Annotated in this window: 60 protein-coding genes and 1 pseudogene (1 of these 61 only partly in view); 33 read left to right on the top strand and 28 right to left on the bottom strand. The window is 56.7% G+C overall.

Annotation, left to right across the window (positions count from 1 at the left end; all coding sequences use genetic code 11):
• A protein-coding gene (locus ACTF5F_RS04565) for an NAD(P)/FAD-dependent oxidoreductase (protein WP_438955700.1) crosses the window boundary here: on the bottom strand, positions 1 to 1,112 show its 5' portion. Its footprint begins 70 nt before the window's first position; 1,112 of the gene's 1,182 nt are visible here — the first part of the coding sequence; its start codon is at positions 1,110 to 1,112; its stop codon lies beyond the left edge, outside the window.
• 183 nt (positions 1,113 to 1,295) lie between these two features.
• On the opposite strand from ACTF5F_RS04565, the gene ftsW reads away from it, so the two are divergent.
• From ftsW to recN, 14 genes are all read left to right on the top strand, one after another.
• A complete protein-coding gene (gene ftsW, locus ACTF5F_RS04560; RefSeq protein ID WP_438955699.1) occupies positions 1,296 to 2,465 on the top strand; it encodes a putative lipid II flippase FtsW in 1,170 nt (389 codons plus the stop codon).
• Positions 2,462 to 3,559: a UDP-N-acetylglucosamine--N-acetylmuramyl-(pentapeptide) pyrophosphoryl-undecaprenol N-acetylglucosamine transferase gene (locus tag ACTF5F_RS04555; protein ID WP_438955698.1), complete on the top strand. Its 1,098-nt coding sequence runs from the start codon at positions 2,462 to 2,464 to the stop codon at positions 3,557 to 3,559. The genes ftsW and ACTF5F_RS04555 overlap by 4 nt, the downstream gene beginning before the upstream one ends.
• A 17-nt stretch (positions 3,560 to 3,576) precedes the next feature.
• Complete coding sequence (murC, locus tag ACTF5F_RS04550) at positions 3,577 to 4,974, top strand: UDP-N-acetylmuramate--L-alanine ligase (protein ID WP_438955697.1); 1,398 nt, start codon at positions 3,577 to 3,579, stop codon at positions 4,972 to 4,974.
• The gene (locus tag ACTF5F_RS04545) at positions 4,971 to 5,228 is read left to right on the top strand and encodes a DUF2484 family protein (protein WP_438955696.1); all 258 of its coding nucleotides are present in this window, start codon (positions 4,971 to 4,973) and stop codon (positions 5,226 to 5,228) included. The genes murC and ACTF5F_RS04545 overlap by 4 nt, the downstream gene beginning before the upstream one ends.
• Positions 5,225 to 5,473, top strand: coding sequence for a DUF2484 family protein (locus ACTF5F_RS04540; RefSeq protein WP_438955695.1), 249 nt, complete (start codon positions 5,225 to 5,227; stop codon positions 5,471 to 5,473). Before ACTF5F_RS04545 ends, ACTF5F_RS04540 begins: the two co-directional genes overlap by 4 nt.
• A 3-nt stretch (positions 5,474 to 5,476) precedes the next feature.
• Positions 5,477 to 5,761 (top strand): UDP-N-acetylmuramate--alanine ligase, encoded by a 285-nt coding sequence (locus ACTF5F_RS04535; protein WP_438955694.1) that lies wholly within the window; start codon positions 5,477 to 5,479, stop codon positions 5,759 to 5,761.
• On the top strand, positions 5,758 to 6,699 hold the full coding sequence (gene murB / locus ACTF5F_RS04530) for a UDP-N-acetylmuramate dehydrogenase (protein ID WP_438955693.1): 942 nt from the start codon (positions 5,758 to 5,760) through the stop codon (positions 6,697 to 6,699). Before ACTF5F_RS04535 ends, murB begins: the two co-directional genes overlap by 4 nt.
• Positions 6,700 to 6,790: 91 nt before the next feature.
• Positions 6,791 to 7,705 carry a D-alanine--D-alanine ligase gene (locus ACTF5F_RS04525; RefSeq protein WP_438955692.1) on the top strand — a complete coding sequence of 305 codons (915 nt, stop codon included), beginning with the start codon at positions 6,791 to 6,793 and terminating at the stop codon, positions 7,703 to 7,705.
• Complete coding sequence (locus tag ACTF5F_RS04520) at positions 7,693 to 8,577, top strand: cell division protein FtsQ/DivIB (protein WP_438955691.1); 885 nt, start codon at positions 7,693 to 7,695, stop codon at positions 8,575 to 8,577. Before ACTF5F_RS04525 ends, ACTF5F_RS04520 begins: the two co-directional genes overlap by 13 nt.
• A complete protein-coding gene (gene ftsA, locus ACTF5F_RS04515; RefSeq protein WP_438955790.1) occupies positions 8,577 to 9,911 on the top strand; it encodes a cell division protein FtsA in 1,335 nt (444 codons plus the stop codon). Before ACTF5F_RS04520 ends, ftsA begins: the two co-directional genes overlap by 1 nt.
• A gap of 277 nt (positions 9,912 to 10,188) precedes the next feature.
• Positions 10,189 to 11,766 (top strand): cell division protein FtsZ, encoded by a 1,578-nt coding sequence (gene ftsZ / locus ACTF5F_RS04510; RefSeq protein WP_438955690.1) that lies wholly within the window; start codon positions 10,189 to 10,191, stop codon positions 11,764 to 11,766.
• 210 nt (positions 11,767 to 11,976) lie between these two features.
• Positions 11,977 to 12,897, top strand: coding sequence for a UDP-3-O-acyl-N-acetylglucosamine deacetylase (gene lpxC / locus ACTF5F_RS04505; RefSeq protein ID WP_438955689.1), 921 nt, complete (start codon positions 11,977 to 11,979; stop codon positions 12,895 to 12,897).
• Positions 12,898 to 13,019: 122 nt separating this feature from the next.
• On the top strand, positions 13,020 to 13,877 hold the full coding sequence (locus ACTF5F_RS04500; protein ID WP_438955688.1) for an outer membrane protein assembly factor BamD: 858 nt from the start codon (positions 13,020 to 13,022) through the stop codon (positions 13,875 to 13,877).
• Positions 13,878 to 13,891: 14 nt separating this feature from the next.
• A complete protein-coding gene (recN, locus tag ACTF5F_RS04495) occupies positions 13,892 to 15,544 on the top strand; it encodes a DNA repair protein RecN (RefSeq protein ID WP_438955687.1) in 1,653 nt (550 codons plus the stop codon).
• Positions 15,545 to 15,561: 17 nt separating this feature from the next.
• On the opposite strand, the gene ACTF5F_RS04490 is transcribed toward recN, so the two are convergent.
• Positions 15,562 to 16,935 carry an FAD-binding oxidoreductase gene (locus ACTF5F_RS04490; RefSeq protein ID WP_438955686.1) on the bottom strand — a complete coding sequence of 458 codons (1,374 nt, stop codon included), beginning with the start codon at positions 16,933 to 16,935 and terminating at the stop codon, positions 15,562 to 15,564.
• Positions 16,936 to 17,007: 72 nt separating this feature from the next.
• Between ACTF5F_RS04490 and ACTF5F_RS04485 the strand changes: the two genes are divergently transcribed.
• Complete coding sequence (locus tag ACTF5F_RS04485; RefSeq protein WP_438955685.1) at positions 17,008 to 18,696, top strand: chloride channel protein; 1,689 nt, start codon at positions 17,008 to 17,010, stop codon at positions 18,694 to 18,696.
• Here ACTF5F_RS04485 and ACTF5F_RS04480 read toward each other — a convergent pair.
• From ACTF5F_RS04480 to cobS, 5 genes are all read right to left on the bottom strand, one after another.
• Positions 18,693 to 19,034: a DUF427 domain-containing protein gene (locus tag ACTF5F_RS04480; RefSeq protein WP_438955684.1), complete on the bottom strand. Its 342-nt coding sequence runs from the start codon at positions 19,032 to 19,034 to the stop codon at positions 18,693 to 18,695. The genes ACTF5F_RS04485 and ACTF5F_RS04480 overlap by 4 nt on opposite strands.
• Before the next feature lie 37 nt (positions 19,035 to 19,071).
• Positions 19,072 to 20,859 carry an aminopeptidase P family protein gene (locus tag ACTF5F_RS04475; protein ID WP_438955683.1) on the bottom strand — a complete coding sequence of 596 codons (1,788 nt, stop codon included), beginning with the start codon at positions 20,857 to 20,859 and terminating at the stop codon, positions 19,072 to 19,074.
• Between the two features lie 27 nt (positions 20,860 to 20,886).
• The gene (gene cobT / locus ACTF5F_RS04470; RefSeq protein WP_438955682.1) at positions 20,887 to 22,764 is read right to left on the bottom strand and encodes a cobaltochelatase subunit CobT; all 1,878 of its coding nucleotides are present in this window, start codon (positions 22,762 to 22,764) and stop codon (positions 20,887 to 20,889) included.
• A 63-nt stretch (positions 22,765 to 22,827) separates the two neighbouring features.
• The gene (locus ACTF5F_RS04465; protein WP_438955681.1) at positions 22,828 to 23,202 is read right to left on the bottom strand and encodes a hypothetical protein; all 375 of its coding nucleotides are present in this window, start codon (positions 23,200 to 23,202) and stop codon (positions 22,828 to 22,830) included.
• A 159-nt stretch (positions 23,203 to 23,361) separates the two neighbouring features.
• Positions 23,362 to 24,348: a cobaltochelatase subunit CobS gene (gene cobS / locus ACTF5F_RS04460; protein WP_438955680.1), complete on the bottom strand. Its 987-nt coding sequence runs from the start codon at positions 24,346 to 24,348 to the stop codon at positions 23,362 to 23,364.
• Positions 24,349 to 24,575: 227 nt separating this feature from the next.
• Here cobS and msrB point away from each other — a divergent pair.
• Positions 24,576 to 25,037: pseudogene (gene msrB, locus ACTF5F_RS04455) on the top strand (peptide-methionine (R)-S-oxide reductase MsrB).
• Between the two features lie 600 nt (positions 25,038 to 25,637).
• Here msrB and ACTF5F_RS04450 read toward each other — a convergent pair.
• Positions 25,638 to 26,273, bottom strand: coding sequence for a DnaJ domain-containing protein (locus ACTF5F_RS04450; RefSeq protein WP_438955679.1), 636 nt, complete (start codon positions 26,271 to 26,273; stop codon positions 25,638 to 25,640).
• 77 nt (positions 26,274 to 26,350) lie between these two features.
• Between ACTF5F_RS04450 and ACTF5F_RS04445 the strand changes: the two genes are divergently transcribed.
• Positions 26,351 to 26,614: a BolA family protein gene (locus ACTF5F_RS04445; protein WP_438955678.1), complete on the top strand. Its 264-nt coding sequence runs from the start codon at positions 26,351 to 26,353 to the stop codon at positions 26,612 to 26,614.
• Between the two features lie 32 nt (positions 26,615 to 26,646).
• Here the strand turns inward: ACTF5F_RS04445 and ACTF5F_RS04440 are convergent, their stop codons facing one another.
• The 4 genes from ACTF5F_RS04440 to ACTF5F_RS04425 all read right to left on the bottom strand — a co-directional run bounded on the left by ACTF5F_RS04440 (position 26,647) and on the right by ACTF5F_RS04425 (position 29,456).
• Positions 26,647 to 26,994 (bottom strand): DUF4177 domain-containing protein, encoded by a 348-nt coding sequence (locus ACTF5F_RS04440; RefSeq protein WP_438955677.1) that lies wholly within the window; start codon positions 26,992 to 26,994, stop codon positions 26,647 to 26,649.
• Positions 26,995 to 27,111: 117 nt separating this feature from the next.
• Positions 27,112 to 28,626, bottom strand: a complete 1,515-nt coding sequence (gene gatB, locus ACTF5F_RS04435) for an Asp-tRNA(Asn)/Glu-tRNA(Gln) amidotransferase subunit GatB (protein WP_438955676.1) — start codon at positions 28,624 to 28,626, stop codon at positions 27,112 to 27,114.
• 72 nt (positions 28,627 to 28,698) lie between these two features.
• On the bottom strand, positions 28,699 to 28,923 hold the full coding sequence (locus ACTF5F_RS04430) for a hypothetical protein (protein WP_438955675.1): 225 nt from the start codon (positions 28,921 to 28,923) through the stop codon (positions 28,699 to 28,701).
• Positions 28,911 to 29,456, bottom strand: coding sequence for a 1-acyl-sn-glycerol-3-phosphate acyltransferase (locus tag ACTF5F_RS04425; protein ID WP_438955674.1), 546 nt, complete (start codon positions 29,454 to 29,456; stop codon positions 28,911 to 28,913). Before ACTF5F_RS04425 ends, ACTF5F_RS04430 begins: the two co-directional genes overlap by 13 nt.
• A 281-nt stretch (positions 29,457 to 29,737) precedes the next feature.
• Between ACTF5F_RS04425 and ACTF5F_RS04420 the strand changes: the two genes are divergently transcribed.
• From ACTF5F_RS04420 to ACTF5F_RS04405, 4 genes are all read left to right on the top strand, one after another.
• A complete protein-coding gene (locus ACTF5F_RS04420) occupies positions 29,738 to 29,893 on the top strand; it encodes a DUF2256 domain-containing protein (RefSeq protein ID WP_438955673.1) in 156 nt (51 codons plus the stop codon).
• A gap of 85 nt (positions 29,894 to 29,978) precedes the next feature.
• Positions 29,979 to 32,126, top strand: a complete 2,148-nt coding sequence (locus ACTF5F_RS04415; protein ID WP_438955672.1) for a malate synthase G — start codon at positions 29,979 to 29,981, stop codon at positions 32,124 to 32,126.
• A gap of 11 nt (positions 32,127 to 32,137) precedes the next feature.
• Positions 32,138 to 32,566, top strand: a complete 429-nt coding sequence (locus tag ACTF5F_RS04410; protein ID WP_438955671.1) for a GlcG/HbpS family heme-binding protein — start codon at positions 32,138 to 32,140, stop codon at positions 32,564 to 32,566.
• Between the two features lie 98 nt (positions 32,567 to 32,664).
• The gene (locus tag ACTF5F_RS04405) at positions 32,665 to 33,441 is read left to right on the top strand and encodes a gamma-glutamyl-gamma-aminobutyrate hydrolase family protein (RefSeq protein ID WP_438955670.1); all 777 of its coding nucleotides are present in this window, start codon (positions 32,665 to 32,667) and stop codon (positions 33,439 to 33,441) included.
• Here ACTF5F_RS04405 and ACTF5F_RS04400 read toward each other — a convergent pair.
• Entirely contained in the window at positions 33,438 to 34,712 is a 1,275-nt protein-coding gene (locus tag ACTF5F_RS04400; protein WP_438955669.1) for an FAD-binding domain-containing protein, read from the bottom strand. The two genes, ACTF5F_RS04405 and ACTF5F_RS04400, sit on opposite strands and share 4 nt — an antisense overlap.
• Positions 34,713 to 34,776: 64 nt before the next feature.
• On the opposite strand from ACTF5F_RS04400, the gene ACTF5F_RS04395 reads away from it, so the two are divergent.
• From ACTF5F_RS04395 to ACTF5F_RS04365, 7 genes are all read left to right on the top strand, one after another.
• Positions 34,777 to 35,397, top strand: coding sequence for an ATP-dependent Clp protease proteolytic subunit (locus ACTF5F_RS04395; RefSeq protein WP_438955668.1), 621 nt, complete (start codon positions 34,777 to 34,779; stop codon positions 35,395 to 35,397).
• A 113-nt stretch (positions 35,398 to 35,510) separates the two neighbouring features.
• Positions 35,511 to 36,776, top strand: coding sequence for an ATP-dependent Clp protease ATP-binding subunit ClpX (gene clpX, locus ACTF5F_RS04390; protein ID WP_438955667.1), 1,266 nt, complete (start codon positions 35,511 to 35,513; stop codon positions 36,774 to 36,776).
• A gap of 56 nt (positions 36,777 to 36,832) precedes the next feature.
• On the top strand, positions 36,833 to 37,165 hold the full coding sequence (locus tag ACTF5F_RS04385) for a glyoxalase superfamily protein (RefSeq protein ID WP_438955666.1): 333 nt from the start codon (positions 36,833 to 36,835) through the stop codon (positions 37,163 to 37,165).
• Positions 37,128 to 37,511 carry a RidA family protein gene (locus ACTF5F_RS04380; RefSeq protein WP_438955665.1) on the top strand — a complete coding sequence of 128 codons (384 nt, stop codon included), beginning with the start codon at positions 37,128 to 37,130 and terminating at the stop codon, positions 37,509 to 37,511. Before ACTF5F_RS04385 ends, ACTF5F_RS04380 begins: the two co-directional genes overlap by 38 nt.
• 101 nt (positions 37,512 to 37,612) lie before the next feature.
• On the top strand, positions 37,613 to 37,990 hold the full coding sequence (locus ACTF5F_RS04375) for an NADH:ubiquinone oxidoreductase subunit NDUFA12 (protein ID WP_438955664.1): 378 nt from the start codon (positions 37,613 to 37,615) through the stop codon (positions 37,988 to 37,990).
• On the top strand, positions 37,990 to 38,439 hold the full coding sequence (mlaD, locus tag ACTF5F_RS04370; protein WP_438955663.1) for an outer membrane lipid asymmetry maintenance protein MlaD: 450 nt from the start codon (positions 37,990 to 37,992) through the stop codon (positions 38,437 to 38,439). Before ACTF5F_RS04375 ends, mlaD begins: the two co-directional genes overlap by 1 nt.
• A complete protein-coding gene (locus ACTF5F_RS04365; protein WP_438955662.1) occupies positions 38,436 to 38,792 on the top strand; it encodes a DUF2155 domain-containing protein in 357 nt (118 codons plus the stop codon). Before mlaD ends, ACTF5F_RS04365 begins: the two co-directional genes overlap by 4 nt.
• Here the strand turns inward: ACTF5F_RS04365 and aat are convergent.
• The 8 genes from aat to ACTF5F_RS04325 all read right to left on the bottom strand — a co-directional run bounded on the left by aat (position 38,756) and on the right by ACTF5F_RS04325 (position 46,614).
• The gene (gene aat / locus ACTF5F_RS04360) at positions 38,756 to 39,406 is read right to left on the bottom strand and encodes a leucyl/phenylalanyl-tRNA--protein transferase (RefSeq protein WP_438955661.1); all 651 of its coding nucleotides are present in this window, start codon (positions 39,404 to 39,406) and stop codon (positions 38,756 to 38,758) included. The two genes, ACTF5F_RS04365 and aat, sit on opposite strands and share 37 nt — an antisense overlap.
• Positions 39,396 to 40,751 (bottom strand): acetyl-CoA carboxylase biotin carboxylase subunit, encoded by a 1,356-nt coding sequence (gene accC / locus ACTF5F_RS04355; RefSeq protein ID WP_438955660.1) that lies wholly within the window; start codon positions 40,749 to 40,751, stop codon positions 39,396 to 39,398. Before accC ends, aat begins: the two co-directional genes overlap by 11 nt.
• An 8-nt stretch (positions 40,752 to 40,759) precedes the next feature.
• Positions 40,760 to 41,251 (bottom strand): acetyl-CoA carboxylase biotin carboxyl carrier protein, encoded by a 492-nt coding sequence (gene accB, locus ACTF5F_RS04350; RefSeq protein ID WP_438955659.1) that lies wholly within the window; start codon positions 41,249 to 41,251, stop codon positions 40,760 to 40,762.
• A gap of 135 nt (positions 41,252 to 41,386) precedes the next feature.
• A complete protein-coding gene (locus tag ACTF5F_RS04345; protein WP_438955658.1) occupies positions 41,387 to 42,136 on the bottom strand; it encodes an ABC transporter ATP-binding protein in 750 nt (249 codons plus the stop codon).
• A gap of 9 nt (positions 42,137 to 42,145) precedes the next feature.
• Positions 42,146 to 42,904, bottom strand: a complete 759-nt coding sequence (locus ACTF5F_RS04340) for an ABC transporter ATP-binding protein (RefSeq protein ID WP_438955657.1) — start codon at positions 42,902 to 42,904, stop codon at positions 42,146 to 42,148.
• 12 nt (positions 42,905 to 42,916) lie between these two features.
• Positions 42,917 to 44,128, bottom strand: a complete 1,212-nt coding sequence (locus ACTF5F_RS04335; protein ID WP_438955656.1) for a branched-chain amino acid ABC transporter permease — start codon at positions 44,126 to 44,128, stop codon at positions 42,917 to 42,919.
• A 6-nt stretch (positions 44,129 to 44,134) separates the two neighbouring features.
• Positions 44,135 to 45,166: a branched-chain amino acid ABC transporter permease gene (locus ACTF5F_RS04330; protein WP_438955655.1), complete on the bottom strand. Its 1,032-nt coding sequence runs from the start codon at positions 45,164 to 45,166 to the stop codon at positions 44,135 to 44,137.
• A gap of 95 nt (positions 45,167 to 45,261) precedes the next feature.
• Positions 45,262 to 46,614 carry a substrate-binding protein gene (locus tag ACTF5F_RS04325; RefSeq protein WP_438955654.1) on the bottom strand — a complete coding sequence of 451 codons (1,353 nt, stop codon included), beginning with the start codon at positions 46,612 to 46,614 and terminating at the stop codon, positions 45,262 to 45,264.
• A 218-nt stretch (positions 46,615 to 46,832) separates the two neighbouring features.
• On the opposite strand from ACTF5F_RS04325, the gene ACTF5F_RS04320 reads away from it, so the two are divergent.
• From ACTF5F_RS04320 to ACTF5F_RS04305, 4 genes are all read left to right on the top strand, one after another.
• Entirely contained in the window at positions 46,833 to 48,128 is a 1,296-nt protein-coding gene (locus ACTF5F_RS04320; RefSeq protein WP_438955653.1) for a helix-turn-helix domain-containing protein, read from the top strand.
• Between the two features lie 88 nt (positions 48,129 to 48,216).
• Positions 48,217 to 48,585 carry a response regulator transcription factor gene (locus tag ACTF5F_RS04315; RefSeq protein ID WP_438955652.1) on the top strand — a complete coding sequence of 123 codons (369 nt, stop codon included), beginning with the start codon at positions 48,217 to 48,219 and terminating at the stop codon, positions 48,583 to 48,585.
• On the top strand, positions 48,582 to 48,848 hold the full coding sequence (locus ACTF5F_RS04310) for a hypothetical protein (protein WP_438955651.1): 267 nt from the start codon (positions 48,582 to 48,584) through the stop codon (positions 48,846 to 48,848). The genes ACTF5F_RS04315 and ACTF5F_RS04310 overlap by 4 nt, the downstream gene beginning before the upstream one ends.
• Entirely contained in the window at positions 48,848 to 51,535 is a 2,688-nt protein-coding gene (locus ACTF5F_RS04305; RefSeq protein ID WP_438955650.1) for an ATP-binding protein, read from the top strand. The genes ACTF5F_RS04310 and ACTF5F_RS04305 overlap by 1 nt, the downstream gene beginning before the upstream one ends.
• Before the next feature lies 1 nt (position 51,536).
• Here the strand turns inward: ACTF5F_RS04305 and ACTF5F_RS04300 are convergent, their stop codons facing one another.
• From ACTF5F_RS04300 to ACTF5F_RS04280, 5 genes are all read right to left on the bottom strand, one after another.
• The gene (locus ACTF5F_RS04300; protein WP_438955649.1) at positions 51,537 to 51,962 is read right to left on the bottom strand and encodes a TIGR01244 family sulfur transferase; all 426 of its coding nucleotides are present in this window, start codon (positions 51,960 to 51,962) and stop codon (positions 51,537 to 51,539) included.
• A 9-nt stretch (positions 51,963 to 51,971) separates the two neighbouring features.
• Positions 51,972 to 52,403, bottom strand: a complete 432-nt coding sequence (locus tag ACTF5F_RS04295; protein WP_438955648.1) for a DUF6691 family protein — start codon at positions 52,401 to 52,403, stop codon at positions 51,972 to 51,974.
• Between the two features lie 3 nt (positions 52,404 to 52,406).
• Complete coding sequence (locus tag ACTF5F_RS04290) at positions 52,407 to 52,829, bottom strand: YeeE/YedE family protein (RefSeq protein ID WP_438955647.1); 423 nt, start codon at positions 52,827 to 52,829, stop codon at positions 52,407 to 52,409.
• An 8-nt stretch (positions 52,830 to 52,837) separates the two neighbouring features.
• A complete protein-coding gene (locus ACTF5F_RS04285) occupies positions 52,838 to 53,701 on the bottom strand; it encodes an MBL fold metallo-hydrolase (RefSeq protein WP_438955646.1) in 864 nt (287 codons plus the stop codon).
• Between the two features lie 82 nt (positions 53,702 to 53,783).
• Complete coding sequence (locus tag ACTF5F_RS04280; RefSeq protein WP_438955645.1) at positions 53,784 to 53,999, bottom strand: hypothetical protein; 216 nt, start codon at positions 53,997 to 53,999, stop codon at positions 53,784 to 53,786.
• A 103-nt stretch (positions 54,000 to 54,102) separates the two neighbouring features.
• On the opposite strand from ACTF5F_RS04280, the gene ACTF5F_RS04275 reads away from it, so the two are divergent.
• The gene (locus tag ACTF5F_RS04275; protein WP_438955644.1) at positions 54,103 to 54,372 is read left to right on the top strand and encodes a DUF2312 domain-containing protein; all 270 of its coding nucleotides are present in this window, start codon (positions 54,103 to 54,105) and stop codon (positions 54,370 to 54,372) included.
• A gap of 11 nt (positions 54,373 to 54,383) precedes the next feature.
• On the opposite strand, the gene ACTF5F_RS04270 is transcribed toward ACTF5F_RS04275, so the two are convergent.
• Positions 54,384 to 54,533, bottom strand: coding sequence for a hypothetical protein (locus ACTF5F_RS04270; protein ID WP_438955643.1), 150 nt, complete (start codon positions 54,531 to 54,533; stop codon positions 54,384 to 54,386).
• A 61-nt stretch (positions 54,534 to 54,594) separates the two neighbouring features.
• Entirely contained in the window at positions 54,595 to 54,759 is a 165-nt protein-coding gene (locus tag ACTF5F_RS04265) for a hypothetical protein (RefSeq protein WP_438955642.1), read from the bottom strand.
• Positions 54,760 to 54,918 lie beyond the last annotated feature (159 nt).

Here is a 54,918-nt window from a genome sequence, read left to right as displayed (position 1 = left end):
CCGCCGAGCCAGCCTGTCACATCGACAGCTTCCCCAATGAAGTAGAGGCCAGGGACCGCTTTGGCTTCCATCGTCTTCGAGCTGAGATCATCCGTGTCAATCCCGCCGAGGGTGACTTCGGCCGTGCGGTACCCTTCTGACCCAGAGGGGGTCAGTTGCCAGCGGTGCAGGTGGGTTGCGATCTCGGCCAGTCTCACGTCCGAGCAGTCGGCAAGGTTGCCGGAGAGATCCCAAGCCTCTGTCAGATACTGCGCCAAACGGGCGGGCAGGTGTTGCGCCAGGACCGTCGACAGGGCCTTGCGGCTATCGGTTTGGCGTTGGGATTTTAGAGCGGTGAAGAGGTCGGTGCGTGGTGCGCAATCAACCTCGATCGCTTCCCCTTCGTGCCAGTAAGAAGACGCTTGCAGGATCGCGGGGCCAGAAAGACCGCGATGGGTGAAAAGTGTGGCTTCTTCGAAACTGTTGGCGTTGGCAGAAACTTTGCTAGGCAGTGCAACGCCGGCAAGGGCTTTGAAACGTCCATCGGTAAATGTCAGCGGGACCAAACCGGGACGCGGTGTGATGAGACGGAGGCCGAACTGCTCCGCAATTTGATAGGCAAGACCTGTCGCGCCCATTTTGGGGATCGATTTGCCGCCTGTGGCAACGATCAGGTTTTGGGCCGTGACCTCATGGGTCTGCCTGTCTTTCGACAAGGTGACTTTGAAGTCACCGTCATGCTGGACGGACGTAACCTCTGTTGAGAGCCAAAGCGCCGCCGCTGCTTGCTGCATCTCCGACCGAAGCATCGCGATGATGTCTTTCGCGCTGGTGTCGCAGAACAGCTGGCCTAGTGTCTTTTCGTGATAGGCGATCTTGTGGCGCGTTACGAGGTCGATGAAATCCCATTGTGTGTACTGGCTGAGCGCAGATTTTGCGTAATGCGGGTTCTGAGACAGGAAGTAATCTGGTGCGGCATAAAGGTTGGTGAAATTACACCGCCCGCCGCCGGAAATGCGGATCTTCTCACCCGGGGCCTTTGCGTGATCGACAACCAAGACCGACCCGCCGGAATGAGCGGCGGCCATCATGCCAGCGGCACCGGCACCAATTATGAGCGTGTTGACCTGCATGCGTCACCCCTGCCCAAGCTCGTCCCATTTGGCAAGCCTCGGGGGCCTCCGGCGGAGGTATTGTGAGCGAAAGAACTTGCAGATGCGCTTTGAATTTAAGTGGATCAGTGCGGCAAGGTGCGATATACTTGGCGAATAGACCTCGAATAAATCGAGGCGTGAGGCAGATTTGGTGGCGGTACCATGACAGACATGGTCTATGGCAGGGCACCCATGGTGGTGATCGATCCCATCCTTCCACGCTGGTGGCGGACGGTGGATCGGTGGACATTTACGTCCATTCTGGTCCTTTTTGCAATCGGGATTTTGCTGGGGCTGGCGTCGTCGCCGCCTTTGGCGAGCAAGAACGGGCTCGACCCATTTTATTACGTCGCGCGACAAGGGTTCTTTGGCGGGGTGGCGATTGCGACGATGTTCATCGTCTCCATGATGTCGCCGCATCTGGTGCGGCGCTTGGCCGTTTTGGGGTTCATTGTGGCCTTTGTGGCGGTGGCCTTACTGCCCATCTTTGGTACCGACTTCGGGAAAGGCGCGACGCGCTGGTACTCGCTTGGCTTTGCCTCCTTACAGCCGTCGGAGTTTTTGAAACCTGGGTTTATTGTGATGACAGCGTGGCTATTGGCGGCCAGTCAGGAAATTGGGGGGCCGCCAGGGCGGGCCTATTCCTTTGCGCTGGCCATCATTGTGTGCAGCTTTCTTGCGCTTCAGCCGGACTTTGGGCAGGCCTGTTTGATCCTGTTTGCATGGGGTGTGATGTATTTCGTTGGCGGAGCGCCGATGCTGCTGCTGATTGCGATTGCAGGGTTGGTGGTTTTGGCGGGCAATTTTGCCTACTCCAATTCCGAACACTTTGCGCGGCGCATTGACGGGTTTTTGTCGCCAGACGTCGATCCGACCACACAGCTCGGCTATGCCACAGCGGCAATCCGGGAGGGTGGGTTGTTTGGCGTTGGCGTGGGCGAGGGGCAGGTGAAATGGTCTCTGCCCGATGCACACACAGACTTCATCATCGCGGTCGCGGCAGAGGAGTACGGCCTTATCTGCGTCATGGTCATCATCGCGCTTTATGCCATGGTCGTGGTGCGCAGCTTGGTGCGCCTGATGAAAGAGCGTGATCCGTTCATTCGTTTGGCGGGTACGGGTTTGGCCTGTGCATTTGGCGTGCAAGCGATGATCAACATGGGTGTCGCGGTGCGGCTGTTGCCAGCCAAGGGTATGACCTTGCCTTTCGTATCATATGGGGGGTCATCACTCATCGCGGGCGGCATTGCCGTTGGTATGCTCTTGGCGTTCACGCGGACGCGGACGCAGGGTGAGATGGAAGATATCTTGATGCGTCGGGCCGCTCGATGAGCGCACCATTGGCGATCATCGCTGCCGGGGGAACGGGTGGACATATGTTCCCAGCGCAGGCTTTGGCAGAGGCGTTGTTGGCCAAAGGCTGGCGGGTCCGGTTGAGCACTGATGATCGCGGCGCGCGCTATGCTAGTGGGTTCCCAGAGGCGGTTGATATTCAGCATGTGGCATCGGCGACTTTTGCGCGGGGTGGTGTGGTGCAGAAGGCCCTCGTACCATTTCGTATTTTGGCGGGCTCGCTTGCTGCGATTTTGCAGATGCGGAAGGAACAGCCAGCGATTGTCGTGGGTTTTGGTGGTTATCCAGCGATCCCTGCGATGACGGCGGCTTGGGCGCTGCGCAAGCCCCGGATGATCCACGAGCAGAACGGCGTCTTGGGTAGGGTGAACCAGATATTTGCAAAGCGCGTCGACCGGATTGCCTGCGGGACGTGGCCCACGGAGTTGCCGGAGGGCGTTGACGGCGTCGATGTTGGCAACCCAGTGCGGGCGGCCATTTTGGATCGCGCAGGGGCAGGGTACATCCCGCCAGGTGACTATCCGATGTCGATCTTGATGATGGGCGGGTCGCAGGGTGCGCGTATCCTGTCCGACGTGGTGCCAGCGGCACTGGCTGCATTGCCGGACGACTTGAAGCAGAACATTCGCATCAGTCACCAAGCGCGGCCCGAGGATGTGGGTCGGGCGGAAGTGGCCTATGCCCAAGCGGGGATCGCGGCGGAGGTGCAAACCTTCTTTGACGATGTGCCGGAGCGGTTGGCGGAAGCGCAGCTTTTGATTGCGCGATCTGGGGCGTCCACGGTAGCCGATGTCAGCGTGATTGGCAGGCCCGCGATCTTTGTGCCTTTGGCGCAAGCGATCCGTGACGAGCAAACCGCCAACGCGCGCGCGATGGTGGAGGCAAACGCTGCTGTGCTGATGCCAGAAAGCCAGATGACGCCGCAGACCTTGGCCGATACGATTGAGCGGATATTGGGAAATCCCGAAGTGGCATCGATGATGGCGGCAGCGGCGCTGTCGTGTGGTAAGCTAGATGCGACAGAGCGATTGGTTGCATTGGTCGAAGAATTGGCGCAAAGGCCCCAACACTAGTGGATGGAGACCTCAGAATGAGTGCTGCGACGAAACTGCCGTTGGATGTTGGCCCCATCCATTTTGTGGGGATTGGCGGCATTGGCATGTCGGGCATTGCGGAGGTTTTATTGAGTCACGGCTATATCGTTCAAGGCTCTGACCTGAAAACTACAAAGATCACGGATCGTTTGAAGACCAAAGGTGCGCTTATTTTTGAGGGGCAGCGGGCTGAGAACTTGGAAAACGCAGAGGTTGTCGTGATCTCCTCCGCCATCAAGCCGGGGAATGCGGAATATGACGCGGCCCGCGCAATGGGTTTGCCGATTGTGCGGCGGGCGGAGATGTTGGCGGAACTGATGCGTCTGAAGTCCAATGTCGCTGTCGCGGGCACGCATGGGAAGACGACAACGACGACAATGGTCGCCGCGCTCTTGGATGAGGGCGGGATTGATCCGACGGTGATCAACGGCGGGATCATTCACGCCTATGGTTCCAACGCTCGGATGGGTAAGGGCGAATGGATGGTGGTTGAGGCCGACGAGAGCGACGGCACCTTCAACCGCCTGCCTGCGACCATTGCGATCGTGACGAACATTGACCCGGAGCACATGGAGCATTGGGGAACGGAAGAGGCGCTGCATCAGGGCTTTTTCGACTTCGTGTCCAATATCCCGTTCTATGGTCTCGCCGTCTGCTGCACCGATGATCCGGATGTGCAGTCGCTTGTCGGGAAAATCAGCGACAGGCGGGTCGTGACGTTTGGCTTCAATGCTCAGGCCGATGTGCGAGCCGTCAACCTGACCTACAAGGCGGGCGTCGCGCATTTTGACATCGCCTTGCAAGGCGAAGGGATGGTGATCGAAAGCTGTGAGCTGCCCATGCCGGGCGATCACAACGTGTCCAACGCTTTGTCGGCTGTGGCTGTGGCGCGTCATCTTGCGATGAAGGCGGAGGAGATCAAAGCCGCTTTGAAGGGCTTTGGCGGAGTTAACCGGCGCTTCACCAAAGTGGCGGAGATTGATGGCGTGACGATTATTGATGATTACGGCCACCATCCTGTTGAGATTGCAGCGGTCCTGAAAGCGGCGCGGCAGGCGACAGAGGGGCGCGTCATCGCCGTGCATCAGCCGCATCGCTACACGCGCCTCCATCATCATTTCGAAGAGTTTTGCGCCTGTTTCAACGATGCAGACGTGGTAGGCATCGCCGAGGTGTTTGCCGCCGGTGAAGAGCTAATTGAAGGCGCTTCGCGCGACGATCTTGTGGCTGGGCTTGTGCGTCATGGCCACCGTCACGCAGTTGCGGTCGTCGATCAGGACGATCTGACTCGTCTGGTGCGGGATCAGGCAAGCGCCGGTGATATGGTTGTTTGCCTTGGTGCGGGTACCATCAGCAATTGGGCCAATGCACTGCCGGAGCAGATGAAAGCATGACCCTTTCCGCCATCTTTGCCTGTCTTTGGGTGCTGGCCTCCGCCATCGTGGCCCTGTTGCCGATGCGTCGGCAGTACGTGCCGGGGGTGACGCTCCTGATCCTTGCGCCCATCTTGATCGTCTGGCTTGGCGTCGATTATGGCTGGTGGGTGAGCGTTTTGGGACTTACAGGGTTCGTGTCGATGTTCCGAAACCCGTTGCGCTATTTCTGGAAGTGCGCGCGTGGCGAAGCGGTGGAGATACCAAAGAGATGAGCTTTTCACTTTGGGCTATATGTTTGTGGATCATCTTGGCGGCTGTTTTAGCGGCCATTCCGTCAAACGATAACCATTGGCGGCGTGCCTATTTCTTGATTGCGATTGGTGTGCCGTTGTTGGGCTGGGTCACTTATGAAAACGGTCCATGGATCGGTCTCGTAGCGCTGATTGTCGGTGCCTCTTTCCTGCGCTGGCCTGTCATTTATCTGTGGCGCTGGATGCGCCGCGTGGTTGGCAGCTGACGAATGGCGGAAGCGGTTGTCCTCAGCGGCATGTCGCTCTGTGCCTTGATCCCCTTCTTTGCGATGGCAATCCTGATGCATAAGGGAAAGTCCGGGCAGGCTTTGACGATCATTTCGGTGATTGGCGCGGCCTTGGTGATCCTCTATTTCGGCATTAAGACACCGATCGGTCTGGACCCTGTGCAAGTGATCAGTTTGGCGCTTTTGTTTGCACTGCCAGCCTTTCTTGGGGCGAGTGCGGGCGGTTTGGTGGGCATCTGGATGCGGCGACGGGATGAGCGGAAATGAACTTTGATCTGCCAGAAGTGCGCGGTCGCTTGACGCCCGATATGGCGCTTGATGGGTTAACGTGGCTGCGGATCGGTGGCCCCGCTGATGTGCTGTTCCAACCGGCTGATGCGGATGATCTGGCGCATTTCCTGGCAAACCTCGATCCATCTGTGCCGGTGTTTCCATTGGGCGTAGGCAGCAACCTCATCGTGCGCGATGGCGGCGTGCGGGGGGTCGTGATCCGGCTGGGTCGAGGCTTCAACGGGATTGAGATTCAGGGGCAAACCGTGACGGCGGGTGCTGCGGCATTGGATGCTCATGTGGCGCGTAAGGCGGCCGATGCGGGCCTCGATCTGACATTCCTGCGCACCATTCCGGGCAGTATCGGCGGTGCGGTGCGGATGAATGCTGGCTGCTACGGCAGCTACACAGCGGATGTATTCCAATCCTCAGAGGTCGTGCTGCGGGACGGCACACGCAAGACGCTTGGTGCAGGCGACTTAAAATTCGCCTATAGGTCCTCGCAGTTGCCGGACGGCGCCGTTCTTGTGTCGGCTACCCTCAAAGCGGAGCCAGCGGATGTGGAAGAACTCCACGCGCGGATGGACGCCCAGCTCGCCAAGCGCGACGAGACGCAGCCCACCAAAGATCGCACAGCTGGATCGACGTTTCGTAATCCGGCGGGATTTAGCTCCACAGGGCAGGCGGATGACACGCATGAGCTCAAAGCATGGAAAGTCATCGACAACGCTGGAATGCGGGGTGCAACGCGCGGCGGGGCGGTGATGAATGAGATGCATTCCAACTTCCTCACCAACGCAGGCGGTGCGACGGCTGCGGATCTGGAGGATTTGGGCGAGGAGGTACGAAAAGCGGTTTACGCAGATAGCGGGATCACGCTAGAATGGGAAATTATGCGGGTGGGAGAGCGCGAAGCGCCTGAACCCGCAAAATAACAAGAATTGACCCGCTTGAACGGGTCCGATCCGAGGCAAGGATCATAGAATAAAGACGGGTCCAAAGGCCCGCGCAAGAGGCGGATGGGATATGTCGAGCAGGACAGACCCCAAGGTTGTTGTTTTGATGGGCGGCCCATCGGTAGAGCGTGACGTATCGCTTAGTTCGGGTCGGGAGTGTGCAGCAGCGTTGCGGGCAACAGGATGCGAGGTTGTGGAGGTCGATGCTGGCCCCGACCTTGTCGCGCGCCTGCAAGAGATTTCACCTGATGTCGTCTTCAATGCGCTGCATGGCCGCTGGGGTGAGGATGGTTGCGTCCAAGGCTTGCTGGAATGGATCAGGATGCCTTACACGCATTCGGGTGTTATGGCGTCCGCCATCGCAATGGATAAGCAGCGCACTAAAGAAGTTTATGCCGCAGCGGGGTTGCCGTTTGTAAGGTCAATCATCGCCGACTCCGCTGATGTGTCTGCAGCACATGTGATGGAGCCGCCATATGTCGTGAAGCCCTACAACGAGGGATCGTCCGTCGGTGTCTATATCGTCGGCGACGCGCCTAACGGACCGCCGCAATTGGCCCGCGACATGCCTGCACAAGTGATGGTGGAGGCGTATGCCCCCGGCCGCGAGTTGACCACAACGGTTGTCGGCGACAGAGCATTGGCGGTCACGGATATCATCACGGACAGTTGGTACGACTATCAAGCGAAATACGCTGAAGGTGGCTCCCGCCACGAAGTGCCTGCCAACATCCCGCAAGAGATTACCGATGCCTGCCTCGATTACGCCTTGCGCGCGCACAACGCTTTGGGCTGTCGCGGGCTGACGCGGACCGACTATCGCTGGGACGAAACGCGCGGGCTGGATGGTTTGATTCTGCTTGAGACAAACACCCAACCCGGTATGACGTTGACGTCGCTGGCGCCGGAACAGGCCGAACACTGCGGCATGTCGTTTCCAGAGTTGTGCCGTTGGATGGTGGAGGATGCGTCATGCGACCGCTGATCCGCCGCACCAGCCGCGCGTCGCTCCGCGATCCGGCCCCGTCGAAATGGGATTACCGCCTTCAGCGACTGATGCTGACGCCCGGATTCGTCACGCTTGTGCGCGTGGGTGTCCCAATGGTCTTGGTGGCTGTCATCGCGGTGAACTGGTTTTCGGATGAGGCGCGGGTGGATGCGTTGAACCAACGGATTAGCGACGCGAAAGAGGCGGTGCAGATGCGGCCGGAGTTCATGGTCGCCTCGCTCGACGTGAAAGGCGCTGGCCCTGTGTTGGAGGCTGACCTGCGCCGCGTTTTGCCGCTGGAGTTTCCTGTCTCTTCCTTCGACCTCGATCTCGAAGAAATGCGTGAAACTGTGGCCGCTTTGAATGCGGTTGATGATGCGAGTGTACGAGTGGGGGAGAGCGGCGCGTTGACCGTTGAAGTCACCCCGCGCATTCCCGTGGCCCTTTGGCGTGCGGCTGACAATTTGCAGCTTTTGGATGCTGGTGGCGTTTTCACAGGTGTTGTTGCATCTCGAAATGATCGGCTTGATCTGCCGCTCATCGCAGGGGACGGGGCGCAGGGACATCTCCAAGAAGCTCTGACCTTGTTCCGCAATGCCGGCCCTTTGGCCCCCCGTGTGCGCGGCTTGGTGCGCATGGGTGAACGCCGCTGGGACATCGTTCTAGATCGCGGGCAGCGGATCAAATTGCCAGCGGATGGGCCAATTCCGGCGCTTGATCGGGTCATCGCCCTCCACCAAACGAACAACCTGCTCGACCGCGATGTTGTGGCAATCGATTTGCGCAACGGCACACGAGCGACCGTACAGCTCACATCAGAGGCCACATCTGCACTGCGGCGGGTGAATGTAGAAGGAATAGAAGAGTGATCAGGGACGTCTACGAAAGCCAGCGGGCCATGCGCCAAATGCGCAAAGCAGCGATGCAACGCGGTGTGATCGCGATCCTTGATGTGGGCACGTCCAAGATTGCCTGCCTTGTCCTTCGGTTTGATGGCCCGCGGAATTTGCGGGATGCGGATGGGATCGGCTCCCTTGCTGGTCAGTCGCAATTCCGCGTCATTGGTGCTGCGACAACGCGGTCGCGCGGTGTGCGGTTTGGCGAAGTCGACGCAATGCAAGAGACCGAGCGGGCAATCCGTACTGCAGTTCAAGCCGCGCAGAAGATGGCCAATGTTCGCGTCGATCACGTGATTGCCTGCCTGAGTGGTGCGCGTCCTCGATCCTACGGGCTTGATGGCATGGTTGAGATTGATGGTGGCACGGTCACAGACAATGACATCGCGCGCGTGATGGCCTCTTGCGATGTGCCGGATTACGGATCGGATCGCGAGGTTCTGCATGCGCAGCCGGTGAACTTTTCCCTCGATCACCGCAGCGCGATGGCCGACCCGCGCGGTCAGATCGGCAATAAGCTGACCACTGACATGCACATGCTGACTGTGGATGCGGTTGCGGTTCAGAACCTGTTCTTCTGCATCAAACGGTGTGACCTCGAACTCGCAGGGCTTGCGTCATCGTCTTACGCCTCCGGTATTTCGGCGCTGGTGGAGGACGAGCAAGAGCTTGGCGCGGCCTGCATCGATTTTGGCGGCGGGTCCACGGGCGTTTCCATCTTTATGCGCAAGCATATGATCTATGCCGATGCGGTGCGCATGGGTGGCGACCATGTGACTGGCGATATTTCCATGGGCCTTCAGGTGCCAATGGCAACGGCGGAGCGGATCAAGACGTTTTATGGCGGCGTGCTTGCCACCGGCATGGATGATCGTGAGATGATCGAGGTCGGTGGAGAGACCGGAGATTGGGAGCATGACCGCCGGACGGTCAGCCGTGCCGAACTGATTGGGATCATGCGTCCTCGGGTGGAAGAAATTCTGGAGGAGGTGCGCGCGCGCTTGGATGCGGCTGGGTTTGAACATCTGCCGAGCCAAAAGATCGTGCTGACTGGCGGGGCGAGCCAAATCCCGGGCTTGGACGGTTTGGCAAGCAAGATCCTTGGCCAGCAGGTGCGACTCGGTCGTCCGTTGCGGGTGCAAGGTTTGCCGCAGGCGGCCACGGGTCCGGCGTTCTCTGGGGCGGTTGGCCTCACATTATTTGCTGCGAATCCGCAAGATGAATGGTGGGATTTCGATATTCCTGCCGAAACCTATCCCGCGCGTTCGCTCAAGCGCGCTATGAAGTGGTTCAAGGATAATTGGTGAAAAATCGGTCCGGTTCACGTCAACTCTACCGGACAAGCTGCTGAAACATATGGACGTCTTCGGTCTGCCCGTTTGAGTGGACCCGCTTGTGGTGCGCTAAAGGCCAACTACGAGGTGTCGCGTCAGCTTCGAAATCTTCACCAAAGAAGCAAAGAAACGCCTATATTTTGTAGTTTTTTCCGCTTTGGGCGTGACGAAACTGCGACAAAACGGTAGTGTGTTACTAATATGAAAGAATCTGCCCGCGGGACGGGCAAAGATAACAGGCGGAATGAGCATGACATTGAACCTTTCCCTCCCAGGACAAGAGGAAGAGCTGAAGCCTCGTATCACAGTATTTGGTGTTGGTGGTGCTGGTGGTAACGCGGTGAACAACATGATCGAGCAGCAGCTCGAAGGTGTCGAGTTCGTTGTCGCAAACACGGATGCGCAAGCACTGCAGCAATCGCAGTCCAGCTCGAAGATCCAGATGGGTGTTAAAGTCACTGAAGGTTTGGGCGCAGGGGCGCGGGCAACAGTGGGTGCCGCCGCCGCAGAAGAAAGCATTGAGCAGATCGTCGATCATCTTGCCGGTGCACATATGTGTTTCATTACAGCAGGTATGGGTGGAGGCACCGGTACCGGCGCTGCACCAATCATCGCACAAGCCGCGCGTGAGCTCGGCGTGCTGACGGTCGGTGTTGTGACAAAGCCGTTCCAGTTCGAGGGCGGCAAGCGCATGAAACAGGCTGAAGCAGGCGTTGAAGCGCTGCAGAAGGTTGTGGATACGCTGATCATCATCCCGAACCAGAACCTGTTCCGTCTCGCCAATGAGAACACGACCTTTACGGAGGCGTTCTCCCTTGCGGATGATGTGCTCTATCAAGGCGTGAAAGGCGTAACTGACCTGATGGTACGTCCGGGCCTTATCAACCTCGACTTCGCCGACGTCCGTGCCGTGATGGACGAGATGGGCAAAGCTATGATGGGCACGGGCGAGGCCGAGGGCGAGAGCCGCGCGATCCAAGCCGCAGAAAAGGCTATTGCGAACCCGCTCTTGGACGAGATTTCGTTGGAAGGCGCGAAGGGCGTGCTGATCAACATAACGGGTGGCTACGACCTGACGCTGTTCGAACTCGACGAAGCTGCAAACAAGATCCGCGAAAAGGTCGATTCCGACGCGAACATCATCGTCGGCTCCACACTAGACACTGGCATGGAAGGCAAAATGCGCGTTTCCGTTGTGGCGACTGGCATCGACGCGATTGCCAAGAACTCCGATTTGCCATTGCCGCGCCGGTCTATGGCCGCACCATTGACACCGCAGCCGGAAGTTGCGGCAGAGCAGCCAGCACCGGTTGCAACGCCAGAGCCTGTGCAAGCACCAGCGCCACAAGTGGCGGCTGAAGTAGCACCTCAACAGCCCGCTGCAACGCCAGAGCCATCGCTTTTTGAAGAGATTGAGCCAGTATCAGAAGACATCCCTGCAGCAGTGGGCGATGATTTGCCACCACCTGCGTATCAGGCACCTGCACCGGAAGCGTTTGAAGCACCTGAAGAGTATGTTGCACCAAGCGCATCCGCACCGGGCACACCAACGCCAGAGGCGATTGCCCGTTTGCAGGCTGCCGTGAACCGCGCTCCGGATGCTTCGGCTCCGGCGGCTCCGGCAGCTGAGGTTCCAGCAGAGGCGGACAAGCCACGGTTTGGGATCAATTCGCTGATCAACCGCATGACAGGTACCGCGGCGGAAGGGCAGGCGCCACGTCAGCAACCGCAAGTGCGCAGCATTCGAGAAGAGCAGCCCGAAGAAGAGATTGACGCGGACCAAGAGCGCATCGAGATTCCCGCATTTTTGCGGCGGCAGGCCAACTAGGCCTGCTTTCCCAGCATATTTCGTTGCAACCTTTATCGGTGTAACGGGACGTAAGAGTCGCCTTTCGAGGACTCTTTTTGCTTCAAATACAGTTTCTTATGATCGGTTGTGAGCGATATTTCCGCTTTATTTCAGCTTGTTGCAAAGAGTGAGTTGAGTGCCTCAGCCCCTACGCATAGGTCTAGCGTGCATTACGAAACGAGACCGCACTTGCAAACGACGCTGAAAACTTCTGTGACCTTTGAAGGCACTGGCCTTCACACTGGGGAACCTGTGATGGTCGAAGTGCGTCCTGCGGCTGCGAATACAGGTATCTTTTTTGAGCGTGTGGAGCTGCCAGAAGCCGTCAACAAACTGCCAGCAACTTGGGACAAGGTGATTGTGTCCCCGCTGAATACACGCCTGTCGAATGAGCATGGCACAACTGTCTCAACTATCGAGCATATCATGGCGGCCCTGGCCGGATGTGGCGTGCACAACGCGATCGTAGCAGTTGATGGCCCTGAAGTTCCGATCATGGATGGTAGTTCTGCCGTTTTTGTCCGTGGTTTGGTGGAAGCTGGAGTTGTGTCCACCTTTGCGCCGCTCCGCGCGATTGAAATTCTTAAGCCTGTCGAGGTGACGGTCGGCGATGCAACGGCCAAGCTGACGCCTGCGACCAGCCCACAAATTGAGTTGAGCATCGATTTCGCCGACGCCGCGATCGGTCGGCAGCACAAGACGCTAAACCTCGCCAATGGCGCGTTCGTGCGCCACTTGGCGGACAGCCGTACTTTCTGCCGTCAGGCAGACGTTGACGCGATGCATGCCAAAGGCTTGGCTTTGGGTGGAACACTTGAAAATGCGGTTGTCGTCGATGGCGATGCAATCTTGACGCCGGGCGGTTTGCGCCACGCGGATGAAGCCGTGCGTCACAAGATGCTTGATGCCCTTGGCGACCTGATGACGGCGGGCGCGCCAATTTTGGGGCGCTATGTTGGTGTCAAATCTGGCCATGCTGTCACCAATGCGCTGCTTCGGGCGCTATTTGCGGATCCAACAACGTGGCGCTGGGTGATCTGTGATGCGCAAACGGCGGCGCGTTTGCCCGGCGTTGGCTTGACAAAGGCCGATTTGGAAGCTGTCGCCTAGGGCCTGCTTTGCCTGTTGCCCGAAAAGGCATTTTGCACCACTTTTTTCTATGTTAGACACGTAAATAACGTGAGGCAGAAAACTGCGTCCGGGGAAGAGCGGTGGTGATGCGAGGGCTTGCAATGTCAGGCAATCAGAAGAGCAGTTTCAAACGGCTGTTGCGCGGTGGCTTTGTGACCGCATCCTTGGTTGCGCTTGTCGCTTGCAGCAGCTTTGACCCACGAACACCTGGAGCGTTGGAGCAGTACAGCGCCAAGGACATCTTTGAACGCGGTGAGTTTGAGCTTGATCGCGGTCGCGGGGACGATGCTGCCTTCTATTTTGGAGAGATTGAGCGGCTTTATCCTTATTCGGAATTCGCCAAACGCGCGTTAATCATGCAGGCGTTCGCCTATCACAAAGACCATGACTACCCTAATTCCCGGGCCTCCGCACAGCGGTACATCGATTTTTATCCAGCGACCGAAGACGCGGCATACGCGCAGTATCTTTTGGCGCTGTCCTACTATGACCAGATTGACGAGATTGGCCGCGATCAGGGGCTGACGTTCCAAGCCTTGCAGGCGTTGCGCGGTGTGATCGAGCAATATCCAGATACCGAATACGCGCGGTCGTCTGTTTTGAAGTTTGATCTGGCCTTCGATCATTTGGCTGCTAAAGAAATGGAAGTGGGACGCTACTATTTGAAGCGCAATCACTTTGCGGCGGCAGCAAATCGGTTCCGTGTCGTTGTCGAGGATTTCCAGACGACGACCCACACAGCAGAAGCCTTGCACCGCTTGGTCGAAAGCTATCTGTCGCTTGGCCTGACGGATGAGGCGCAGACAGCGGGTGCGATTTTGGGCCACAACTTCCAATCGACCGAATGGTACGAAGACAGCTATGCGCTTTTGACCGGTCGTGGTTTGGAAGCGCGCTCCGTGGGGTCGAACTGGCTGTCCTCTATCTATCGCCAAGTTGTGCGTGGCGAGTGGTTGTGACACGAGCCTGACGAATGCTACGCGGGCTTGATATTCGAGACATGTTGATTATTGAGCGGCTGGAACTTGAGTTTCAGCCCGGTCTTAATGTGCTTACTGGTGAAACCGGTGCCGGTAAGTCGATCCTTCTGGATTCGCTTGGGTTTGTGCTCGGCTGGCGCGGGCGGGCTGAGTTGGTGCGCAAGGGTGCCAAGCAGGGGGAAGTGACCGCTTGGTTTGATCTGCCGAAAGGACATCCGGCGGAGGCGGTGCTGGACGATATGGGCATTGAGGCCGAAGGCGAATTGATCCTGAGGCGCGTGAACTCTGCCGATGGCCGCAAGACAGCGTGGGTCAATGATCGGCGTGCCAGCAGTGAAGTGCTGCGGCGCCTGTCAGACACTTTGGTAGAACTGCATGGCCAGCACGATGATCGTGGGCTGCTCAATCCGCGGGGGCATCGCCAGATTTTGGATGACTACGCGGGCCTTGGCGCTGAATTGGAAGCGCTTCGGGCGCATTGGCGTGCATTGGGGCAGGCGAAGGCAAAGCTCGTAGAGCTTGAGGCCGAAGTCGCGGCGGCAAAGGAAGAAGAGGACTTCTTGCGTCATGCGGTGGCCGAACTTGACGCTTTGGACCCGCAGCCGGGCGAAGAGGTCGCGCTGGATACCAAACGGCGGCTGATGCAGGCGTCCGAAAAGATCCGCGAAGACATCGCCAAAGCTGCCGAAGCTTTAGGATTGCAAGGCGCGGAAGGCATGATGACGGAGGCCTCCCGCTGGCTGGGCGGCGTCTCTGACGATGCGGCGGGACAGTTGGACGAGGCGATGAGCGCGATCGAGCGGTCGATGGTGGAGTTGGATGCGGGACAGCAGGGGATCGTGCGGTGTTTGGATGCGTTGGCGTTCAACCCGTTTGAACTTGAAGATGCGGAGGAGCGGCTCTTTGCGATTCGAGGACTAGCACGCAAACACAACATTTTGGCCGATGATCTTAGCGCGTTTTCCGATGGTTTGAGGGAACGCCTATCTGTTGTTGATGGGGGCTTAGAGGCTTTGGAGGCGCAAAGCGCCGTTGTCCGCGCTGCTGAGACTGCGTTTCAGGATGCAGCAGAGAAAGTGAGTGGCAAGCGCAAGGCGGCTGCGAAGAAACTGGACGCTGCTGTTACGCAAGAATTGGCACCGTTGAAGATGGAACGGGCGGTCTTCGAGACACTGATTTCTGAGACGGACGCAGGGCCAGAAGGGATCGATGAGGTCGCGTTCAAAGTCGCCACCAACCCCGGTGCGACAGCAGGCACGCTCAACAAGATTGCATCGGGTGGCGAATTGAGCCGCTTCTTGTTGGCTTTGAAAGTTTGCTTGTCGCAAGCGGGGTCGGGTGGAACCACGATGATCTTTGACGAAATCGACCGTGGCGTTGGCGGCGCGACTGCTGACGCTGTTGGACGGCGGTTGTCGGAACTCGCGGATGGTGGACAGATCTTGGTCGTAACCCATTCACCGCAGGTCGCCGCATTGGCTGGACATCACTGGCGGGTGGAGAAGCATCAAACAGCGGCAGAGACGACATCAACAGTCGTGCCGCTCGACGCGGGTAATCGGGTCGAAGAAATCGCGCGGATGTTGTCGGGTGATACCATTACGGATGCCGCTCGGGACGCGGCGCGGGCCTTGATGGGGACGTGAAGGCGCCTCAGTAAGCCTCAGTTTTGATCGACCATTTTTCCTGGGTTCATGATGGAGTCGGGGTCCAAGGCGCGTTTGATGCTGCCCATGACCGGCCACGCCGCGCCGTGTTCGGCCTCCATATAGCCTAGCTTGCCCATACCAACGCCATGCTCACCCGTCACGGTGCCGCCAAGGGCCAGCGCGCGTTCGGCCATGCGGTGTGACAGGTCTTTGGCAGCGTCCAAGTCGGAGGCGCTGTTAGGATCGATCATCAGGATCGCGTGGAAATTGCCGTCGCCCACATGGCCCAAGATTGGCCCGTCGAGCCCGCTTTGCGCAATGTCTGCCTGCGTTTCTTTGATGGCCGTTGCTAGTTGCGAGATTGGAACGCACATATCGGTCACAAGAGCCGTGTGCCCGGGGCGAGTTTTGGTGATAGCATAATACGCATCGTGCCGAACCCGCCAAAGCTTGTTGCGGTCTTCCGCTTTCGCCGCCCAGTCGAACCCTTGGCCGCCGTGCTCTGCGACCACTTCTTTGAAGGTCTCCGCGTCCTCAGCCACACCAGCGTCACTGCCATGAAATTCGACAAGCAGATGCGGCCATTCGGGTAGTCCCAGATCCCCATGTGCATTGACGGCTGCCACGCTTGCTGCATCCAATAATTCGATCCGCGCCATCGGAATGCCAAGCTGGATCGTTGCGATCACCGCATCCACGGCGTTATCGACGGTTTCAAAAGCACAGACCGCCGCGCCGATGGCTTGGGGTTGCCCTTGCAGGCGCAAGGTGAGTTCTGTGATAAGGCCGAGCGTCCCTTCTGAGCCCACAAAGAGACCCGTCAAATCATAACCAGCGCTTGATTTACGGGCGCGGGTGCCGGTGCGGATGATCCGACCGTCGGCGAGGACAACCTCAAGCCCCAGCACGTTGTCACGCATCGTGCCGTACCGCACGGCGGTGGTGCCGCTCGCTCGGGTTGCTGCCATGCCGCCGAGGGAGGCGTCCGCGCCGGGATCCACTGGGAAGAACAGGCCCGTCGCGCGAAGGTCTTCGTTCAATGCGTGGCGGGTCACACCTGGTTGGATGCGGACATCCATGTCGGCTGTATTCACCTCCAACACCTTGTTCATGTGGGTCATATCGACGGTGATGCCGCCCCTGATGGCCAAGGCATGCCCCTCCAACGATGTGCCCGTGCCCCAAGCGACGACCGGGCACACATGTTTTGCGCAAATGCGCACGATCTCCGACACCTCTTGCGTCGTTTCTGGATATGCCACTGCATCGGGCAAAACGACGTCAAAATGTGCTTCATTCTGGCCGTGCAGCGCCAAATCGGACTTGGACCGCGAGAGCCGATCGCCTAGGACTGTTTCCAACGCTGCAATCGCCGTTTGAACGGACATTCTGGTTTCTCCCGATCGGTTCGCTGCGTAAGCTACGATGGTAAACCTCTGGACGCTAGGGACCCGGTCAAAATGAGTGGCGCGTTGAAGTCAGGGATTGGTTCGGTGCGGGACAAAACAGTCGCCGAATACCGCCGCGTTCTGTCTGTGATGAAGACGCGCGGACCCAGTCAGGTGCAGTTCTGGTTTATTGCTTTGGCCATTGGACTGCTGGGCGGGGTCGCGGCGGTCTTGTTCCGTTTGGCGATTGATTTGCTGCAAGGACTTGCTTACGGATCCGATGACCCCAACGCTTTGCACAGTTTTGCGGTGGGCCTGCCGTGGTATCACCTTTTGATTATCCCGATGATTGGCGGATTGATCGTTGGGTTCATCTTTGATCGCTTCACCAAAGACGGTCGGGTGCGGTCGGTGGCAGATGTGGTCGAAGGCGCCGCCCTGCATGAAGGCCGCGTTGAGGTCCGGCAGGGTGCAGCATCCGCCGTTGCCAGCCTTGTGACCTTGTCGACAGGCGGGTCCACGGGCCGCGAAGGGCCGGTGGTGCATTTGGCGGCGATGATTTCGACCCTCGTCTGCAAGTTCATCAAAGCAGACGGCATCACAGGGCGGGATTTGCTAGGCTGCGCAGTCGCGGCGGCCGTTTCGGCCAGCTTTAATGCGCCCATCGCAGGTGCGCTCTTCGCGATGGAGGTGGTGCTTAGACACTTCGCAATCCACGCCTTCGCCCCCATTGTGATTGCATCTGTTGCGGGCACGGTGGTCAGCCGCGCGGTATTTGGCGATGTGACCGAATTCACCTTGCCCGTCATGAACACGCTGGCGTTTTACGTCGAACTGCCAGCGTTCCTCATTTTGGGTTTGGTTTGCGGGGTCGTGGCGGCGATTTTGATGAAGGCGATTTTTGTTGCAGAAGACATCGGAAATGCAGTTGAGCGACGCACGGGCCTGCCACGCTTCTTGCGGCCGGCTGTTGCTGGGGCGGCTTTGGGCGGGCTCGCGATCTTCTTCCCGCATATCATCGGCGTTGGCTATGAGACGACGTCAAACGCGCTGACGGGCGGTCTCCTTTGGCACGAAGCGATTGTCTTCTGTGTGCTGAAGATCATCGCTGTTGCGATCACGATGGGCGGTCGGATGGGGGGTGGTGTCTTCTCCCCCTCGCTCATGGTTGGGGCGCTGACAGGATTGGCGTTCGGCGTCATTGCAACGGGTGTCTTTCCTGCGTTTTCGGGTGAAGAAACGCTCTATGCTTTGGCAGGAATGGGCGCGGTTGCGGCAGCGGTTTTGGGGGCGCCGATTTCAACCACGTTGATTGTGTTCGAATTGACGGGCGACTGGCAAACTGGCTTGGCGGTTATGGTCTCCGTCTCTATGTCAATTTCTCTGGCGTCAAAACTGGTGGATCGGTCGTTCTTCCTGACGCAGTTAGAGCGGCGCAATGTGCACCTAGCTGCGGGCCCTCAGGCGTATCTGCTTGCCACGTTCAAAGTTGCGAACTTGATGCGCGCCGTTGATGAAGAGGATGCGGAACGGACGGAGGCGTGCTGGGATCTGATCGGGCAGGGCGTCTATATCGACGGGAACGCGACGTTGGAACAGGCGATGCCATTGTTCGAACAGGGCAACCACGCTTTCATTCCTGTGGTGACGCTTGACGCGCCAGACAGCCCGCCAGAGCTATGGGGCGCGCTCTTTCAAGTGGATGCGCTGCGTGTGATGAATAAGGCGCTCGCTGCCACCGCGGCGGAGGAACACTCCTAAACCTCTTCGACTGCGACCTTGCTGGGATAAAAGGCGAGGTGCCCTTTGATGTCGGCCACACCTTCCAACGGGGCCTCATAGGACCAAGCCGCATCTTGGATCGCGCCGCTTTTGGCGATGATCGAGTAATAGGTGGCCGTGCCTTTGTGCGGGCAGCTCGATGTCGTCTCGGACTTTTCGAGGAATGCCATCGCCATGTCGTCGCGCGGGACATAGATGACGGCTGAATAGCTACCTTCGGTCAATTCGAGGGCTGATTTTGTTTCCCCAATGACGGCACCACCGGCGCGCACCACCCAAGTGCCATCGACTGGGCGAATTTTGATGTAATCGGCCATGTTGTGTCCTTTCATCTGCGATTACGGATTGATCCGGTCAAAGTGGCGCGCAGGCCTCTTCCAGCCATTCAAGCGTCCGACCTTCGACCAAAGGACCGATTTTTGCAAGTGTGACGCTGTGGTACATGTTGAGCCAGTCGCGCTCACCGTCTGTCAAAAGGCTCACGTCAATCAGTCGACGATCAATCGGGACGTAAGTGAGGGTTTCGAAACTCAGCATGGCGCGGTTATCAGCACCCTCCATCGCAGGCGCATCTTCGACAAAGATCAAATTCTCGATGCGGATGCCAAAGGCGCCTTCGCGGTAATAGCCCGGCTCGTTCGACAGGATCATCCCTTTTTGCAGGGCGACGGTGCCCCTGCGCGACAGGTTTTGTGGCCCTTCGTGCACGCAAAGATAACTGCCAACGCCGTGCCCTGTGCCGTGGGCATAGTCCAAACCGGCAAGCCAAAGAGGATACCGCGCTAAAGCGTCGAGGTGTTGGCCTGCAACGCCCGTTGGGAACCGCGCACGGCTGATCGCGATCATGCCTTGCAGCACTCGCGTGAAACAGCTGCGATGCAGGTCTGACGGCGCGCCGACGATGACAGTCCGCGTGATGTCGGTGGTTCCGTCGATGTACTGCCCGCCGCTGTCAACAAGTAGCAACTCATCCATGCGCACAGGGCGGTTTGTCTCTTCTGTTACGCGGTAGTGGACAATGGCCCCGTCGCTGCCCGCGCCACAGATGGTTTCAAAGCTGACGTCCAAAAGCTGGTTGGTCTCGCGCCGGAACTGTTCAAGCTGTTTGACGACGTCGATTTCGGTCAACTTCCCCTTTGGCGCGGTGGCGTCGAGCCACGCCAGAAAGCGCACCATCGCCGCGCCATCACGCAGGTGGGCGGCTTTTGTGCCGGCAAGCTCCGTCTCGTTTTTGCAGGCCTTGGGCAGGGCGCAGGGGTCATCCGCGTGATGGATGCTAATTTTGGCGTCTGCTAAGGTCTTTGCGATGATTGCGGGACAGCTTTTGGGATCGACGCTGACAGTATCGCCAAGTTGAGTGAGTGCCTCGAGCAGAGTGTCTGACGTGTGAATGCGCACATCTGGCCCCAAATGGTCATGGATGTCATCGGCTTTGTTGGCCCCGGCAAAGAGGTCGACGGTTCTGTCGGTGTGGAGGATCGCAAAGCAATGCGGCACAGGGTTCCGTTTGATGTCACTGCCGCGAATGTTGAGCAGCCATGCGATGCTATCTGGAAGCGTGATGACGAAAGGCGCGTCCAATGTTGCCGGCAGTCTTTTGCGCTTTTCAGCGTGGGGTTCGCCAGCAAATTCAGTTGGATAGGCGGTGAACTTCGCGTCTGGCGCTGGTGGTTGATCGTCCCAAATTTGATCGACCAGATTTGCCGTGGCGATCAGTTCGATGCCGCTGCCTTTAAGGTCTTTCGTCAGATCACTGACGCCGTGGATCGTATGAAGCCACGCATCATAGCCAACCTTTCCACCATCGGGGAGTTGTTCCTTCAGCCACGAGGCAAGCTTAACCTCCGGCCAATCGACAGGCGTGAACACGTCCGCGACTTGCGCGCGCACTTGTAGGCGGTAGCGACCATCGACGAACACGCCTGCAATGTCTTTCAACGCCGCGCAAAACCCGGCAGATCCGGTAAACCCTGTCAGCCACGCCAGCCTTGCATCGCGATCAGCAACATATTCCCCCTGATGCGCATCGGCGCGGGGGACGACAAACCCATCAAGGCCGTCATCCTTGAGCTTTTCACGCAAGGCGGCCAGACGCGGTGGCCCTTGTTCAGGTCGCGTCGTGGACTCAAAAGATTGAAACATGACGGCCTTTCTTTCTGGCGCGGCGGATTAGCTGGCTTTGCGCATTCCCAAGACGCGGGCGCGTTTGCGTGGGTCGGTGTCAAAGAGGCTGGCAAGCTGTTCAGTCATAGCACCCGCCAACTGCTCAACATCCGTGATCGTGACTGCGCGTTCATAATAGCGGGTGACATCATGACCGATCCCAATCGCAACCAGTTCCACCATTTTGCGCTTCTCTACCATAGCGATCACGTCGCGAAGGTGTTTTTCCAGATAATTCGCAGGGTTAACGGACAAAGTTGAGTCGTCCACTGGCGCCCCGTCAGAGATCACCATCAGCACTTTGCGCTGCTCTGGTCGATTGATCATCCGGCGATGCGCCCATTCCAACGCCTCGCCATCGATGTTTTCTTTCAGCAGGCCCTCTTTCATCATCAGGCCCAGATTTGGGCGGGTCCGACGCCAAGGCGCATCCGCAGCTTTGTAGATTATGTGGCGTAGGTCATTCAGGCGTCCGGGAGTTGCTTCTCGACCATTCTTGAGCCAATCCTCCCGCGCTTGCCCGCCTTTCCACGCTTTAGTGGTAAAGCCAAGGATTTCCACCTTCACGTCGCACCGCTCAAGCGTCCGTGCCATCACGTCCGCGCAGATTGCAGCGATTGAAATTGGCCGTCCGCGCATGGAGCCGGAATTGTCGAGCAGCATGGTCACGACGGTGTCACGAAATTCCATGTCTTTTTCGACTTTGAAGGACAGTGGCGTCGTGGGTGAGGCGACGATCCGCGCCAGACGGCCCGCGTCGAGGATGCCTTCCTCGCGGTCGAACTCCCAAGTGCGGTTTTGCTTGGCCTGCAGGCGGCGTTGTAACTTGTTGGCCAAACGGCTCACAGCGCCTTTCAGTGGCTCGAGTTGCTGATCAAGGTAATTCCGAAGCCGCTCCAACTCTGCAGCTTCAGCAAGGTCTTCTGCTGCGACCTCTTCATCGTAGTCGGTTGTATAGACACGGTAATCGGGGTCGGCGTCAGACACAGGCATTGGGGTTGGCGGCTCAAGCGGCGCTTCCCCATCGGGCATTTCGGTGTCTTCGCCCATCTCTGCGTCGGCCATGTCATCCATGCTGACTTGCGCTTGGGAGGCGTCTTGCTGTTCTTCCTGACTCTGCTCTGGGCTGGCTTCGGCTTCTTCGCCGTCGCTTTCATCCTCGCCTTGGCTGTCTGGCTGTTCCTCTTCGTCCTGGCCTTCTTCTGCCTCGTCTTGTTGGTCGTCATCCATATTATCTGGATCGTCGCCCAACTGGTCGGCATAGCCGAGGTCGGAGATGATTTGCCGCGCGAATTTTGCGAAGGCTTGCTGGTCGTTCAACGTGTCTTCGAGGTTTTCTAGCGTGCCGCCGCAGCTGTCCTCAATAAACCCGCGCCACAGGTTCATGACGTTGTCTGCGCCCGCAGGCAGGTCACGACCCGTTGCAAGGTGACGGATCAGATAGCCAGCCGCAGTTGCCAAGGGCGCGTCAGAGGTCTGTTTGACCTGATCGTAGCCTTTACGCATGGCTTCGTTTTCGATCTTGGCGTCAATGTTGCCTGCGGTGCCGGGCATATGTTGCGCGCCGACCGCCTCAATCCTCGCGGTTTCCATCGCTTCGAAAAGATCGCGAGCCATTTGGCCTTGCGGCATATATTTTGCTGCTGTTTGCGCGTCATGGAACTTGTGTCGCAAGGCGAAGGCATCGGCGGTGCCACGCGCCAACAGCACTTCTTCCGTCGTCATGCGGCGGCTGACCTGTGGCAAACGAATGCTGTCTGACGTCTGACCTGCAGGATCGACAGAATAGCTGACCGCCAATTCTGCGTCATCGGCCATGACTTTCGTGGCCTCAGCGAGTGCCTTTTTGAATGGATCAGCAGGATTGTCGGTCGGTTTGTTCATTGTTCGTCCTTCGTCTGGAACAAACTAGAACTCGACATGGGTAAATACCAGAGGGGTGGCGGCTTAACTCAGCAAAAACCCTGTGCAGTCGGCGCGATATTGCGCCGCGGTGCTTGCCGCCCATTCGGCATCATCGGCATCTGAAGCAAATGAGGCCTGCATAAGAAGTGCCCTTTGCGCCGCGCGTGCATCGACACGCCAGCCCAGAACGGTGCGGCCTAAGTCTCGTGGCATGATCGCCGCCAATAGCTCCGCCACCTGTGATCGTTGCTGTTCCAACAGTGCTGCGTCACTATCATTCATCAGCCATGCATGTTCCAGCTCCGCCGTCATGCGGCCGACGCAGTTGGCAAAATTCCGCAGTTGTAGGTTGGCAGTAGATGCGGAGGCTATCGCCGCCGATACCGCGATACATATGGTCAACACAATTGTTTTCATACCGCCCATATGTAGATCATGGGCGTAAATATTTCGCTTATCTAGTAATCATTCTGAAAATTGCGGCATGCGTTACCTGTCGGTCACAGGAACCAAACAGAGACTGTCCGTTTCCGATGGACAGGAGCGGGGGCAAAGTGACCGTCGTTTCAGAGGTATTTAGCCGAGGCTTAGACTTGCAGCACTTTCGGGGAGTTCTTCGTCAAAACAGCGCTGGTAGAATTCGGCGACCGTCTGACGCTCAAGCTCATCACATTTATTGAGGAACGACAGCCGGAAGGCGTAGCCGACATCTTGGAAGATGCGGGTGTTTTCAGCCCATGCGATGACAGTTCGTGGCGACATCACCGTCGACAAATCGCCGTTCATGAATGCTGTGCGCGTCAGATCCGCCACTGTCACCATCTGGCTGACGGTTTTGCGGCCTGTTCCAGTGTTGAAATGCGGTGATTTTGCCAAGACGATCATCACTTCGGCGTCGTGCGACAGATAGTTCAACGTCGCAACCAGCGACCAACGGTCCATTTGCGCTTGGTTGATCTGCTGCGTGCCGTGATAAAGGCCGGTTGTGTCACCCAGACCAACCGTGTTGGCCGTTGCAAAAAGACGGAAATAGGGGTTCGGCGTGATAATTTCGTTTTGATCCATCAGCGTGAGCTTGCCGTCATGCTCCAACACGCGCTGGATCACGAACATCACGTCGGCGCGACCTGCATCATATTCGTCGAACACGATCGCAACAGGATTGCGTAGGGCCCACGGCAGGATGCCTTCGTGGAATTCCGTCACCTGCACGCCATCTCGGAGTTTGATCGCATCCTTACCGATCAGGTCGATTCGGCTGATGTGGCTGTCGAGGTTTACGCGCACCGTCGGCCAGTTCAAACGCGCGGCGACCTGTTCGATATGGGTCGACTTACCGGTGCCGTGATACCCTTGGATCATCACGCGGCGATTATAGCCAAAACCTGCGAGGATCGCCAAAGTCGTGTCAGGGTCAAATTTGTAAGTGCTGTCAATTTCAGGCACGCGACCAGAGGCTTGGGCGAACCCCTTCACCTTCATATCGCTGTCGATACCGAAGACCTCACGGACCGAGATTTCCTCGGTTGGTTTTGTATCCATGTCGATCATGCCATCGGCCATCTGTTTTGCCTTTCGAAACTGCGCAGTGAGCTATTGTTCACGCAATGCTACATAACGCGAAGGGGGGCAAGGGGAAGGGGCGGAATTAACGCATCGACGCGCAACAGAGAATTTGTTCTCCCAAGCCGTGACTTCACGAGGTTATCACATCGACGTGCAATCCCGTTTTTATCCTCTTAGGTCGCTTGCAGACGCTGTATGCAAAGCCAGCTTCAAAGTAGACGGCCATGAACAGACGACAGTTTTCTGCCCTTTCGCTGGGCGCAACCGCTTTGCCCGCGTTTGGTGTTGCCGAAGGACAGTTTGAAGTGACCCGAACCGATGCAGAATGGCGCGCGATGCTGACGGACATTCAGTACCGCGTGATGCGCGAAGAAGGCACGGAACGTGCGTTCACCAGCCCGCTAGATAAGAATTATGCCGCGGGCAGCTACATCTGCCTTGGATGCCAATTGCCGCTTTATTCGTCTGAGGCGAAGTATGACAGCGGCACAGGGTGGCCGAGCTTTTATTAGGCCCTTCCAGATGCGGTGCGCATAGAGCCCAATCGCAAGCTCTTCTCCGTTCGGACAGAAGTACATTGCCGTCGTTGTGGCAGACATCTTGGCCATATCCTCGACGACTGCCCACAACCAACCGGAAAGCGGCACTGTCTGAACGGCGTTTCATTGATCTTTCAGGCGGCATAGACTGTTTCCTGATTAGGCCCCCAGATCGGCTCAAATTGCCAAGATTCGCCACATTTTCAGCGTAACTCGCCTCGTGGAAGGTACGGGCAGTAGTTCCTAGCCAGTTTGGATCGTTTCAGTCTGTCGGAAGGTGAACATACAGTTTACGTCAGCTATTTTGTTTTTGTCTTCGTGTCGGGTTTCGTTGGATTTGCAGCTTCTGAACGCCTCGCCACAGGCGGGATATTGTACCAAATACCATCCTGCTATGAATTATGAACATTTTTGGCGGGCATGTCCGGTGGTCTGTTAGGGCTCTTTGTGAACAGGCGTTACTTTGGGTAATCGGGAGCCAAAGGGTGGGTCCGCTTTCTGTTGGGTGGGATTTCTGTGATGATGATCAATTCCGTCGCGGGCGGAACGCTCGCACTGCCTTTTTTTGAGACAATGTTTGGTCCGCTAGCGCTGGCCGGAACCTTTATTGCCTACCCACTGATAGCGGGCTTCTGGTTGCTCAATTTGATCCTCGCTCATGTTGCACGGGGGGCCTATCTGCGGGAACGAGACACTATTTTTAAGTCTTCGTTTCCCTACGCACAGCAGGAAGCGGAAGCCTCAATCTCAGTCGCCGTCGCGGAAATTACGGCTGTCTTTGATCTGATCCCACGCCCAGACAACCTCAGCCAATTGTTCCTCTTGGCTCCGGTCGCCGCCGTTCATATCAGGGTGAAGCACTTTGATGAGTGACTTATAAGCTTTCCGGATTTGAGGTTTCGACCAGTCGTCTTTCGCCTCCAGAATATCCATTGCGCGCCGTTCGGTCGGCGGCAGGCGTCGATGACCCCCGCCATTCTTTCCAGGGTTCCGTGTCGCGTTGCCACCCAAAACCTCATGCGCGTCGTCAATGCCAAGGCGGGCCCAAGCGGCTTCTTCCACAGAGCGTTTGAACGGCTTGGTGGGGCGTTCCCAAGTTTTGTCCCGCTCCATCTGCGCCAGGGCTTCAGCTTCGGAGGTTGTGTCGAAGAAATTCCATTTCAGATTATATTCGCGGACGTGTTCTTTGCAGAACCAGAAAAAGTCATCGAGGATGTCAGGTGATTTCGGGGCGCGGTATTGGCCAGGCTCCGTGCATCCCTCATGGTCACATGTGCGCTTTGATGTTTCCGATGCGCCAGACATGCCGCGACGGCTCCGAGGGTTCTTTTTCTTAGAACTCGAGACTGACATATCGAAACCAAATGGATCTTTTTTGTCCATGGCACCTGTTTCCTTTCCGACTCGGAGAGCAGAGAATAAAGCTTCCACTGAGAGTTTGAAGAGGCTGCTGCAAAATAATGTGTCTGGAAGCGGAAATAAGAAGTCGGTTGCAAGAAAGTTTCGCGCCGAGCGTTCTGAACGTTATAAATGAGAGCCACCAACATGCTGGGCATGCGGGTGATGATGGTTCTGGTGAAAGTCATTGGCATGTGGTGATCGCATCCGACGCCTTCAAAGATCTTTCAAGATTGGCGCGTCACCGCGCGGTGCACGCCGCCTTGGGTGAGGACGTCATTGGACGCATTCATGCTTTGGCGTTGGATATTCAGGTGCCGGACTAAGTGGGGCGGTCGTCTGTGTCCGCCTCACTTGTTTAGGCGTGAGCGTCCTGTTCTGGACTGCTTTCCTCCGAGTACTCATCGTCCTTGACGGAATTTTTGTGCAGGTCGTCAATGATCTCTTCGACGGGCGCTGGAGCAGGTTCTTCCGCTGAGACAGATCGTTTGAAGACCAAGACATTTTGGAAAACCGTGGTCTTACTCATCAATCCTTCGCGCTCCTTGGCGGGAAGTGTTTCCGCGCGGACGTAAATCCAATTGTCAGCCGCAAGCTCATTAATTGCAGCCTCCAATCCATAGGCGAATCGTGCGGCGGAGCCTTTCACGCCGCGCGCCTTGATGCCCTTGGTTGGGGCAGCAATGACTTTGTACTCGAACCGCATATGCATTTCCTGTTTTCAATTCGGTCCAGCTACCAATCCCCCACTTGAAAGAAAAGGGGGGGGGTATTCCAAACGCGTAAGAGCTTAAGATCTTTTAGTTGGTCGCGACAGCGCCCGTTAATGCCCCAGTTTCGCCTGAACTAGTTGGTTCACGATGGCGGGGTTGGCTTTGCCGCCTGTGGCCTTCATGACTTGACCTACAAACCAACCTGCGAGTTTTGGGTTGTCTTTGGCTTTCTCGACCTGCGCGGGGTTGCCGGCGATGATCTCATCGAGTGCGGTTTCAATCGCGCCGGTATCGGTCACCTGCTTCATACCCCGATCTTCAACGATCTGAGCAGGGTCGCCACCTTCGGTGTATACAATCTCAAACAAGTCCTTCGCGATCTTGCCGGAGATGTCGCCGGATTTGATCAGGTTGATGATACTGCCAAGTTGATCGGCGGCGACGGGGCTATCTGTGATGCCCTTGTCGTCGTCTTTCTTCAAACGCCCGAAGAGTTCGTTGATGACCCAGTTTGCCGCCAGTTTTCCGTCACGCCCGTCTGCGACGGCTTCAAAGTAAGCCGCATTTTCAGCCTCGGCCGTCAAGACGCTCGCGTCATAGTCGGACAGCCCGAAGTCAGACATGAAGCGTGACTTCTTGGTGTCGGGCAGTTCGGGCAGGGAGGCTGCGATGTCGTCGACCCAAGCCTGCTCAATTTCCAAAGGCAGCAGGTCGGGATCGGGGAAGTAGCGATAGTCATGCGCTTCTTCCTTGGACCGCATGGAGCGGGTTTCGTTTTTGTCCGGATCATAAAGGCGCGTTTCTTGCACAACCTCTTTGCCATCTTCGATCAACGCGATCTGGCGGCGGGCCTCAACCTCAATCGCCATTTGGATGAAACGCATGGAGTTCATGTTCTTGATCTCGCACCGCGTGCCAAGATGGCTGAAATCTTGCGTTTCTTGGTACTTCTCGTAGTCGCCGGGTTTGCAGACGGAGACGTTGACGTCGGCCCGCAAATTGCCGTTTTGCATGTTGCCGTCACAGGTGCCGAGGTACCGCATGATTTGGCGCAGCTTGCCCACGTAAGCGGCGGCTTCTTCCGGCCCGCGAATGTCAGGGCGGGAGACAATCTCCATCAGTGCGACGCCGGTCCGGTTAAGATCGACGAACGACATATGTGGATCCATGTCGTGGATCGATTTGCCTGCGTCCTGCTCAAGGTGGATGCGCTCGATCCGAACGATCCGTGCGGTGCCGTCGCCCATTTCAACGAGTACTTCGCCCTCGCCCACGATGGGGTGGTAGAGCTGTGAAATCTGGTAGCCCTGCGGCAGGTCAGGGTAGAAATAGTTTTTGCGGTCGAACGCGCTGGTCAGGTTAATCTCTGCCTTTAGGCCAAGACCCGTGCGGACGGCTTGCTCAACACAGCCTTCATTGATGACCGGCAACATGCCCGGCATTCCTGCATCGACGAAGGCCACGTTGCTGTTGGGTTCTGCGCCAAAGCGCGTTGATGCGCCAGAGAAGAGTTTCGCCGCGGTTGCAACTTGGGCGTGCACTTCCAAACCAATGACCAACTCCCAGTCAGAGGTGGCACCTGCGATGACTTTTGGGGCAGGGGCGTCGTAGGTGAGATCAAGCATGGGAAGTACCAACCATCATGTGCGTTTGCGACGGGTTTAGGCCAACCGCAAAAGCGTGACAAGACGGCGGTGCTACATCATTGCGGTGCGGCCAATGGTATTCACCGATAAGAGCATCTTCGGCGACTGCTTGGATGGTTTGATGTAGCCCAAAGCGAGCGTCTTTTGACGCAGGATCACAATCGGCTCATCCGACTTCTTTGGCAACGTCGCTGCCGCGATGGGCGGGCCAGCTGTGATTTCAAATCGCTGCTTTGTTTTGTTGAGAGTCTGATGAAAGAGAGTCACATCCCGCATGGTGGGATGGATGGCGTCAAAAATATAAAAGAGCGCGGAATTTCGGGCTTGGATGTTGACCAGAATGACATGCAATTCGAATTTTTTTTGGCAAACATCGCCGCGGATGCCATCCACGGCCGTTCATAGAGCTTCAGCCCGTGCCGCTTGGCCAGCCGACCCGATGGAAATATAATACCGAACCGCCCCGCATCCGTCGCCGTGCGCACGCACTCCATCGTTTCACGGGTCTTTGTGTAACTACGGCGATCCACGCGCCATTCCAAAGGCGTGATGCAGTCTGACAGTTGCGGCAGAACGCGCAGAATATCGCTATTTGCAAAGAAATAGGCGTCGTTCCGGCGCTGGCAGATCAAGTAATTGGAGACGATGCCGTCGGCGATACCTGTTGGGTGGTCGGCGACGATAAGCGCGGGGCCATCATACGGGATATTTTGCAGGCCACGAATCTGAACCTGTTTAGCCAGCATGTGTCCCATGATCGCCATGATTTCATCAGCAGGTTTGTCTTTCAGAGCCGTGCCGAGCGCCAAAGTGCGTTAGTAGCCAAGGGCAATATGCAGCGCGCCGCGCAAGGTCCGAATGCCAGGGGCGGTGTGATAGAGCCAAGGCGCGCGCTCTGCAATGAGGGGATCGATGCGATCTTTCATACCTCATTAATGGGCATTGGGACGTAACGGTTCCATGTCAGCGAAAGAAAGCACAAAGACTCGCTAACGACCGCTTAGATTTGGTGTTTGATCGGCTGGGTTTTGCTGGCAATCTTCAGGGATGGACCCACATCACCTGTCAGACGACACTTCCGGTTCGTGCTATGGCCAAGATGAGAAAGAAGGGCGATCTGCCCCAAAAGACCTGCGAAACCTGCGGCAAGCCATTCGCGTGGCGTAAGAAATGGGCCAAAGTTTGGGATGATGTGAAATACTGTTCTGGTCGTTGTAGGAACGAGCGGAAGCGTATTTCAGGTTAATTGGTAATATTAATTTACCAAAGCTGTTGCGTATCGGAAACTTCTAGCCTACCCCATTTGTAATACCGGCAAATGGAGACGTCAGATGGCGCAACGGATCGAGAAGAATGGACTGCACGTTGATCAGGTCCTTGCGGACTTCATCGAAACACAGGCGTTGCCCGGATCAGGCGTGGAGCCAGAGCAGTTTTGGACAGGTCTGTCATCGCTACTGGAAGGGTTCGCGGGCAAGAACCGTAAACTTTTGAAAACCCGCGACAACATTCAGAAAAAGCTGGATGATTGGCATATTGCGCACCGCGATGGCCCCCATGATCGGGATGCCTATCAGTCATTCCTTGAAGAGATTGGATACCTTCTGCCGGAAGGAGATGATTTCGAGATCGAGACGCAGAATGTCGATCCAGAAATCGCCTTGGTCCCCGGTCCGCAGCTTGTGGTGCCGATCACGAATGCGCGGTTTGCACTGAATGCGGCGAATGCGCGTTGGGGCAGCCTCTATGATGCGCTCTACGGCACAGACGCTATGAGGGTGACTGCGCCCAAAGGCGGCTATGATCGCGGCCACGGGAGCCGCGTTGTTGCGCGGGCAAGGGTGTTCTTGGACAGTGCGTTCCCGATTGAGGGGACCAGCCACGCAGATGTGCGGCGCTATCACATCGAAAAAGGGGCGCTGCTGATTGACGATCAGCCGCTGAAATCCCCAGAGAAATTCATCGGCTACACCGGCAATCCCAAAGCCCCCGATATGATCCTGTTACGCAACAATGGCTTGCACGTGCAGCTGATTTTCGACCGCGCGCACCCGATTGGCAGCCGCGATCAGGCGTTGCTGGCGGATGTGCGTCTGGAGAGTGCTGTGTCCGCCATCATGGACTGCGAGGATTCGGTCGCCTGTGTGGATGCTGAGGACAAGGTTTTGGCCTACAACAACTGGCTGGGACTGATGCAGGGCAATTTGGAAAGCACCTTTGAGAAGGGTGGGCAATCGATGACCCGTCGTCTGGCGGACGATCTCAGCTATAAAACGCCCGCAGGCGACGACGCGACGATGAAAGGTCGCGCTTTGCTCTGGGTTCGGAATGTGGGCCACCTGATGACCAATCCTTCCATCCTGACCAGCGATGGCGAAGAGGCGTTTGAAGGTCTAATTGATGCGATGATGACCACGCTGATCGCGATGCATGACTTGAAGCGCGACAGCGGCAACTCCGTCCACGGCTCCGTCTACATCGTGAAACCGAAGATGCACGGGCCTGCTGAGGTCGCCTACACGAATGAGATTTTCGATCATGTGGAGGACGCGCTGGGCTTGCCGCGCCACACCGTCAAAATCGGTATTATGGATGAAGAACGCCGAACGACGGTGAACCTGAAAGAGTGTATTCGCGCCGCGAAACATCGGGTCGCCTTCATCAACACAGGCTTTTTAGATCGAACAGGCGACGAGATTCACACATCGATGGAGGCGGGTCCGTTCAGTCGGAAAGACTTCATCAAGCGGAAGGCGTGGATTGGGGCCTATGAAGACCAAAACGTCGACATTGGTTTGGAATGTGGGTTTTCTGGCAAGGCGCAGATCGGCAAAGGCATGTGGGCGATGCCCGACATGATGGCCGCGATGCTTGAGCAAAAGATCGGGCATCCAAAATCTGGCGCGAACTGTGCTTGGGTGCCAAGCCCGACCGCCGCGACGCTGCATGCGCTGCACTACCATGCGGTCGATGTGATGGCGGTTCAGGCGAAACTGCGTGCGGGTGGTCGCCGCGCTTATGTCTCCTCCATCCTCGATATTCCGCTGGCAACGTTCCAGCGCTGGACTGCTGCTCAGATTGAGCGGGAGGTAGAAAACAACGCCCAGGGTATCTTGGGCTATGTGGTTCGTTGGGTCGATCAGGGTGTTGGATGTTCGAAAGTGCCCGACCTCGATGATGTTGGTCTGATGGAAGACCGTGCGACCTGCCGGATTTCCAGCCAAGCCATTGCGAACTGGCTGCATCATGACGTTGTGGAAGAAGGCCAAGTGATGGACATCATGCGCAAAATGGCCGAGGTCGTTGATCGTCAGAATGCGGATGACCCGTCGTACCGTCCGATGGCGCCTGAATTCTCTGGCATCGCCTTCCAAGCGGCCTGTGATCTGGTCTTCAAGGGGCGTGAACAGCCGTCTGGATATACTGAGCCGGTGCTGCACCGTCGTCGCCTCGAACTCAAAGCACAACGCAATCATTAAGGATCGTCAAAATGGCAGAGATTTCATCAAACCGCGCGCGAATAATCATTCGTAAGACGTTGAAAAAAGGCAAAGAAATGAGTCTGAAGCCTTTGTCCGTTGTAATCTTGGACGCGGGCGGTCACGTCAAAGCGTTTGAGCGCGAAGATGGCGCGGCACCAGGCCGTTTTGCGATTGCGCACGGCAAAGCTTACGGCGCTGTCATGCTGGGCATGCCCGGAAGCGCGCAGATGGCGCGGGCAGAGCAGCAGGCTTACTTTATGAATGCTGTGAACGGTGTTTATGGTGGCCAAGTGGTGCCTGTGCCTGGTGGTATCCTCGTCCATGACAAGCGTGGAAATGTCATCGGGGCCGTTGGTGTAACAGGTGACACGTCAGACAATGATGTGATCGCAGGTATGGCAGGTCTAGAAGCTGCTGGCCTTGAAGGCGCGAGCTAGGTTCAAAGAATTTTGCACAGACTAAGGGCGGTCTGTGCACCAAAGTCCGCTTTTCATTCGGCAAGATTTACCTATCTTGGCGGTGGAAAGGACGGATCATGACGCGACCTATCGTTGGTATTATCGGAAATCATTGCCTGCTCAATGATGAGTATCCGGCCCATGCAGCAGGAACGATGAATTCTGATGCGGTGTCGGCGGTCTGTGGGGCAATGCCCCTCATCGTGCCGAGCGATCCGAAATATGTGTCGGTGGGCGAGTTGATGGCTGTTTGCCATGGCTTTGTCTTCACCGGTGGCCGTCCAAATGTGCATCCCTCTGAGTATGGTGAAGCGGAAACTGAAGCGCATGGCGCCTTCGATCAGGCCCGTGATGCGATAACGTTGCGGCTGATCCGCGCGTGTGTGGCCGCAGGTCTGCCGATCCTCGCCATTTGTCGCGGGTTTCAGGAGTTGAACGTGGCTATGGGTGGCTCGCTCTATCCCGAAATCAGGGATTTGCCAGGGCGAGACAATCACCGCATGCCGCCTGATGGGACGATGGAAGAGAAATTTGCAATGCGCCACATTGTGACCGTGTCCGATGGCGGGCCGTTCCATCGCGTGTTTGGAAAGCGCGAGGTGTTGACCAATTCACTGCATGGGCAGGGCATCAAGGTCGCTGGCGAGCGGATTGTTGTCGATGGACACGCGCCCGACGGAACGCCGGAGGCGATCTATGTCGCTGGTGCCCCCGGTTTTGTGCTGGGTGTTCAGTGGCACCCTGAATGGCAAGCGGGGATTGACCCTGTGTCACGCCCGCTCTTTGAAGCCTTTGGTCAAGCGGTGGGCGCCTGGCGCGACGGCCAGCAGGTGCATCCGGTCAAAACAGCCTAGATCAACTGCGGCTGCTTAAGACCTTGCAGCAGTTTTGGGATGACCGATTTGAATTTGAAGAACCCACCTGTCGCGGCAGACCATGCCTTGGCATCATAAGGTCTGAGCACCTCGTTCATTGCAAAGTTCGCGGCTGACAAGGCGTCTTTAGTGCGTCCAACCGGTTGATAAGGCGGGTAAATTAGACCTTTTCCCAAGGACGCTGCCCAGTCCTTCAAATTTTCGATCGAGTCCAGAACCACGACATCATGCCCACTCGCTCTCAGGTGTTCTGCCGTGTCCTTTGCAAGGCCCTCGACAAAGGACTGGCGGATATCGCTTGGCGCCAAGGGTGCATCCGGCGACCGAACCCAGAAGACACCGATGGGCATTGTGCGGTTGGGGAGCCAGTCTGTCGACAGATCGTCTTCGGTCAGAAGAATTGCTGAGGCGTCACTGGGTGGCGCACTCAGTCCGCCCGGCACAGGCCCCAATTCTGGCAAGGGCGGACCGTCTAAGGGGGCGGCAAATGGGGCGAGGTCGGTGGGGTGGAACCGCCCTTCGGTATATTTTGCAATGTTATCTGGACGGGCGAGGTAGGTTTTTCCTACCGTCTGTAGTCCAGCTACCCAACGCCAAGACAGCGTGTTGGGCGCCGCATCGCCATCCAAAAGGTGTCGCAGGAAGAAATCTGCACCCAACGCCCATGGCAGGCGCAACGTGAAGATCCAGATGGAGGCAAACCACATCCGTGAATGGTTGTGCAGATACCCCGTGCTCGCCAGTTCTTTCGCCCAATGATCAAAGGCGTCGATACCCGTCTCACCCTTGCAGGCTGCTTCCCAATCACCGCGCAAACCGGCTTCGGTCTGCACGCGGTTGAGCGCGGCGTTCAGCTCCGCTTTGTAGCTGTCCCACAGCGCTGGGCGCCGCTCCAGCACGCCTTTCCAATAGGTACGCCAGCAAACCTCTTGAATGAACTTTTCCGCAGCACTGGGGGAATGGTGCTCAAGCGTTTTGGTGAGGACTTCCTCTTCTGTCAAAACACGGTGGCTGATGTAGGGCGACAGGCGCGACACATGCGGATGACCTGCGATGTCAAAGTTCCGCAGCCGCGAATAATCGCGTCCAGCATGGGGAAGAAATTCGTTAAGACGGTCTAACGCCGCCGCACGAGAGGGTTGGAAACTGGTCATCATAGCGAGGTAAAGCTCACCGCTCTTCTGGCAAGGGTCGTCACGGAATGCCGCGATCTGCTGTCGCCTGCTGCCCTTGAAGCCCCTGCGGGTCACTACTAAGACTCTACCAGGAAAACACCTGTATGGACGTCAACGTCCCCCAATTGAGGCACTCTACATGCAAGATCCCGTCGAAACATATATGAACTTGGTCCCCATGGTGGTTGAGCAGACCGCACGTGGTGAGCGAGCCTATGATATTTTCTCCCGCCTGCTGAAAGAGCGGATCGTGTTTGTGAACGGTCCCATCCATGATGGCATGTCTCAGTTGGTTGTTGCCCAGCTTTTGCACCTTGAAGCGGAAAACCCGAAGAAAGAGATCAGCATGTACATCAACAGCCCCGGTGGGGCTGTGCATTCTGGGATGAGCATCTATGACACGATGCAGTATATCCGCCCGAAGGTGTCCACCCTGATTTGTGGCATGGCGGCTTCTATGGGGTCTGTCATCGCGGTTGGCGGTGAGCGTGGAATGCGCTTTGCCCTGCCGAACTCAGAAGTGATGGTGCACCAGCCGTCCGGCGGCGCACAGGGTATGGCATCTGATATCCTGATCCGCGCCAACCACATCGAACAAACCCGCGAACGGATGTACAAGTTGTACATGAAACACACCGGTCAGACGAAGAAAGAGGTCGAAAAAGCACTCGACCGCGATAAGTGGATGACACCGGAAGAAGCGAAAGCATGGGGACACATCGACGAAATCGTCGAAAACCGTGCCAAAACTGACGAGTAACGCAAAGTGACCATAAACTGGTCATTTTGACGTTGTAGACCCCCACGGGCTGCCCTAGAACAAGAAATAGGGCAGTCCTGTGGTTACTAGAGGCGAGCGCCAGGGAATAAAGCATGGCAAACACATCGGGTACCGATAGCAAGAACACACTTTATTGCAGTTTCTGCGGGAAAAGTCAGCACGAAGTGCGAAAGCTGATCGCTGGCCCGACTGTTTTCATTTGTGATGAATGTGTCGAACTTTGCATGGATATAATCCGTGAGGAGACGAAGACCGCCGGCCTGAAAGCAGGCGAAGGGGTTCCAACGCCACTGGAAATCTGCGGTGTGCTGGACGACTATGTGATCGGTCAAGAACATGCTAAGCGCGTGCTGTCCGTTGCAGTGCACAACCACTACAAACGCCTGAACCATTCTGAGAAGTCCGATATTGAGTTGGCAAAGTCCAACATCATGCTGATTGGCCCGACAGGTTGCGGTAAGACGCTTCTTGCCCAAACACTTGCCCGTATTCTGGATGTGCCGTTCACGATGGCCGATGCGACCACGCTGACCGAAGCGGGATATGTGGGCGAGGATGTTGAGAATATCATCCTGAAGCTGCTTCAAGCCTCTGAATACAATGTTGAACGCGCGCAGAGAGGCATCGTTTATATCGACGAGGTTGATAAGATCACACGCAAGTCTGACAACCCCTCCATCACGCGTGACGTGTCGGGTGAGGGTGTGCAGCAGGCTTTGCTGAAGATCATGGAGGGCACAGTTGCCTCCGTCCCGCCGCAGGGCGGACGCAAGCATCCGCAGCAGGAATTCCTGCAAGTCGACACGACGAACATTCTGTTTATCTGCGGTGGCGCGTTTGCGGGTCTGGACAAGATCATTGGTCAACGCGGCAAAGGCTCTGCCATGGGCTTTGGCGCTGATGTCCGCGAGGAAGATGACCGTGGCATTGGTGAAATTTTTACCGATCTTGAGCCGGAAGATTTGTTGAAGTTTGGCCTGATCCCTGAATTCGTGGGTCGTTTGCCTGTGATCGCGACGCTGACTGACTTGGACGAAGACGCGCTTGTGACGATCCTGACACAGCCGAAGAATGCGCTGGTCAAGCAGTACCAACGCCTGTTCGAGCTGGAAGAGACCAAGCTGACCTTCACCGATGATGCGCTCTCTGCGATTGCCAAACGTGCGATTGAGCGGAAGACAGGTGCACGTGGCCTCCGGTCGATCCTTGAGGATATCTTGCTCAACACGATGTTCGATCTTCCCGGCATGGAAAGCGTGTCAGAGGTTGTCGTGAACGAAGAGGCGGTCATATCTGATGCCGCACCGCTGATGATCCACGACGACAGCAAGGCCAAAGAAAGCGCCACGGCAAGCTAATGCCCCTCCAAAAAGCGACGCCGATCCTGCGGATGTTCGATTAAGAGCATGCGCGGTTGTTCTGCGTCTATTGCTTGCAGTTTGAACATCGCTTTGGGCCTGACATATCGCTTTACTTGGGGCTGGTGAAAGATGGTGTCGAACTGCACCTTTCTGAGCATTATGGCGACACGACACTCGGAACGAGGGTCCCCGTCGCAGTGACGGACATTCATGGGTTTTATAAGGACCTGATGAGCAGACCGTTCAAGAACTTGACCCCAGGTCCGCCGCAGGAACAATCTTGGGGGGGAAAGGACCTGACCCTGACTTACCCCTTTCCAATAAGCTCACGTTTTATGAGGACGGCTCATGACCCGCAAACACATCACAACAGGATCGCCCTTTGAACGGGACATTGGCTACAGTCGTGCTGTGGTGGTTGATGGCTGGGTGTTTGTGGCGGGAACAACCGGCTACAACTATGACACCATGATAATGCCTGAGAGCATCGAAGAGCAGTGCGAGAACACGTTCAAAACCATTGCAAAGGCGCTGTGGGAGGCGGGCAGCAGACTCGATGACGTGGTGCGCGTGACTTACATCATTCCAGACAAGGCGGAATGGCCGAAATGCTGGCCCATCACTTCGAAAGCCTTTGCCAACGCGCGGCCAGCGGCAACCATGATTTGCGCGGACTTGCAAAGCCCTGATATGAAGATCGAAATTGAGGTAACGGCCAAGATTGGTAGCTGATCGGCGTAGTGCTGCAATGCCCTTTGGATGGCTTTTGTGGCACTGGACCTTTCGCTATGATTCCTGCAAAAGAGACCTGAGCAAAACCTAAGGCGCGCGACATGTTTCAGTTTATCAAACGCATCTTTACATGGTGGGACGGCCAGACATTTGGCACCCAGCTTTGGACATGGCGCAAGGGTGTCCGCGTTGGCGAGGATGAAGCTGGCAACATCTTCTACCGCAACGATGACGACAGCCGTCGCTGGGTCATCTACAACGGTGATATGGAAGCGTCGCGGGTAAGCCCAGAATGGCACGGTTGGCTGCACCATACGTGGGACGAACCGCCAACGGATCGTCCTTTGGCCCACAAAACTTGGGAAAAGCCACATCAGGAAAACCTGACTGGCACGCTGGCCGCCTATGTGCCAGCAGGTTCGCTGCGCAAAGCAGACCCTGTTGAGCGCTCCGATTATGAGGCTTGGTCGCCAGAATAATGCGTGAGAACGGCGCAGAAGTGGCCACTGGGGCCATTGTACTGGCCGCGGCGGTTGGCTTTGTCATCTATACCTTGCAACTCACTGGGTTTGGCGCGGGCAGTCGTAGCTACGATCTATCGGCCAGCTTCCGCTCCATCGAAGGGATCGATGTCGGGACAGAGGTGCGCTTGGCCGGTGTCAAAATTGGCAATGTCAGCGACATCAGTTTGAATTCTGAAACGTTTCGTGGGGATGCGACGCTTACCATCTCGCGCGGTGCGGAAATCCCCAACGATAGTTCGGCCGTGGTTGCGTCAGAGGGTATCCTGGGCGGGAATTTTGTTGAGATTGTTCCGGGTGGATCATTTGATGTCTACGCGCCGGGAGATGAAATTCTGGACACGCAAGGGGCGGTGAGCCTGATCTCCCTCCTTTTGAAATTCGTGTCAGGTGAGGGTGACAGGTGAGGGGCGTTCTTGCTTTCGTTATTGCCGCCGTTGCGTCCGCTGTGTCGGCGCAAGAGGCGTTGGATGGCACCGGCGGGACGCTGCGGGTGCTCGACAAAGTCACCGGCGAAGTGAGCGATCTGGATTTGGCGGTTAACGAAAGTGCAGAGGTCGGACGCCTAAAAATCACTTTGGATGATTGCCGCGTGCCGCGCGTGAACCCGACGGGCGATGCCTACGCTCAGGTGACGGTATTTTACAGCGATAACATCTCCCCCGCATTCGCAGGGTGGCTGATTGCGTCCGCTCCGGCCCTGCACGCCATGGATCATCCGCGTTATGATGTTTGGGCCCTGCGCTGTAGCACGTCCTGACCTGTTGCCATTGGCCTGCTTTGCCCAAACTGAACATCATGTAACACAGCCTTAGCAAGCCGCGCGTGATAGGCCGTGCGCGGGATTTCCACCGCGCCCATGCTGCGGAGGTGCTCGGTGATGAATTGCGTGTCGAAAAGGGTGAACCCTTGGGTTTTCAGGCGGTCGACGAGGAAGGCCAATGCTGCCTTTGACCCGTTGGTGCGGTTCGAAAACATGCTTTCGCCAAAGAATGCCCCACCGATCGCAACGCCGTAAACCCCACCAGCCAATGCACCGTCCTGCCAAACCTCGACCGAATGGGCGTGACCGCCCTCATGCAGGTCCATGTAGAGTTGGAAGATTTTATCGTTGATCCACGTCTCATTGCGCGCGGCGCAACCTTCCAAAACCTGTTCGAAAGCGGTGTCTACCGTTGCCTGAAAATCCCCCCGTTTCAGGGATTTCGCCAGCGTTCTTGATATGTGAAAGGCGTTGAGTGGAATGATCCCGCGCATTTGCGGATCGACCCAGAAAAGCTCTAGGTCGTCGCGTCCTTCGGACATGGGAAACACGCCCATGCGATAGGCATGCAGTAGCAGTTCAGGCGTTACCGGCGGCGCGTCATCCCGCATCGTTCATGTTGGTTTCAAGCCATTGCTCCAACCAATGAATGTTGTAATCGCCGGTCAGCACTGCCTCTTCCTGCAAAAGCGCGTGGAAAAGGGGCACGGTCGTATCAATACCGTCCACGATCAGCTCACCCAAAGCGCGCGCCAAACGGGCCAAAGCCTCTGGCCGGTCGCGACCGTGCACGATCAGCTTGCCGATCAAACTGTCGTAATAGGGGGGTATGCGGTAGCCGTCATAAAGCGCGGAATCCATCCGAACGCCCAAGCCACCGGGTGCGTGGTATTGGCTGATCGTGCCTGGGCATGGGGCGAAATTCGGCAGGCGTTCTGCGTTAATGCGCACTTCAATCGAATGACCGTTGATGTCCAAATCGTCCTGAGTGAACGACATCGGCATGCCAGCGGCGACGCGGATTTGTTCGCGCACCAGATCAACACCGAAAATGCTCTCAGTCACAGGATGTTCCACCTGAAGACGGGTGTTCATTTCGATGAAATAAAACTCATCGTTTTCAAAAAGAAATTCGATGGTGCCCGCACCGATGTAATTGATTTTGGCCACGGCATCGGCGCAGACCTTGCCGATCTTGGCGCGCAGTTCGGGTGTGATGCAGGGGCCGGGAGCCTCTTCAAACACCTTCTGGTGGCGACGTTGAAGCGAACAATCCCGCTCACCCAAATGGACCGCATTGCCTTTGCCGTCGCCGAAGACCTGAATCTCGATGTGGCGCGGTGTGGTCAGGTATTTTTCGATGTAAACTTCATCGTTGCCGAAGGCGGCTTTGCCTTCTGCACGGGCGGAATGAAATGCTTGCTCCATATCCGCAGCCGTCTGGGCCACTTTCATCCCGCGGCCACCACCACCAGCGGTCGCTTTGATGATGACGGGGTAGCCAATTTCTTCACCGATGCGCTTCGCATCATCCAACGTGTCAACACCACCGTCGGAGCCTGGAACGCAGGGCACGCCAAGCTGTTTCATGGTGTCCTTGGCCGTGATCTTGTCGCCCATGACGCGGATGTGTTCAGCGGTCGGTCCGATGAAGGTTAGGTCATGATCTTCGACGACTTGAACGAAGTTCGCATTCTCAGACAGAAAGCCATAGCCGGGATGGATCGCTTGCGCGCCCGTAACCTCACAGGCGGAAATAATCGCGGGAAAGGACAAATAACTTTCGGCGGATGAGGGCGGACCGATGCAAATCGCCTCATCCGCCATGCGGACATGCATTGCGTCAGTGTCAGCGGTTGAATGCACAGCCACAGATTGGATGCCCATTTCGCGACATGCGCGGACAACGCGAAGCGCAATCTCGCCTCGGTTAGCAATCAGGATTTTGTCAAACATCGCCGGTCCTATTCGATGATGACTAGAGGCGCGCCAAACTCAACGGGGGAGGCGTCTTCAACTAAAATCCGCTTGATCGTGCCGGAGCGTGGGGCAGGGATATGGTTCATGGTTTTCATCGCTTCGATGATAAGAAGCGTCTCACCTTCTTTGATCTCGCGACCGACGGAGATGAATGCGGAAGCGCCCGGTTCTGGCGCCATATAGACCGTACCTACCATTGGGGATGTCACTGCACCAGGATGTGATGCAGGGTCATCCGATCCGCTGGCTGCGGGCGCTGCCTCTGCTGATGGGGCCGCAACAGGGGCGGCTGCGGCAGCAGGTGCGGCCGCTTGAACGATGGTTTGCTGCTGCTGGCGGCTGACACGGACGTTGAGGCTGTCCGCCTCACCATATTCGCGTTTTACCTGCACTTCGGTAAGGTCGTGGTCGCGCAATACTTCTGCTAGTGCCTGAATAAAGCTGACGTCGCTGTCGCGCGTAGATTTGTTGCCCATGATCCGCCTTGGTCCCTTGCCCATTATTATCTTTGCCATGAGTCACGTAACGTAACTTCGGACAACATATATGTTAAGGCGGGCGTGCTGAAAAGCCATCAAGCGCAGATGCGCCCGATGGCTTTGGTCTTGTCGTCAGATGGCGAGGTATTTCGTGCGCAATTTCTCGTCGTCGAGCACCTCTTTGGCCGAGCCGTCGTAAACAACCGTGCCTGTGTCCAAGATCACGGCGCGGTCGGCCAATTTCAGGGCCGCGACAGCGTTCTGTTCCACGATCACGGTTGTAATGCCTTGGTCACGGATCACGTTCAGCGTTTTGGCTATTTCCTGTACGATCACAGGGGCCAATCCTTCATAGGGCTCGTCCAGCAACAACACTTTGATGTCGCGGGCGAGGGCGCGGGCGATGGACAGCATCTGCTGCTCACCACCAGAGAGCGTTACCCCTTCCTGCGTCCGGCGTTCGCCAAGGCGAGGAAACAGGTCATAGATGCGCTCAAGCGACCACCCAATGGGCGGTGCGATTTGCGCCAGCTTGAGGTTTTCCTCAACCGTCAGTCCCGGAATGATCCGGCGATCCTCTGGCACCAAGGCGATGCCATTGGCAGCGGCTTCATGGCTTTTCATCTTATGGAGGGGCTGGTGATCTAGCCAGATCTCACCATGACGCGCTTCTGGTTCATCCAGTCGTGCGATGGCCCGCAAGGTCGATGTCTTGCCAGCGCCGTTCCGCCCCAAGAGGGCAAGGATTTCGCCCTCGTGGATGTTGAAGCTGATGTTTTGGACGATGTAGCTCTCACCGTAGTAGGCTTCGAGCTCCCACACGCTCAGAAACGCTGGGTGCGTTGCGGCGTTGTTTTGGTTTTTGTTGAATGGTGCGTTCATGACGTGTCCTTACACCTGCGCTTCGCCGAGGTAAGCCTCGCGCACTTTTGGATGGCCTTTGATGTTCTCAGGCGTTTCTTCGACCAGCGGTGTGCCTTGCGCCAACACAGTGATCCGCTCCGCAAGAGAGAAGACGACGTGCATGTCATGCTCAATAATGGCCATGGTGATGTCGCGCTTCTCATTGATCTCTTTCAGCAGATCGATGGTGTTGTTGGTGTCGGCACGGGCCATGCCAGCGGTCGGTTCGTCGAGCAGCAAGAGCTTCGGCTCTTGCACCAGACACATCGCCATTTCCAAACGACGCTTGTCACCCCGTGATAGGCTGGACGCCTGCATGTTCCGCTTGTCGAGCATGTTGACGTCATCAAGGATCGTTTCCGCCTGATCGCGGATGTCGGTTTCCTTTTTCATGTCACCAATGCCGTTCATCTTGAACGCACCGTCCCGTTTGGCAAAGCAGGGGATCATGACGTTTTCAAACACTGTAAGATCGCCAAAGATCTCTGGTGTTTGGAACACGCGGCTGATGCCCAGCTGATTGATTTCATGCGGCTTGCGGCCCAGCACGGATTGACCATTGAACATGACCGATCCGCTGTCCGGGATGAGTTTACCCACCAGCACGTTCAGTAGGGTGGATTTGCCCGCCCCGTTAGGGCCGATGATGGCATGGACGGAGTTTTCCGCTACGCTGAGGTTCACATCCCCCAGCGCTTGCAACCCGCCGAAGCGTTTGTTGATGCCTTTGACTTCGAGCATTCCCATTGTCCAGGCTCCTTATTCTGCGGGTTCGGTGGAGCCACTAGTGGCTCCGTCAGTTGATTTCTTTCGGCTGAAGACACCGAGGATTTTTTCACCCAGTTGAACCAAGCCACCGGGCAGGAAGATCACGACAGCCATGAAGAGCACACCCAACGTCAGATGCCAGCCTTTGCCTACGAATGGGTGGATAATTGCGACCATGAAGTTCTCAAGACCTTCCGGCATGAACGCAAACCAGCTGTGCAAGATACCATCGTTGATTTTGGAGATGATGTTCTCAAGGTATTTGATGAGACCTGCACCCAAAACCGGTCCGATCAACGTACCGACGCCACCCAAGATGGCCATCACTACGATTTCACCCGAAGCTGTCCAGAACATCCGTTCTGCGCCTGTCAGCGGGTCCATTGCGGACATCAGACCACCGGCGAGGCCAGCATACATGCCAGAGATTACAAAGGCTGCCAGCATGTAGGGTTTGGTGTCCAAACCGGTATAGCTCATCCGCGTCTGGTTGGATTTGATCGCGCGGAGCATCATGCCCATCGGTGATCGGAAGATGCGGATCGACAGGTAGAAGCCGAGCAACATGAACACGGCTGCAAAGTAGTAACCGTTTTGGAATGTGAATTCCCAGCCGCCCACTTGCCACAAGGTCTGCGCGTTCATTTCCCACCCAAAGAGGTGCGGAAGTATTGGATCGCCTTCGCCTGCAAGGATCTGTGGGTCGTCTGCATAAACCTGAAGGCCGGTTTCACCGTTCGTGATGATCGTATTCAGGAACTTACCGATCAGGTCGGAGTAAGCAATCTGGTACATCATCTGCGCGAAGGCGAGCGTCAGGATCGAGAAGTAAATACCTGAGCGCCGCAAAGCAACAAAGCCAATTGCGACCGAGAAGATACCAGCTACGATGACCGATGCGATGATTGCGGGGATCACGTTGTAGCTGAGCAGTTTGAACATCCAGACCGCAGCAAAGGAACCCACACCCAAGAACGCCGCGTGACCAAAGCTTAGGTAGCCCGTCAGACCGAAGAGGATGTTGAACCCGATGGCCAGCAATCCAAAGATCACAAAGCGCTGCATCAGTGCGGGATAGCCCGCATTAAAACTTTCACCCAGCGCACTGTTCACAGGGAATGGGTTCAGTAGGATTGGCGCCAAGAGCGTCATCGCAACGACGATGAGGAAGAGGCGGAAGTCTTTTGAGTTGAGACCAAGCATAGTGGCTTACTCCTCCATGACGCCTTTGCGACCCATAAGGCCACGCGGACGTGTCAGTAGAATGATAATGGCGACCAGATAGATGATGATGAGGTCGATACCGGGCAGGATTGCTTTCACTTCGTTCATGGACGCGAAGGACTGCAAAATACCCAAGACAAAGCCGGACAGGACAGCACCGGGTAGGGAGCCCATACCGCCCACAACAACCACAACGAAGGAGAGGACGAGGAAGTCCATACCGATGTTGTAGTGCGGCGATAGGATTGGTGCGTACATCATACCCGCAAGACCAGCGACAACCGCAGCAAGGCCGAACATCAGCGTAAAGCGCTTGTCGATGTCGATGCCCAACATGCCAACGGTCTCGCGGTCGGCCATGCCGGCCCGAACCACCATCCCAAAGGTGGTGAATTGCAAGAAGGCAAAGACGGCAGCGATGATGATGGCCGAGAAGAAGAAGTAAATAAGACGCCATGTCGGGTAGAGGACCGAATTCGGCTCCATCCCCAGCCACGCGCCGAAGTCGACGGTGCCCACGAAAGCCGATGGCATCGGTGTTTGGATCGGGTTCGCGCCGAAGTTCGCTTTGATGATCTCGCCAATGACGATGGCAAGGCCAAAGGTCACAAGGATTTGGTCCGCGTGAGGGCGCTTGTAGAAGTGTTTGATGAGACCACGCTCCATCGCCCAACCAACAAACAGCATGAACGGGACGGTCAGGACGATTGCCAACGGCACCGACCAATCAATCAAGGTGCCACCAAAACTCTCTCCAAACCAGCTTTGGACGTAGGGCACTTCGACTTTGAGCGGATTGCCCAAGAAGTCTTTCTGAGTTTCATCAATGACTGTCGTGGAAAGGTTCAGGATCCGCTGCATCGTGACAGCGCAAAACGCGCCAATCATAAACAGCGCCCCGTGGGCGAAGTTTACGACACCAAGCGTGCCGAAAATCAAAGTCAGACCCAGCGCGATCAGCGCGTAGGCAGACCCTTTGTCAAGGCCATTGAGGACTTGAATAAGAAAGGCGTCCATCGGGTTTCTCCTAGGAACCGGTCAACAGTGGAAGGCCAAATAATGGCCGTGATGTGTCGGAGGGCGGCCAGGCCGCCCTCCGCAAAGGATTGCGCTTAAGCGCCTGGGTTACATGTCCCCAAAGACGCTTCAGCACCGCCAAACATTGGGTGATCTGGTGCATATGTGACCTGTTCAACTGGCGTAACTTCAACGATTTCCAGTGTGTCGTACTGGTTTGTTGGGTTCTCTTTACCCTTCATAACCAGAACGTCTTTGAAGCACTGGTGGTCTGCGCCACGGTAAAGCGTCTTACCGTTGCCCATACCGTCAAACTCGAAGTCTTCGAGCGCTTCAACAACACCACATGGGTTGAACGTGCCTGCACGTGTTACGGCGTCTGCATAGAGCAGTGTTTGCACGTAGCATGTGTGTGCCGCATTTGAAGGTGGACGGCCGTACTTCTCACCGAAGGACTTCACGAAGGCTGCTGTGCCTTCATCTTGAAGCTGCCAGTTCCAGTTCATGGAGCCGAACACGCCTTCGATGTTGGAGCCCGCACCAGCGGCCATCAGCTCGGAGTAGAGCGGAACAATGATGGTGAAGTCTTTGCCGTTAACCTGCTTGTCCTTCAGACCGAACTGAACAGCCTGTGTCAGAGAGTTGACCATGTCGCCACCGTAGTGGTTCAGGATCAGCGTATCTGCGCCGGAGTTCAGAACAGGTGCGATATAGGACGAGAAGTCACCTGCACCAACTGGTGTCAGAACAGTCTCTGCAGTTTCCCAGCCCATAGCTTCAGTCGAAGCTTGAATGGATTCCTGCTGTGTCCAGCCCCAGTTGTAGTCAGCTGTCAGGTGGTATGCACGACGGTCTGTGCCGTATGCGTTCTTAAGCACTGGTGCCAGTGCCACACCGGACATGTAACCGTTGAAGAAGTGGCGGAAGCCATTTGCTTTGCGGTCTTTGCCGGTTGTGTCGTTGGAGTGTGTCAGACCAGCCATAAAGATGATGCCGGCTTCTTGGCAGAGACCCTGAACAGCAACAGCCACACCAGAAGATGAGCCACCGTTGATCATGATCACGCCGTCTTTCTGGATCATGGACTGAGCGGATGCACGTGCAACGTCAGACTTTGTCTGCGTGTCACCTGTCACGAACTCAACTTTGCGGCCCAGAATACCTGTACCGTCGAGGTTCTTCTCGGAGAAGGTATTCAGCATACCGCCGTCACCCATGCCGTTGAGGTGCTCAACAGCCAGTTCCTGCGCGCGCAGTTCGTCCAGACCCTCTTCAGCGTATGGACCAGTTTGCGGCACGTTGAAGCCGATCTTGACAGATCCTGCGCCTGGCTCGTTTGTGTAAGCGGATGCGGAAGCTGCCGTAAAGATCGTTGGAACTGCAAGACCTGCACCAGCGATAGTACCGGACTTCAGAACGCCACGACGTGTTACGTTTTTATTGGACATTAAAATCCTCCCTAGGTTTGTGACTGCGACGGACCTCCTCGTCCGAACGCAGTAAGGCGCTTTACAACGCTGGTGCTATCATGGTTTTCAAACCCCCGCTTGCACAGCATGTCGTAGCAAACGCTAGACTTTTTTGTAAAGTAATGCACAGAATACTTTGGTGTACTGTAAATTGACATCTGCGCACGTGCAGAAAGCCGTTGAAAAGGTTCAAGGAAATGGCACTTCAAAGCGCTCCTCAAACGGGCACTCGGATACGCGAACGGCGCATTGACCAAGGTTTGCGGCAAGCTGATTTGGCCCAAATGGTGGGTATTTCACCGTCTTATTTGAACCTGATCGAACACAACCGCCGCAGAATCGCGGGGCGTTTGCTGGGGGACATCGCGCGGGTTTTGGAAGTCGAAGCGGCGCTGCTGACCGAAGGCGCCGACCGCGAAGTGCTCGAACAGATGCAAGCGGCCGCGACGTTGTCACGAAGTTCCGGCGCGGAACTTGATCGGACCGAGGATTTGGCAGGCCGCTTTCCAGGTTGGTCGCTGTTGATTGCGGAACAGTCAAAACGCATTCAGCAGTTGGAAGGGCAGGTGCAGGAATTGTCGGACCGCATAGCGCATGATCCGGCGCTCTCCGCCTCCTTGCACTCCGTCATTTCATCGGTAACGTCGATCCGCTCGACAGCCTCAATCCTGACGAGTGGTGAAGACCTCGATCAAGATTGGCAGAAACGGTTCCACAGCAACATTTACGAAGATGCGCTGCGGCTAGCGGGAAATAGCGATGCGCTCGTTCGGTATTTGGAAAAGCCACAGGAAACGCCCATCGGCAAACTGCCGACGCAAGAGGTCGAGGCGTGGTTGGAAGAGCATTTTGACGATGTGCGGGCGATAGAGCTAAATGGCACATCGGCGGCTGATGTTGTGGCAAAGGCAACCCTCACGGCTGCGGCGTCGAAGCTTTTGCTGTCGCATCTGACGCAAGCCCTCGATGATGCGGATCGGATGCTGGAACCGGCCTTCTCTAAGGCGGCGAAATCTTCGGGGTACGACCCAGTCGCCCTCGCCGATCTCTTTAACGCAGAGTTTGATGCGGTCCTGCGCCGTTTGGCCACGCTGTCGCCGGAGAAGGGGCATCCACCCATGGGCTTGGTAGTGTGCGATGCGTCGGGGGCGATCCTGTTTCAAAAGACCGTGCCGGAGTTTGGATTGGCGCGGGCGGGCAACGCCTGTCCAAGATGGCCGATATTTGCCGCACTCAGCCAGCCCATGCGCCCCATCGCGCGGGAGGTCGCCTTGCCCGGCACGCCTGAGACTCGTTTCATGTGCTACGCGATTGCGAAAGAGTTCGGAGCGACGGTGTACGAGCCGCCAACCGTTCGCGCGTACATGTTGGCGATTTCTGAGCCAGCAGGGGGGGCAGTTGACCCGCTGAAAGTTGGTCCAACCTGCCGCATCTGCGCACGATCTGACTGTGCCGCGCGGCGGGAGCCATCAGTGCTTGGCGCGTTGTCTTGAGGTTTTGACAGGCAAAAGTTTTGTCGCAATAGTCTACCCAACGCGGTTGAGGGAGCCGCGTTGCTTATCTTGGGAGGGATATGCGGGGATGGGAAAGCGAGTTCTTCTGATTGAGGATGAGCCCAATATCATTGAAGCGATCAGCTTCATCTTATCGCGAGACGGCTTCACGGTGCACACCCATGAGGATGGCGAGACGGCGATGGACAAAGTCCGTTCGTCACCGCCGGATATGATCATACTGGATGTCATGCTGCCCGGTCGAAGCGGGTTTGATATCTTGCGCGATCTGCGCGCCAATCCAGACACGGAAAAGCTGCCGGTGATGATGCTGACCGCGCGGGGGCAAAGCAAAGACCGCGATCTGGCAAGCCGTTTGGGCGCTGACCATTTCATGGCAAAACCGTTTTCAAACAGCGAAGTACGCGAACTTGTTCGCTCAGTTTTGGAACCTTGAGCAAGCTGCCCAAATCTAGCGTTTTTCTGGAACGCAAGAGTTACCGGCAGCGCCGGTTTCGGGATATTGTCCGCATCCTGCCGATCTTGGGTGCGGTGCTTTGGGCGATCCCGCTGATGTGGTCGCAAGAGCCTGAGGTGGGCGTCAGGAATGCGTCGGCGTTGCAGTATATATTTGGAATGTGGTTGGTGCTGATCCTCATCAGTGCCGTCATGTCCCGATTGCTGAGTGACGACTCTGACCAGACGACACAGGACAGCTGATGGTCTCGTTCAACCTCCTCATCTCGGTCTCGCTGGCCTACGTTGCATTCCTGTTCTTCGTCGCGTTCCTGGCGGAACGGCGCGCGGCGCGTGGGCAAGACAGCTGGCTGCGGTCGCCGATGATCTACACGCTATCCCTGTCGATCTACTGCACCGCTTGGACGTTCTATGGTGCGGTGGGTTTTGCCGCGCGGTCGGGGTTGGAGTTTGTGACGATCTACCTTGGGCCGACACTGGTGATGATCGGCTGGTGGGTCGTCCTGCGCCGATTGGTGCGGATCGGTAAGACCCAGCGGATCACCACGATTGCCGACTTGATCTCAAGCCGTTTTGGCAAATCAACGCAATTGGGTGTGATTGTGACACTGATGGCGGTGATCGCAACGACCCCCTATATCGCGCTGCAGTTGCAGTCGGTCACGCTGTCCTTTGCAGTTTTTGCCGAACAGGACGCACAGCTCTGGAACTTCTCCGACCTCAATGCGAGTGCGGCTTGGGTTGCCATCGGTTTGGCAATCTTCACCATCGGTTTTGGCACGCGCAACCTTGATTCAAATGAACGACACCACGGCATCGTCATGGCCATCGCGGTGGAGGCTGTCGTGAAACTGGTAGCCCTGCTCGCCGTTGGGGTCTTCGTCGTTTGGGGCTTGGCAGGCGGTCCGGGGCCGATGCTGGATCAAATCGAGGCGTCGCCATTGTCAGCCTGGTCTCAAGACGGGAGCCGCTGGGCAACGCTCATCTTCTTGTCAGCGGCGGCTTTCCTCTGTTTGCCGCGCATGTTCCAAGTCTTGGTGGTTGAAAACTCCGACGAAAAGCACCTGCAAGTCGCAAGCTGGGCGTTTCCGCTGTATCTTTTTTTGATGAGCCTCTTCGTGCTTCCAATCGCAGTTGTTGGGCTCAACACACTCCCGCAAAGCTCCAACCCCGACCTTTTCGTGCTGACTCTGCCGTTGAACCAAGGTCGGGAGGGGTTGGCGATGTTCTCCTTTCTTGGGGGGTTCTCCTCCGCCACGTCGATGGTGATCGTGTCGACGATCGCGCTGGCGACCATGGTGTCGAACCATATCGTGGTGCCGATTTGGCTGTCATCGTCGGGCAATGATGGTGCGTTGCAATCGGGTGATGTGCGCCGCGTGATTGTGATTTCGCGTCGGGTGTCCATCGCAGGCGTCTTGGCGCTGGGCTATGTCTATTTCCGCCTGTCAGGCGGCGGCGCGGCTTTGGCCGCGATTGGTTTGGTCTCCTTCTCTGGCGCGGTGCAAGTCCTACCTGCCATGCTCGGCGGCATCTTCTGGCGCGGCGCGAACCGCGTTGGGGCGTCGCTTGGTCTACTCACCGGCCTCATTGTCTGGCTCTGGACACTGTTCCTTCCCAGCTTTGGTGAGGGCGCAGCACTCTCCGCCTCCATCTTTGTCGAAGGTCCAGCGGGCATCGCATGGCTGCGGCCTCAAGCGCTTTTCGGAATTGACGGGATGGACCCGCTGGTCCACGGCATTTTCTGGTCAATGCTGCTCAACACGTCGATGTTCTTCCTTGGATCGGTGTTGAGTTTTCCAAAGCCCTTGGAACGTTTGCAGGGTGCGCAATTCGTGAACGTCTTTATGCACTCGGCCACTTCAAGCACGTGGACCAAGGGCAATGCAGACGCAGAAGACCTGCTCATCATGTCTCAGCGGATCTTGGGCGGCACTCAAGCGCAGACGCTCTTCCGCGCGCAGGCGCTGGAACAGGGCAAAGACGGGTACCTGCCGGATGTGACGCCGCTGTTCGTGGAACGATTGGAAAAGGAATTGGCGGGCTCGGTGGGGGCGGCGACGGCGCACGCGATGACCAGCCAGTTGACCCAAGGGGCAAATGTGTCCGTGGAAGATTTGATCGCGGTGGCGGATGAAGCCGCGCAAATCTTGGAATACTCCAACGAACTTGAAGCGAAATCTGAGGAACAGGAACGCACCGCGCGGGCATTAAGAGACGCCAACGCCAAGTTGACCGAGATTTCTGAGCAGAAGGACGCTTTCCTGAGCCAGATCAGCCATGAGCTTCGGACGCCGATGACCTCCATCCGGTCCTTTTCCGAAATCCTGCGTGACACGGCGATGCAGGACGAAGACAAGACGAAATACGCGACCATCATTCATGATGAGACGATCCGCCTGACGCGCCTTTTGGATGATTTACTTGACTTGTCCGTTCTCGAAAACGGGCAGGTCACGCTCCGCGAAACCACGGGGCAGTTGTCCGATCTGATTGATCGCGCGATTGGGGCCGCTGGCTTGGCCCCCGGCAGCTTGGATATTGAGCGCCGACCAACGCATGAAGTGCTATTTGTCGAAACCGATTTGGACCGTTTGGTGCAGGTGTTCATCAATCTCATCACCAATGCGGCCAAGTACTGTGATGCGGCGGAACCGCGTCTCAAAATCACTGTGCGTCGGGTCGATGGCGACACGGTTGTTGATTTCATCGACAACGGCACCGCCATCCCACGGTCAAAACAGACGGTCATTTTTGAAAAATTCGCTCGCGTGACCGATCAGTCCAAGGCGGGTGGGGCCGGCCTCGGACTCGCCATTTGTCGAGAGATCATGCACCGCTTAGATGGCAAGATCAGTTACTTGCCGGGGCAGGGGGGCAGCGCCTTCCGCGTGACCTTACCCGCACCGCAAGCGGTCGCGGCGCAATAGACTAGCCTTGCTTTAGACTATCGAGCGTAGGGCGCATCCCGCCCAAATCATACCCAGCCTTCGCCGCCGCTGTGATGATATCATCCGCTGGCATCTTTGACGCTTGACCCAAGGCCCACATAATCGAAGACCGTGTGCCGGATGCACAATAGGCCAGGACCGGACCCTCGCTTGCGTCGATGGCCGCTTTCTGTTGCGCAGCTAAATCCAAGCCCATCGTTTGGTGCGTGACAGGCAATTCGACGAAGGTGAGACCTGCCGCCTCCGCCAAGGCTTTCAAGACTTCTGCATGGTGGCTCGGTGGGATTTCCATGTCTGGTCGGTTGCAGATAATCGTCGTGTATCCTGCCGCTTGAATGGCAGAGACGTCAGCAGGGTCAATCTGCGGGGAGACGGCGTAGCGGTCGCTTAAAGGTCGGATATCCATGTGGCTCGTTTAAGCGCTCCCCAGTGCAGCGTCCAGTCGCGACTTGATTTTTGGCGCAACGTACATGCCCGCAATCATAGCGGCGACGAAGGCCAATCCACCCCATCCGTCAAATGACAGCGATGCAATGGATGGTCCGGGACATAAGCCCGACAGCCCCCAGCCCACACCAAACATTACCGAGCCGACAACAAGGTTCGTGTCGAGTTCAGATGTCGGTCGAGCCGGAAAATCACCGCCCAAGACCGGTGCGCGGTTTGATGTGAAACGCCATGCAATGGCCATCGGAATAATGGCCCCACCCATCACGAATGCGAGTGTTGGATCCCATTCGCCGAAGAAGTCCAGCCAGCCTTGGACCTTCGTGGTGTCCGTCATGCCGGAAATGAGCAAGCCTGCGCCAAACAGACCACCCACGATGAATGCAGATAGTGCGCGCATATCTCAGCCCCCCAACATTGAACGGAAAAGGGCGACTGTGATCGCGCCTGCACCGATATAGACAACGGTCGACATGATGCCGCGTAGCGACAAACGGCTGATGCCGCAAACGCCGTGCCCAGAGGTGCATCCATTGGCCATTCGTGTGCCGACGCCGACGCAGAGCCCCGCAATGACGATGATCGCCCAGTTATTTGTGAGATGCGTCTCACTTCCGCCCATCAAACTGGCAAGCACAGCAGGGACCACGAGCAAGCCCAGCAATAGCGCGCCACGCTCCATCCATGCATGATGGCCCGAGCCGTCGACGAGACCGCCCAGTATCCCTGAGGCCCCCATGATGCGTCCGTTGATTAACAGATACATGGCCGCGGCCAGTCCGATAAGCCCGCCGCCGAGCAGGCCCATAAGCCAATCTTGAGGCATGATCGCTCCTATAGTTCGTTGATTGGTATTTTGAAGAAGCGCTTGCCTGTCTCATCAGGCTCAGGGAAGTGACCTGCGCGCATATTTGTTTGGAGCGATGGCAGGATCAAACGCGGCATGCCCAGTTTGGCGTCACGCTCCGTCCGCATGGAGACGAAATCCTCCATCGGGCGGCCTTCGCCAATATGAATGTTGAGCGCCTTCTGCTCCCCGACCGTCGTTTCCCAAGCGAATTCATCCCGACCGGGCGCTTTGTAGTCGTGGCCCACAAAGATCCGTGTGTCATCTGGCAGCGCCAGAATTTTCTGGATTGAGCCATAGAGGTCTTTTGCAGACCCACCTGGGAAGTCGCAACGGGCCGTTCCAAAATCTGGCATGAAGAGCGTGTCGCCCACAAAGGCTGCATCGCCGATCACGTAGGTGAGGCAAGCAGGCGTGTGACCCGGTGTATGCAGCACATCAACCCGCAACTGACCGATATGGACGCTGTCGCCTTCCTTGAAGAGCGCGTCGAACTGCGACCCATCGCGTTGAAAAGCGGTCCCTTCGTTGAAGATTTTGCCAAAGGTGTTCTGGACCGTCGTGATGTTTGCCCCGATCCCGATTTGTCCGCCAAGCTCCTCCTGCAAATAAGGCGCGGCTGACAGGTGATCCGCATGCACATGACTTTCGAGAATCCAAGCCACCTGCAGATCCTTTTGGCGCACGCACGAAATGATCTCATCCGCTGAGGCTGTCGATGTCCGGCCCGCGGCCGCGTCGTAATCGAGCACGCTGTCGATTATTGCGCAACTGCTGCCGGCAGGGTCTCGGACCATGTAGGAAACCGTGTTGGTCGCTTCATCAAAGAAGGCTTTTACAAGTGGGGACATGGCGACACCTCGCGCAGAGAGTAGAAGAGCGTCTTTGCGAATATGAAACAGCAGCATTGACTGCCGCGTCAAGTGAGGTTCGTCATGATAGGGCGATGCCAAGAATAACCATCATCAAGCCAATGACGGACATAAAGAGGGAGCCGAGGTTCAGCGGCAAAACTTTTGACATCCGCTCGCGCAGTTCTTCATCACTTAGGTTCGAGCGTTTTGCCTTGGCCACGCGCAAGATGCTGAGCAAAATCCCCACCAAGCCGACAACGGAAATGCCCGCACCAATCCAGATCAGATATTCCATGTCAGCCTCCTAAATCGGGCCGAGCCCTACCGCGCCATTCTGGCGCTTGCAAGGGGCAGTGGAGGCGGCTAGGGAAGGGGCCTTAGTCCAAAGGAGCTATTTAATGTCTGACGAGACGACCAACCCAGAGCCATCCGCCACAACATCAGTTGCTGCGCAAGAATTGCGTCAATTCGTAGAACGGATTGAGCGTCTGGATGCTGAGAAGAAGGACATCGCGGACGCACAAAAAGAAGTCATGGCCGAAGCGAAAGGTCGTGGCTACGACACGAAAGTCCTGCGCAAGCTCATCGCGCTGCGCAAGCGCGACATCAATGATCTGGCCGAAGAAGAAGCGGTCCTTGATATGTACAAGGCGGCGCTGGGCATGTAGCGTGCTGCGGCTCAGATTTGGATGAGCCGCGCACCTGGCATTTGGCCAATCATCTCCACCTCCTGATCGTAGATTTCGGTTAGGCTTCCGTCCATCTCATCATCAATTCTAGGCAGATCAACTTCGGTCTCTATTTCCTCGTCCAACGCATATTTGTCCAAGAACGCCGCGATAATTTTGCGCTTTTGAGCTTCCGTTTGCGGTGGCTTGTTTTGGATGTAGCTAAAAAAACCGCTTCATCCCTTCGGGCACCATGATCGTCGCCAATAGGTCAAACCCACCGGTGATCCGCTGTGCCCGCTCTATCCCCGCAAGGGCGCGGACAATTTCTGACCAGATCAACGGGGTGTCTTCATTGCACCACATGGTGATGGGGCTATCTGACACTGTGGTGGATCCGTTTGATGACGTCTGACCAGCAGATATCGGTGACGTGAAATCCCTTGAGGTAGGCTTCAAACGCTGTGGCTTTGCTGTTGCGAAACACGTCCGGGAAGAAGGTTGCCGGATTGCATATTCCAATAAAGATTTCAAATTCATCATTTG

This window comes from Cognatiyoonia sp. (assembly GCF_965661665.1).
Classification (GTDB): Bacteria; Pseudomonadota; Alphaproteobacteria; order Rhodobacterales; family Rhodobacteraceae; genus Cognatiyoonia.
Note: the sequence above shows the minus strand (reverse complement) of the source record. Positions and strands in the feature narration are given on the sequence as shown.

Bases quoted from the DNA above. Each gene is read 5' to 3' on its own strand.
- ftsW (WP_438955699.1), top strand. From the start codon at position 1,296: ATGACAGACATGGTCTATGGCAGGGCACCCATGGTGGTGATCGATCCC.
- ACTF5F_RS04555 (WP_438955698.1), top strand. From the start codon at position 2,462: ATGAGCGCACCATTGGCGATCATCGCTGCCGGGGGAACGGGTGGACAT.
- murC (WP_438955697.1), top strand. From the start codon at position 3,577: ATGAGTGCTGCGACGAAACTGCCGTTGGATGTTGGCCCCATCCATTTT.
- ACTF5F_RS04545 (WP_438955696.1), top strand. From the start codon at position 4,971: ATGACCCTTTCCGCCATCTTTGCCTGTCTTTGGGTGCTGGCCTCCGCC.
- ACTF5F_RS04540 (WP_438955695.1), top strand. From the start codon at position 5,225: ATGAGCTTTTCACTTTGGGCTATATGTTTGTGGATCATCTTGGCGGCT.
- ACTF5F_RS04535 (WP_438955694.1), top strand. From the start codon at position 5,477: ATGGCGGAAGCGGTTGTCCTCAGCGGCATGTCGCTCTGTGCCTTGATC.
- murB (WP_438955693.1), top strand. From the start codon at position 5,758: ATGAACTTTGATCTGCCAGAAGTGCGCGGTCGCTTGACGCCCGATATG.
- ACTF5F_RS04525 (WP_438955692.1), top strand. From the start codon at position 6,791: ATGTCGAGCAGGACAGACCCCAAGGTTGTTGTTTTGATGGGCGGCCCA.
- ACTF5F_RS04520 (WP_438955691.1), top strand. From the start codon at position 7,693: ATGCGACCGCTGATCCGCCGCACCAGCCGCGCGTCGCTCCGCGATCCG.
- ftsZ (WP_438955690.1), top strand. From the start codon at position 10,189: ATGACATTGAACCTTTCCCTCCCAGGACAAGAGGAAGAGCTGAAGCCT.
- ACTF5F_RS04500 (WP_438955688.1), top strand. From the start codon at position 13,020: ATGTCAGGCAATCAGAAGAGCAGTTTCAAACGGCTGTTGCGCGGTGGC.
- recN (WP_438955687.1), top strand. From the start codon at position 13,892: ATGCTACGCGGGCTTGATATTCGAGACATGTTGATTATTGAGCGGCTG.
- ACTF5F_RS04490 (WP_438955686.1), bottom strand. From the start codon at position 16,935: ATGTCCGTTCAAACGGCGATTGCAGCGTTGGAAACAGTCCTAGGCGAT.
- ACTF5F_RS04485 (WP_438955685.1), top strand. From the start codon at position 17,008: ATGAGTGGCGCGTTGAAGTCAGGGATTGGTTCGGTGCGGGACAAAACA.
- ACTF5F_RS04480 (WP_438955684.1), bottom strand. From the start codon at position 19,034: ATGGCCGATTACATCAAAATTCGCCCAGTCGATGGCACTTGGGTGGTG.
- ACTF5F_RS04475 (WP_438955683.1), bottom strand. From the start codon at position 20,859: ATGTTTCAATCTTTTGAGTCCACGACGCGACCTGAACAAGGGCCACCG.
- cobT (WP_438955682.1), bottom strand. From the start codon at position 22,764: ATGAACAAACCGACCGACAATCCTGCTGATCCATTCAAAAAGGCACTC.
- ACTF5F_RS04465 (WP_438955681.1), bottom strand. From the start codon at position 23,202: ATGAAAACAATTGTGTTGACCATATGTATCGCGGTATCGGCGGCGATA.
- cobS (WP_438955680.1), bottom strand. From the start codon at position 24,348: ATGGCCGATGGCATGATCGACATGGATACAAAACCAACCGAGGAAATC.
- ACTF5F_RS04450 (WP_438955679.1), bottom strand. From the start codon at position 26,273: ATGGACAAAAAAGATCCATTTGGTTTCGATATGTCAGTCTCGAGTTCT.
- ACTF5F_RS04445 (WP_438955678.1), top strand. From the start codon at position 26,351: ATGTGTCTGGAAGCGGAAATAAGAAGTCGGTTGCAAGAAAGTTTCGCG.
- ACTF5F_RS04440 (WP_438955677.1), bottom strand. From the start codon at position 26,994: ATGCGGTTCGAGTACAAAGTCATTGCTGCCCCAACCAAGGGCATCAAG.
- gatB (WP_438955676.1), bottom strand. From the start codon at position 28,626: ATGCTTGATCTCACCTACGACGCCCCTGCCCCAAAAGTCATCGCAGGT.
- ACTF5F_RS04430 (WP_438955675.1), bottom strand. From the start codon at position 28,923: ATGCGGGATGTGACTCTCTTTCATCAGACTCTCAACAAAACAAAGCAG.
- ACTF5F_RS04420 (WP_438955673.1), top strand. From the start codon at position 29,738: ATGGCCAAGATGAGAAAGAAGGGCGATCTGCCCCAAAAGACCTGCGAA.
- ACTF5F_RS04415 (WP_438955672.1), top strand. From the start codon at position 29,979: ATGGCGCAACGGATCGAGAAGAATGGACTGCACGTTGATCAGGTCCTT.
- ACTF5F_RS04410 (WP_438955671.1), top strand. From the start codon at position 32,138: ATGGCAGAGATTTCATCAAACCGCGCGCGAATAATCATTCGTAAGACG.
- ACTF5F_RS04405 (WP_438955670.1), top strand. From the start codon at position 32,665: ATGACGCGACCTATCGTTGGTATTATCGGAAATCATTGCCTGCTCAAT.
- ACTF5F_RS04395 (WP_438955668.1), top strand. From the start codon at position 34,777: ATGCAAGATCCCGTCGAAACATATATGAACTTGGTCCCCATGGTGGTT.
- clpX (WP_438955667.1), top strand. From the start codon at position 35,511: ATGGCAAACACATCGGGTACCGATAGCAAGAACACACTTTATTGCAGT.
- ACTF5F_RS04380 (WP_438955665.1), top strand. From the start codon at position 37,128: ATGACCCGCAAACACATCACAACAGGATCGCCCTTTGAACGGGACATT.
- ACTF5F_RS04375 (WP_438955664.1), top strand. From the start codon at position 37,613: ATGTTTCAGTTTATCAAACGCATCTTTACATGGTGGGACGGCCAGACA.
- mlaD (WP_438955663.1), top strand. From the start codon at position 37,990: ATGCGTGAGAACGGCGCAGAAGTGGCCACTGGGGCCATTGTACTGGCC.
- aat (WP_438955661.1), bottom strand. From the start codon at position 39,406: ATGCGGGATGACGCGCCGCCGGTAACGCCTGAACTGCTACTGCATGCC.
- accC (WP_438955660.1), bottom strand. From the start codon at position 40,751: ATGTTTGACAAAATCCTGATTGCTAACCGAGGCGAGATTGCGCTTCGC.
- accB (WP_438955659.1), bottom strand. From the start codon at position 41,251: ATGGGCAACAAATCTACGCGCGACAGCGACGTCAGCTTTATTCAGGCA.
- ACTF5F_RS04345 (WP_438955658.1), bottom strand. From the start codon at position 42,136: ATGAACGCACCATTCAACAAAAACCAAAACAACGCCGCAACGCACCCA.
- ACTF5F_RS04340 (WP_438955657.1), bottom strand. From the start codon at position 42,904: ATGGGAATGCTCGAAGTCAAAGGCATCAACAAACGCTTCGGCGGGTTG.
- ACTF5F_RS04335 (WP_438955656.1), bottom strand. From the start codon at position 44,128: ATGCTTGGTCTCAACTCAAAAGACTTCCGCCTCTTCCTCATCGTCGTT.
- ACTF5F_RS04330 (WP_438955655.1), bottom strand. From the start codon at position 45,166: ATGGACGCCTTTCTTATTCAAGTCCTCAATGGCCTTGACAAAGGGTCT.
- ACTF5F_RS04325 (WP_438955654.1), bottom strand. From the start codon at position 46,614: ATGTCCAATAAAAACGTAACACGTCGTGGCGTTCTGAAGTCCGGTACT.
- ACTF5F_RS04320 (WP_438955653.1), top strand. From the start codon at position 46,833: ATGGCACTTCAAAGCGCTCCTCAAACGGGCACTCGGATACGCGAACGG.
- ACTF5F_RS04315 (WP_438955652.1), top strand. From the start codon at position 48,217: ATGGGAAAGCGAGTTCTTCTGATTGAGGATGAGCCCAATATCATTGAA.
- ACTF5F_RS04305 (WP_438955650.1), top strand. From the start codon at position 48,848: ATGGTCTCGTTCAACCTCCTCATCTCGGTCTCGCTGGCCTACGTTGCA.
- ACTF5F_RS04300 (WP_438955649.1), bottom strand. From the start codon at position 51,962: ATGGATATCCGACCTTTAAGCGACCGCTACGCCGTCTCCCCGCAGATT.
- ACTF5F_RS04295 (WP_438955648.1), bottom strand. From the start codon at position 52,403: ATGCGCGCACTATCTGCATTCATCGTGGGTGGTCTGTTTGGCGCAGGC.
- ACTF5F_RS04290 (WP_438955647.1), bottom strand. From the start codon at position 52,829: ATGCCTCAAGATTGGCTTATGGGCCTGCTCGGCGGCGGGCTTATCGGA.
- ACTF5F_RS04285 (WP_438955646.1), bottom strand. From the start codon at position 53,701: ATGTCCCCACTTGTAAAAGCCTTCTTTGATGAAGCGACCAACACGGTT.
- ACTF5F_RS04280 (WP_438955645.1), bottom strand. From the start codon at position 53,999: ATGGAATATCTGATCTGGATTGGTGCGGGCATTTCCGTTGTCGGCTTG.
- ACTF5F_RS04275 (WP_438955644.1), top strand. From the start codon at position 54,103: ATGTCTGACGAGACGACCAACCCAGAGCCATCCGCCACAACATCAGTT.